This is a genomic window from Chryseobacterium sp. Leaf405, assembly GCF_001425355.1.
Lineage (GTDB): Bacteria > Bacteroidota > Bacteroidia > Flavobacteriales > Weeksellaceae > Chryseobacterium.
In genome coordinates, this window is sequence record NZ_LMQN01000012.1 from 634384 (window position 1) to 692054 (window position 57671).

Annotated in this window: 49 protein-coding genes (2 of these 49 only partly in view); 23 read left to right on the forward strand and 26 right to left on the reverse strand. The window is 34.2% G+C overall.

What is annotated here, in order from left to right; genetic code table 11:
• A protein-coding gene (locus ASG22_RS09140) for a polyribonucleotide nucleotidyltransferase (RefSeq protein WP_055983212.1) crosses the window boundary here: on the forward strand, positions 1–2283 show its 3' portion. Its footprint begins 6 nt before the window's first position; the window shows 2283 of its 2289 coding nt (coding positions 7–2289); its start codon lies beyond the left edge, outside the window; the stop codon is at positions 2281–2283.
• A gap of 561 nt (positions 2284–2844) precedes the next feature.
• Positions 2845–3279, forward strand: a complete 435-nt coding sequence (locus tag ASG22_RS09145) for a cold shock domain-containing protein (protein WP_055983214.1) — start codon at positions 2845–2847, stop codon at positions 3277–3279.
• Positions 3280–3337: 58 nt separating this feature from the next.
• On the opposite strand, the gene ASG22_RS09150 is transcribed toward ASG22_RS09145, so the two are convergent.
• Together ASG22_RS09150 and ASG22_RS09155 are read right to left on the reverse strand one after the other, a co-directional pair.
• Positions 3338–4420 carry a DNA polymerase beta superfamily protein gene (locus ASG22_RS09150; RefSeq protein ID WP_055983216.1) on the reverse strand — a complete coding sequence of 361 codons (1083 nt, stop codon included), beginning with the start codon at positions 4418–4420 and terminating at the stop codon, positions 3338–3340.
• Between the two features lie 5 nt (positions 4421–4425).
• Positions 4426–5175, reverse strand: a complete 750-nt coding sequence (locus ASG22_RS09155; protein WP_055983218.1) for a DNA polymerase beta superfamily protein — start codon at positions 5173–5175, stop codon at positions 4426–4428.
• Positions 5176–5247: 72 nt separating this feature from the next.
• Between ASG22_RS09155 and ASG22_RS09160 the strand changes: the two genes are divergently transcribed.
• The gene (locus tag ASG22_RS09160; protein ID WP_055983221.1) at positions 5248–5562 is read left to right on the forward strand and encodes a hypothetical protein; all 315 of its coding nucleotides are present in this window, start codon (positions 5248–5250) and stop codon (positions 5560–5562) included.
• A gap of 68 nt (positions 5563–5630) precedes the next feature.
• Here the strand turns inward: ASG22_RS09160 and ASG22_RS09165 are convergent, their stop codons facing one another.
• The 3 genes from ASG22_RS09165 to ASG22_RS21655 all read right to left on the reverse strand — a co-directional run bounded on the left by ASG22_RS09165 (position 5631) and on the right by ASG22_RS21655 (position 9798).
• Positions 5631–6353, reverse strand: coding sequence for a hypothetical protein (locus tag ASG22_RS09165; RefSeq protein WP_055983223.1), 723 nt, complete (start codon positions 6351–6353; stop codon positions 5631–5633).
• Positions 6354–6587: 234 nt separating this feature from the next.
• Positions 6588–8837: an AAA family ATPase gene (locus tag ASG22_RS09170; protein ID WP_055983225.1), complete on the reverse strand. Its 2250-nt coding sequence runs from the start codon at positions 8835–8837 to the stop codon at positions 6588–6590.
• A gap of 160 nt (positions 8838–8997) precedes the next feature.
• Positions 8998–9798: an RtcB family protein gene (locus ASG22_RS21655; RefSeq protein ID WP_409991376.1), complete on the reverse strand. Its 801-nt coding sequence runs from the start codon at positions 9796–9798 to the stop codon at positions 8998–9000.
• Between the two features lie 997 nt (positions 9799–10795).
• Here ASG22_RS21655 and ASG22_RS09180 point away from each other — a divergent pair.
• The 4 genes from ASG22_RS09180 (at position 10796) to ASG22_RS21130 (ending at position 16440) form a co-directional block, all read left to right on the forward strand.
• Positions 10796–14794 carry a DEAD/DEAH box helicase gene (locus ASG22_RS09180; protein WP_055983230.1) on the forward strand — a complete coding sequence of 1333 codons (3999 nt, stop codon included), beginning with the start codon at positions 10796–10798 and terminating at the stop codon, positions 14792–14794.
• Complete coding sequence (locus ASG22_RS09185) at positions 14791–15120, forward strand: HopJ type III effector protein (RefSeq protein ID WP_409991373.1); 330 nt, start codon at positions 14791–14793, stop codon at positions 15118–15120. Before ASG22_RS09180 ends, ASG22_RS09185 begins: the two co-directional genes overlap by 4 nt.
• A 113-nt stretch (positions 15121–15233) precedes the next feature.
• On the forward strand, positions 15234–16250 hold the full coding sequence (locus tag ASG22_RS09190) for a helix-turn-helix transcriptional regulator (RefSeq protein ID WP_055983233.1): 1017 nt from the start codon (positions 15234–15236) through the stop codon (positions 16248–16250).
• 52 nt (positions 16251–16302) lie between these two features.
• Positions 16303–16440: a hypothetical protein gene (locus tag ASG22_RS21130; RefSeq protein WP_185113797.1), complete on the forward strand. Its 138-nt coding sequence runs from the start codon at positions 16303–16305 to the stop codon at positions 16438–16440.
• 62 nt (positions 16441–16502) lie between these two features.
• Here the strand turns inward: ASG22_RS21130 and ASG22_RS09195 are convergent, their stop codons facing one another.
• Together ASG22_RS09195 and ASG22_RS09200 are read right to left on the reverse strand one after the other, a co-directional pair.
• Positions 16503–17687: a DUF1501 domain-containing protein gene (locus tag ASG22_RS09195; protein ID WP_055983237.1), complete on the reverse strand. Its 1185-nt coding sequence runs from the start codon at positions 17685–17687 to the stop codon at positions 16503–16505.
• Between the two features lie 78 nt (positions 17688–17765).
• Complete coding sequence (locus ASG22_RS09200) at positions 17766–19145, reverse strand: DUF1800 family protein (protein ID WP_055983239.1); 1380 nt, start codon at positions 19143–19145, stop codon at positions 17766–17768.
• Between the two features lie 291 nt (positions 19146–19436).
• Between ASG22_RS09200 and ASG22_RS09205 the strand changes: the two genes are divergently transcribed.
• From ASG22_RS09205 to ASG22_RS09235, 7 genes are all read left to right on the forward strand, one after another.
• Positions 19437–20000, forward strand: a complete 564-nt coding sequence (locus ASG22_RS09205) for a hypothetical protein (protein ID WP_055983241.1) — start codon at positions 19437–19439, stop codon at positions 19998–20000.
• 113 nt (positions 20001–20113) lie between these two features.
• Positions 20114–21163, forward strand: coding sequence for a glucokinase (locus ASG22_RS09210; protein ID WP_055983242.1), 1050 nt, complete (start codon positions 20114–20116; stop codon positions 21161–21163).
• Between the two features lie 151 nt (positions 21164–21314).
• Positions 21315–21881 (forward strand): YceI family protein, encoded by a 567-nt coding sequence (locus tag ASG22_RS09215; RefSeq protein ID WP_055983244.1) that lies wholly within the window; start codon positions 21315–21317, stop codon positions 21879–21881.
• A 78-nt stretch (positions 21882–21959) separates the two neighbouring features.
• Entirely contained in the window at positions 21960–22595 is a 636-nt protein-coding gene (locus tag ASG22_RS09220; RefSeq protein WP_055983246.1) for a YceI family protein, read from the forward strand.
• An 86-nt stretch (positions 22596–22681) separates the two neighbouring features.
• Entirely contained in the window at positions 22682–23323 is a 642-nt protein-coding gene (locus ASG22_RS09225; protein ID WP_055983248.1) for an alpha/beta hydrolase, read from the forward strand.
• A 107-nt stretch (positions 23324–23430) separates the two neighbouring features.
• A complete protein-coding gene (locus tag ASG22_RS09230; protein ID WP_055983250.1) occupies positions 23431–24774 on the forward strand; it encodes an ammonium transporter in 1344 nt (447 codons plus the stop codon).
• Between the two features lie 205 nt (positions 24775–24979).
• A complete protein-coding gene (locus ASG22_RS09235) occupies positions 24980–26398 on the forward strand; it encodes an L-serine ammonia-lyase (RefSeq protein WP_055983252.1) in 1419 nt (472 codons plus the stop codon).
• A gap of 60 nt (positions 26399–26458) precedes the next feature.
• Here ASG22_RS09235 and ASG22_RS09240 read toward each other — a convergent pair whose 3' ends face one another.
• The 11 genes from ASG22_RS09240 to tsaE form a co-directional block, all read right to left on the reverse strand.
• Positions 26459–28108 carry a serine hydrolase domain-containing protein gene (locus tag ASG22_RS09240; RefSeq protein WP_055983253.1) on the reverse strand — a complete coding sequence of 550 codons (1650 nt, stop codon included), beginning with the start codon at positions 28106–28108 and terminating at the stop codon, positions 26459–26461.
• A 17-nt stretch (positions 28109–28125) separates the two neighbouring features.
• A complete protein-coding gene (locus ASG22_RS09245) occupies positions 28126–28695 on the reverse strand; it encodes a YIP1 family protein (RefSeq protein ID WP_055983256.1) in 570 nt (189 codons plus the stop codon).
• A gap of 5 nt (positions 28696–28700) precedes the next feature.
• Positions 28701–29105, reverse strand: a complete 405-nt coding sequence (locus ASG22_RS09250) for a PH domain-containing protein (RefSeq protein WP_055983258.1) — start codon at positions 29103–29105, stop codon at positions 28701–28703.
• Positions 29106–29109: 4 nt separating this feature from the next.
• Positions 29110–29376 carry a DUF2089 family protein gene (locus ASG22_RS09255; protein ID WP_055983260.1) on the reverse strand — a complete coding sequence of 89 codons (267 nt, stop codon included), beginning with the start codon at positions 29374–29376 and terminating at the stop codon, positions 29110–29112.
• A gap of 128 nt (positions 29377–29504) precedes the next feature.
• Entirely contained in the window at positions 29505–30350 is an 846-nt protein-coding gene (locus ASG22_RS09260; RefSeq protein WP_055983263.1) for a prephenate dehydrogenase, read from the reverse strand.
• Between the two features lie 305 nt (positions 30351–30655).
• Positions 30656–32947, reverse strand: coding sequence for a cation:proton antiporter (locus ASG22_RS09265; protein WP_238586887.1), 2292 nt, complete (start codon positions 32945–32947; stop codon positions 30656–30658).
• Positions 32948–33071: 124 nt separating this feature from the next.
• On the reverse strand, positions 33072–33782 hold the full coding sequence (locus tag ASG22_RS09270) for a LytR/AlgR family response regulator transcription factor (RefSeq protein WP_055983265.1): 711 nt from the start codon (positions 33780–33782) through the stop codon (positions 33072–33074).
• Entirely contained in the window at positions 33760–34530 is a 771-nt protein-coding gene (locus ASG22_RS09275; protein ID WP_082504979.1) for a sensor histidine kinase, read from the reverse strand. The genes ASG22_RS09270 and ASG22_RS09275 overlap by 23 nt, the downstream gene beginning before the upstream one ends.
• A 9-nt stretch (positions 34531–34539) precedes the next feature.
• Positions 34540–34911 (reverse strand): hypothetical protein, encoded by a 372-nt coding sequence (locus ASG22_RS09280; protein WP_055983267.1) that lies wholly within the window; start codon positions 34909–34911, stop codon positions 34540–34542.
• Positions 34911–36104, reverse strand: a complete 1194-nt coding sequence (locus ASG22_RS09285; RefSeq protein ID WP_055983269.1) for an alanine dehydrogenase — start codon at positions 36102–36104, stop codon at positions 34911–34913. Before ASG22_RS09285 ends, ASG22_RS09280 begins: the two co-directional genes overlap by 1 nt.
• Before the next feature lie 70 nt (positions 36105–36174).
• Entirely contained in the window at positions 36175–36582 is a 408-nt protein-coding gene (gene tsaE / locus ASG22_RS09290) for a tRNA (adenosine(37)-N6)-threonylcarbamoyltransferase complex ATPase subunit type 1 TsaE (RefSeq protein WP_055983271.1), read from the reverse strand.
• A 77-nt stretch (positions 36583–36659) separates the two neighbouring features.
• Here tsaE and dnaG point away from each other — a divergent pair, with 77 nt between their 5' ends.
• From dnaG to ASG22_RS09315, 5 genes are all read left to right on the forward strand, one after another.
• Positions 36660–38636, forward strand: a complete 1977-nt coding sequence (gene dnaG / locus ASG22_RS09295) for a DNA primase (protein ID WP_055983273.1) — start codon at positions 36660–36662, stop codon at positions 38634–38636.
• A gap of 103 nt (positions 38637–38739) precedes the next feature.
• Complete coding sequence (clpP, locus tag ASG22_RS09300; protein ID WP_055983275.1) at positions 38740–39426, forward strand: ATP-dependent Clp endopeptidase proteolytic subunit ClpP; 687 nt, start codon at positions 38740–38742, stop codon at positions 39424–39426.
• A 605-nt stretch (positions 39427–40031) separates the two neighbouring features.
• Positions 40032–40580, forward strand: coding sequence for a type 1 glutamine amidotransferase domain-containing protein (locus tag ASG22_RS09305; RefSeq protein WP_055983278.1), 549 nt, complete (start codon positions 40032–40034; stop codon positions 40578–40580).
• A 135-nt stretch (positions 40581–40715) separates the two neighbouring features.
• Positions 40716–41978, forward strand: a complete 1263-nt coding sequence (locus ASG22_RS09310) for an esterase-like activity of phytase family protein (RefSeq protein ID WP_055983280.1) — start codon at positions 40716–40718, stop codon at positions 41976–41978.
• 151 nt (positions 41979–42129) lie between these two features.
• On the forward strand, positions 42130–42351 hold the full coding sequence (locus ASG22_RS09315; RefSeq protein WP_055983282.1) for a hypothetical protein: 222 nt from the start codon (positions 42130–42132) through the stop codon (positions 42349–42351).
• A 53-nt stretch (positions 42352–42404) separates the two neighbouring features.
• On the opposite strand, the gene tpiA is transcribed toward ASG22_RS09315, so the two are convergent.
• The 4 genes from tpiA to ASG22_RS09335 all read right to left on the reverse strand — a co-directional run bounded on the left by tpiA (position 42405) and on the right by ASG22_RS09335 (position 45368).
• A complete protein-coding gene (tpiA, locus tag ASG22_RS09320) occupies positions 42405–43166 on the reverse strand; it encodes a triose-phosphate isomerase (RefSeq protein ID WP_055983284.1) in 762 nt (253 codons plus the stop codon).
• A 106-nt stretch (positions 43167–43272) separates the two neighbouring features.
• Entirely contained in the window at positions 43273–43620 is a 348-nt protein-coding gene (locus tag ASG22_RS09325) for a TerB family tellurite resistance protein (RefSeq protein WP_055983285.1), read from the reverse strand.
• Between the two features lie 66 nt (positions 43621–43686).
• Entirely contained in the window at positions 43687–44799 is a 1113-nt protein-coding gene (locus ASG22_RS09330; RefSeq protein WP_055983287.1) for a BT_3928 family protein, read from the reverse strand.
• A 2-nt stretch (positions 44800–44801) separates the two neighbouring features.
• The gene (locus tag ASG22_RS09335) at positions 44802–45368 is read right to left on the reverse strand and encodes a DUF1599 domain-containing protein (protein WP_055983289.1); all 567 of its coding nucleotides are present in this window, start codon (positions 45366–45368) and stop codon (positions 44802–44804) included.
• Between the two features lie 113 nt (positions 45369–45481).
• Between ASG22_RS09335 and folP the strand changes: the two genes are divergently transcribed.
• Positions 45482–46327 (forward strand): dihydropteroate synthase, encoded by an 846-nt coding sequence (gene folP, locus ASG22_RS09340; protein ID WP_055983291.1) that lies wholly within the window; start codon positions 45482–45484, stop codon positions 46325–46327.
• A gap of 145 nt (positions 46328–46472) precedes the next feature.
• On the opposite strand, the gene ASG22_RS09345 is transcribed toward folP, so the two are convergent.
• The 3 genes from ASG22_RS09345 to ASG22_RS09355 form a co-directional block, all read right to left on the reverse strand.
• The gene (locus tag ASG22_RS09345) at positions 46473–46709 is read right to left on the reverse strand and encodes a hypothetical protein (protein WP_055983293.1); all 237 of its coding nucleotides are present in this window, start codon (positions 46707–46709) and stop codon (positions 46473–46475) included.
• A gap of 106 nt (positions 46710–46815) precedes the next feature.
• Positions 46816–49020: a hypothetical protein gene (locus tag ASG22_RS09350; RefSeq protein WP_055983296.1), complete on the reverse strand. Its 2205-nt coding sequence runs from the start codon at positions 49018–49020 to the stop codon at positions 46816–46818.
• Positions 49021–49144: 124 nt separating this feature from the next.
• Positions 49145–51631: a DUF5686 family protein gene (locus ASG22_RS09355; protein WP_055983297.1), complete on the reverse strand. Its 2487-nt coding sequence runs from the start codon at positions 51629–51631 to the stop codon at positions 49145–49147.
• 304 nt (positions 51632–51935) lie between these two features.
• Here ASG22_RS09355 and ASG22_RS09360 point away from each other — a divergent pair, with 304 nt between their 5' ends.
• The 3 genes from ASG22_RS09360 to ASG22_RS09375 all read left to right on the forward strand — a co-directional run bounded on the left by ASG22_RS09360 (position 51936) and on the right by ASG22_RS09375 (position 55191).
• Positions 51936–53276 carry a hypothetical protein gene (locus ASG22_RS09360; protein ID WP_055983299.1) on the forward strand — a complete coding sequence of 447 codons (1341 nt, stop codon included), beginning with the start codon at positions 51936–51938 and terminating at the stop codon, positions 53274–53276.
• A gap of 599 nt (positions 53277–53875) precedes the next feature.
• Complete coding sequence (locus ASG22_RS09370) at positions 53876–54568, forward strand: hypothetical protein (protein WP_055983303.1); 693 nt, start codon at positions 53876–53878, stop codon at positions 54566–54568.
• A 329-nt stretch (positions 54569–54897) separates the two neighbouring features.
• Positions 54898–55191, forward strand: a complete 294-nt coding sequence (locus ASG22_RS09375; RefSeq protein ID WP_055983306.1) for a GIY-YIG nuclease family protein — start codon at positions 54898–54900, stop codon at positions 55189–55191.
• A gap of 417 nt (positions 55192–55608) precedes the next feature.
• Here the strand turns inward: ASG22_RS09375 and alaS are convergent, their stop codons facing one another.
• On the reverse strand, positions 55609–57671 hold the 3' portion of the coding sequence (alaS, locus tag ASG22_RS09380) for an alanine--tRNA ligase (RefSeq protein ID WP_055983308.1). 541 nt of this gene lie beyond the right edge of the window; the window shows 2063 of its 2604 coding nt (coding positions 542–2604); its start codon lies off the right edge, out of view; its stop codon occupies positions 55609–55611.

The window sequence follows — 57671 nt, forward strand, 5'->3', positions numbered from 1 at the left end:
ATACCTCAAGCAATTACAGAAATGATTACTCTTGCAGACGGCAGAGAAATCACACTTGAAACAGGGAAATTAGCAAAACAGGCTGACGGATCTGTAGTCGTAAAAATGGGCAGAACAATGCTTTTAGCAACTGTTGTCGCAAGTAAAGAAGCAAAAGATGGGGTAGATTTTCTACCATTAACAGTAGATTACAGAGAAAAATTCTACGCAGGAGGTAAAATTCCTGGAAACTTTTTCAGAAGAGAAGCAAGACCATCTGATCAGGAAATCCTGACAATGCGTTTGGTAGACAGAGTTTTGAGACCATTATTCCCTGAAGATTTCCATGCGGAAGTACAGGTAATGATTTCATTAATTTCTTATGACGGACAATCAATCCCTGATGATTTGGCAGGTCTTGCTGCATCAGCTGCGATTGCGATTACCGATATTCCTTTCAACGGACCAATGTCTGAAGTAAGAGTCGTAAGAATCAACGGTGAGCTTTCTATTAACCCTAAATTTGAAGATCTTAAAATTGCCGACCTTGATATTATGGTAGGAGCAACGAAAGATTCTATCGTAATGGTGGAAGGTGAAATGAAAGAAATCTCTGAAGCAGAAATGCTTGAAGCGATTCAATTTGCTCATGTTGAAATCAAAAAACAAGTTGAAGCTCAGGAAAGATTAGCTGAAAAAGTAGGTAAATCATTCCCAAAAAGAGAATACAGCCACGAAAATCATGACGAAGCGATTCGTGAGAAAGTGTGGAAAGAAACATACGATAAAGTATACGAAGTAGCGAAAACTCCTTCAAGTAAAGAAGAAAGAGGAGAGAAATTCAAAGCGGTGCGTGATGAATTTTTAGCTCAGTATGTTGAAAATGCAGAAGAACTTGAAAGAGTAACTCCTTTCGTAAAAGTATATTACCACGATGTGGAAAAAGAAGCGATGCGTCAGATGATTATCAATGATAAAATTCGTCTTGACGGTCGTGATCCTGAAACTATTCGCCCGATCTGGAGCGAAATTGATTATTTACCTGGAGCTCACGGTTCTGCCATCTTTACAAGAGGGGAGACTCAATCTCTTACGGCTGTGACTTTAGGTTCAGTAAAAGATGCCAACATGGTAGACAGCGTAATGGTAAATTACGACGAAAGATTCTTCTTACATTATAACTTCCCGCCATTCTCAACAGGTGAAGCAAGACCTTTAAGAGGTACTTCAAGAAGAGAAGTTGGTCACGGAAACCTGGCTCAGAGAGCTTTGGCAAACATGATCCCTGAAGAAAATCCTTACACAATACGTATTGTTTCTGATATTTTAGAATCAAACGGTTCGTCTTCTATGGCAACTGTTTGCGCAGGAACATTAGCATTGATGGATGCAGGTATTCAGATTACAAAACCTGTTTCCGGTATTGCAATGGGATTGGTAACTGATACAAAATCTGGGAAATTCACAGTACTTTCTGATATCTTAGGAGATGAAGATCACTTGGGTGATATGGACTTTAAAGTAACTGGAACTGCAGACGGTATCACTGCTTGTCAGATGGATATTAAAATTCAGGGATTGTCTATGGATATTATGGAGAAAGCGCTTCTACAGGCTAGAAACGGAAGACTTCATATTCTTGATAAATTGAATGAAACTATTTCTGCTCCAAGAGAGGATGTGAAACCTCACGCTCCGAAAATGGTAATGATGGAAGTCTCTAAAGATTTCATCGGAGCTATCATCGGACCTGGTGGAAAAATCATTCAGCAAATGCAGAAAGATACAGATACTGTTATCGCTATTGAAGAAGTTGGAGAAATCGGAAGAATCGAAATTTCTGGTGTTAGCAGAGAGAAAATCAACGAGGCGATTGCAAGAATCAACGAAATTACTTTTGTACCGGTTGTAGGTGAAGTTTACCAAGGGAAAGTAGTGAAAGTGATGGATTTCGGAGCGTTCGTAGCGATTGCTAAGGGTACTGAAGGACTTCTTCATATCTCTGAAATTGAATGGGCTCGTCTTGACAAAGTTCCTTATAACGAAGGTGATGAAGTGGAAGTGAAGTTTATGGGTTATGATGACCGTAAGAAAATGAAACTTTCAAGAAAAGTTTTATTGCCAAGACCTGAAAGACCGGCACAGAAACCAAGAGAAGAAGGACAAGGAAGACCGGAAGGGCAAAACAGACCTGCAAGACAGGAAGGACAGGGTAGACCCGACAGACCGAACAGACCAGAAGGGCAAAGAAGACCGGAGGGTGACAAACCTGCCGAAGATCAAAATCCTTCAACTGAAGCTTGATATTATTTAGCATAATTATATAAAACCACCGAATTTTCGGTGGTTTTTGTTATAGTAATCCTTCGAAAACTTTAGGATGGCATCTTTAATAGAATTGCAAATCTGCGGTATCAGTTTTTAAGTTTGTAGTTGTTGATTACAGTCGGTCGGGACGGTTTTTTTGTTATTTATATTTATTATTTTATAAGTTGTTCGGATTTTTCTGAATCAAAATTTTATTATGAGACTTTGTTATCACTCCTATATCTTTTCACATCACAATAGTATATATTGATAAAATAAATTGAATTTCAATCGTTTGAAAAGGTGTGTATTTGCGAGGGTGATTAATTTGTCGTATATTTGTACTCTTATTAAAAGAAATCTCTGTCTTTAACTTCTGTGATAGTTTAGTACATTTATTTACTTCCGATTCAATTTTTATTTACTTATCCTTTGAATGATAGGTGTTCACATTAATAAAAGCACTCAGAATTATTTTAATAATATTCGGCTTGGGCAACGTATTGTTGCATGATATGGTGAATAAATTGATAAATAGAAATTAATACTAAAAAATATATGGCGGATTCTTTCTCTAAAAAAGAAAATTTCAAGAAAAAAGTTCAAAAAGCAAAGGAAAAAGCTCTGAAACGTGAAGAGCGTAAAACGAGCAACAACAAAGGTAAGGGTCTTGATGACATGATTATGTATGTTGATGCAAACGGTCAGTTGACTTCTACACCTCCTGATAACAGCAATGTTGAGGAATTTGATATCAACAACATTCAGTTGGGTGCTGCTCCTATTGAAGAGGAGGAAATCAGAAAAACAGGTATTGTAACGTTTTTCAGTGACAAGGGTTACGGGTTTATTACAGAAGATAAAAGCAAGGAGAATGTATTTTTCCACAGCAACAACTGTACTGAGCTTGTGAAAAAAGGCAACAAAGTATCATTTGAGAAAGAGAGATCTCCAAAAGGTTTTTCTGCAATTGATATTAAAGTTGTAAAATAATAAACACAACAATTCTATATAAAAGGCTTCATTACGAAGCCTTTTTTTTGTTTTACGTCTAATAATATAGACTTTCCCGTATTTGTATCAGAATTTTTGTTGTCTTTTCTACGTCAGGAAATTCCGGAAGAGTAGAAAATGAGTGATGATGTTCGATAGACTTAATGAGGTTTTCCGCTTTGTTTATTACGGCTTCATACGACCAGTTTCCGGCTTTGATGTCTAACAATTCGTCACGGTTTTCCACTCGGATATTCAGCGAATTGGTTTTGAAAATCTGTTCACACGACTGTAACAACCGAATGGTGTGCATCATATTTTTGCTGTCGTAATTTTGTCCGTGATATTGATTGACATTATAACGGTCTTCATTGCGCTCTGAAACCCACTTCCAATATTCACGATAATCTTTGCAGTACGTGGAATAAGCATCAAGATTGCAGAATAGGTAAGCAATTGGTTTTTCTTCTTTCGGAACCGATGAAACAGAAACCTGATTGGCTTCTTCATTCTGGGTGATTCCTTTATAATTCAAATCTCCCGATTCATCGTAGAAAAGGGCAAACATTCCTTTGGTATTGTCTATACTTACCAGACCACATTTTTCCTGTAATAAACCACTCCGTCCTTCAGACACCCCGGGGAATTCCCGCAGCCATTTTTTCAATGGAACCGAACCATTATATTGTAAAATATAACAAAAATCAAGTATTGATTTTCTTTCTTTATCAATAGGATTCAGAATTTTTTTATTGAGTCCTTTTGCTTTTTTAATCTGCGAAATGGCATAACCGGCGAACGTATCTTTACATAATTTGGAAAGAAAATCTTCAGATTTCAGCAACTCCATCAACGGATTTTTATGCTGAATACAGTCTTCCTGACTTGCCAGAATTTCCAGAATATTAGGGTTGTTTTTCTGTAATAATTCTACAAACCTCCCGATTTCATAAAACGAAATATCATTTGTCTCATTAGAAATTTGAGGAATATAATTTAAACCAAAAAAGTCTTCTTTCGGTAAGTAATATACTCCCCGAATGTCTGTATCTGAGTTTTCTGTGGCGAGCCCGAATGAACGGCTTCCGGAGATGGCTTCGAAAAGGATGAGGTTTTTATTTTTAAGATCTTCTATTTTCATAATTTCTAATGCATTAATATTTCCCTAAAAACCCTTTCCATCTCATTTTTATCCGAATTTCCAGAAGAAAGCGTTTTAGATTTTTCTTCATTATCCAATATCGTTTTTTCTAAAAATCCAAACAATTCCCGGTCATTCGGATGATAATACGATTCTCCTTTGGTAGCTTTTAAAGCGATTAGATTTTCTATTTTAGTTCTTGTAAAATCATCAACTAAAACCAGTAATTCACTGAACAGAACAGGCGGAACCGTTCCTTTTTCGATGATCCATTTTCCGGTTAAGGCAGTTCTGAGACAATAAAAATAAGATTTCAGTTTTATTTCATCGGTTCTGCAGGCTTCCAGATATTTTTTGCTCATGCTCAGATAATGGTAAGAAACTGCTATCGGTGAAAAGCATTCATCTGCCAAAGGTTTGAATAAATCATAGAATTTTTCATTTTTTACATATACGATAGGTGAGTAGAACCAGCTTAATAATGCAGCATTGGACTTTAACAGGAGGTGAAAAGTCTTTCTCAAATCCCATCCGGAACCGTCCAGATCGTCTTCGGTCATGAATTCTATGGTTTCATCTTTATCCCACGGCGAAAGATACAAGTCTTTTTCGTGTCGGTAGATGAAACGTATGTCGTAATCGCTGTCGGGCGAAGCAAAACCCCAGGCTCTGCTTCCAGATTCTACGGCGAGAAGTATTTCTACTCCGCGTTTTTCTTCAACTTCTTTTAGTTTTTCCAGTATTTTTGGTGTCATTGTTTTTAATTTATCATGCAAAGTAAAAAGTTATCTGCGCAGTCTTTTTACGCATGATGTTTTATAAAAAATATGTTTACACTAATTTTAAATTTAACCGCAAAAGAGACAAAAGACTTATTGGATTTATTTAAAGAAGTTCAAAGTCTGCAAAAAGAAAAAGCCTTTTGCTCCTTTTGCGGTTCACTGACAAGGCAAAAATGTAAAGTTACAATGCAAGAATGTGAACTTACATCGGAAGAATGTAAAGTAACAATACAAAAAAGTAAAACTACAATAGAAAAAAGTAAACTTACAAGGCAAGAAAGTAAAACTACATCGTGCCAATGTAGAATGACATCACAAGAAAGTAAAAACACATTGCAAAAAAATAAAGTTACATCCTGAAAATGCAACTTTACAATGCTAAAATATTAAATTCCTGAGCTTCAATATTTTTCACGTTTAAACACCAATTATTTTCTTTTGGTAAATTCTATGGCGGAGACGGTGGTGTATTCCGGGGAATTGGCTCCGTACAGACTTTTTACGTATTTTTTAATTTTAAGGGAGATGGCATACACTCCGGTTTCTTTTGCATACAGAATTCTGTCGCGCTCTATGATTTTGGTGTTCAGCTCAGACTCAGTCTGGTCTACGGCGAGGGTTGCTGCTCTTAATGAGTCGTTATAGGTGTTGAGGTTTTGTAATTTTATGTTGTCTTCATTTGGGGTATAAGCGGGTAGGGTGGACAGCATCTGTAAGAGCAGCCCGAAATTTTCAGCTTTTGAGGTGAAAGACTGTCGGGAGGTAGATGCGGTTTTCGGAGCTTCCTTACCTTCTTCAACCGATGTTTTGCTCTTCCTTGAACTGCCCTGAATGGTCTGGGTTAAAGATCTTGCCTGGTTTAAAGTTCCCTGCGGTAAGCCGACAATTTCCAATACATTGATGATGCTGGTACAGGTGGAACTCAAATTTTCGAAAGCGGTCTGACGGGCAATGATAGCATTTTTATTAGCGCTTCTTTTGTCTCCAACTTCTGTCAGTTTTCCATCGGCATCGGTGTATAAAGTCTGAAGATTGGCTACTGTAATTTCGGCAATCGGTGGATTGTAAAGGCTGTACGTAGAAACTTGTTGGGTAATTTTTTGAAGGTTCACTACATTTTTAGCGTGACCTACTTCTGAGGTGCTTGACATATCAATTGTGTTTTTTTGTTAATGATTCAAATATAGAAATTATTTTGAATGTGTGGTAGGTTTTGTTTATGTATTTTGATTTCTAGGATGTTATGTTAAGTTGGAGTAATCAAAAAGACCGGAATTGCTTCTGGTCTTTTATGATCTTGTGGTCTTTTGTTGGTGTAAAAGTTTCGCTTGTGACGTTGTATTTATTGGTGATGGTACGAACAAGAGATCTTATATCTACCATTTTTAATTATTATTTTGCATCATCATATTGTAATGCTCTTTACCGATTTGAGTAAATAAATTTTCAAAAATAGATTTAATATTCTCCCTCATGATGTCATCAGTTTCCTGATAATATATTTCTTCATTGGGATTTATTTTATGACTACCATCATGTAGCATCGAGAGTAAGGATCTATAAATCCAATAATTATTATCATTCTCATTTATTTCTGATAATGTATTCCAAATATCTTTTCCTAAACCAATAAAATTAACATAAGTTTCTAGAATTCTTCGCATGCAATTAAGCATTGATACATTTGAAACATTATCATGTTTGAGTTCAATCCAAAGTCTTTCATATTCGCTAAAAGAAACATTCTCGTATTTTATTCTAGGAGATATACTACTTAAGTTTCTATCCTTTCTAATTAGATAATGTGAATTAGCTTTACAGATATAAGTTCCACCCTTATCAAAAGAAACTTCTTTATAAAAATATGAATTATGTGTAAGTAAAAAAGCCTGTTCAATATTTTGATTCCTAAAATCATTAGCACTACCACCATCTTTTTTATTATTGACAATAAGACCTCTTATCAATGTTGAAATAAAAAATAAATTTTGACTTCCCATACTTGAAACAGGGTCATCAATAACAATGATTTTCTTTTTTGAAGAATTTTCTGCATCATTTGTTCCAAGACATAATTGATAAAAATATAAAAATGCTATAAAATTTTTTTCTCCTTCACTTAATGTTTTAAAAACATGATTATCTGAAGTTTCTCCATTTCGCAAGATAAAATATTTAATAATATTATTCTCAGATTCCTTTTTTTCAATTTTAAATCCTGTAAAATTATTTTTTAATAGCAAATCATTTATATTGTCAACAGCCTTTTGGGTGTTTACTGTTTGGTTTTGCCATTCTTTAATTTTACCATTGGAATTAATTTTTGCATCTTCAAAAACTTTAATTTCTGCTTTTAATTTTTCTATCCGTTCAACTGTAATATCATTAGTAGTTTTAAAAGAAATGAGTCTATCTTTAACCTGATGAGAAATATATTTCCATATTTCATCTGTTAATTCTTTTTGGTTTTGTTCTATATTTTCAATTTCTTTATTATGAATTCTAATATTTTCGTTGATTTTTCCAATTTCAGTTTTAAATGATTCAATAGTTTCTAACTTTTTCTTTTCGTTAGGATTATCAATTTTAGCATGAACTTCTTTTTCATTTTTATTCAAAATCTTTGTTAGTTGACTTTGTATTTTTAGAATATCAAACTTAACTAAATTTAAATCTGTCAAAGTTTTCAAGTTTGAATCAAAGGAAGAAACTTTGTTGATATATCTGGAATGCAACTTTTTAATATTTTTAATTTTTTCTTCTCGTGTAGTATCAAAATAACTTTCAAACTGCTTTAATAAATTTTTATCAACTGTTTGTTTCTGACAAAAAGGACAATCTTGAATGTCTTTCTCTTCATCCAAGAAATTAATTCCTTGTTGAATCCACGCACTATTGTTCAATTCATTAATAATAGAAGCAATAGGAACATCATTACTTCCTACAATAACTTCTTCTAAAGCATTATTAAGTTCTTTTTCTAAATCAACTATTTCATTAAAATAATTAACAGAAATATTATTCTCTATTTTAACTAATTCTTCTAAATAGTATTTTTTATATTTTTCAGAAATATAATTTATATTTTTCGAAGAATATTCTGTGTAGTTTATTTCAACAAGTTTTTCATAAAAAGGATCTTTTCTTCCGCCTAAATATATTTTGTTAAAGTTCTCTTGAAATTGTTTGTTGTAACTCCAGCAATCTTCTACTATATTAACATACTCTTGTTTTTTTGAATTTTCAAGTTTTTGTTTTTCTTCATCTTTATCTAAAATTGATTTTTCAATGTTCGCTAATGTTATATATTCATTTTTTATATTTTCATCAATTTCTTCGTTCTTCTCATCCAATGAAAAAATTCCGGATAATTCAGTTTTGGTGTAAAAGTTATTTTGTACAAAATCAGAATCAAATACAATTATTTCTTCTTCATTTCGATTAAAGCCATCAATCGAGCAATTACTGAAAGGACTTGAAAGAATTTCATTTTGAGAAAGGTTGTAAAATAGACGAGCAATTGTAGACTTTCCAGAACCATTATTTCCAAAAAAGAAATTTACTTTTTTGAGATCATTTATTTCAGCATGATTTTTATAGCTGGCAACTTGGTTAAGTTCAATTCTTGTTATCATAAGTTGAAGATTGTTATTAGTTCGCTGTAAATATAATATGAATGTACAAAAAACGACTACGGATTCCCATAATCGTTTAATTTTAATATCTCTCTTTTTTAAATTATAATGCTATGCGCAGTTCTACGGAAGAACAAAACATGGAATATTTTTATAAAGCTTAACCTTTCCTAAACTTCTTCTTTTTCTTCCAAGGCGCATTCTTTTGCACATCACCCGCCATAATACATCCGTACGGCATCACTTCATCCAAAACTTCACACAAACCGTATTCTTCAATCTGTGCTCTCACGTTTTTAGCACTTTTATAAGCAGTTGGAAGTTCGGAAATATCAATTTCATTCGAGAAGAAACGGATATCCAATCCTTTGGTTTCCTCTTCAAAAACTTCTTCAATCGTTTTATGAGCCAAAGATTTTTTATGCTGCGTTCTGCTGAAATTTCTTCCGGCTCCGTGGGGTGCAAAACCTAAGTTTCTCTCGTTGGTTTTTCCCTGAACGATCAAAACGGGTTCTGACATATTCAACGGAATCAATCTTGGTCCCGTAATATCCGGCATAAATTTATCGTCCAAAGGCGTTGCCCCTTTCGCATGGTAAAACAAATCTCCGTCTTTGAAAACGAAGTTATGTTCGTTCCAATATCTATCTTCTTTCTCAATTCCTAATTTATTTAAAGTCGCATCGTGAATCGAAGTATGGTTTTCTTTCGTCCATGTTCTTATCAATTGCAAAGCTTCCCAATACGATTTTCCTTCTTCGGTTTCATAGGGAATCCAGGCGTTTTCTTTTAATGTTTCAGGCGAAATTTCCATTCTGAATTTGTTCGCAACTTTCATTCCTTTATCATACAAAGCCGCTCCGGGAGCTCTTGATCCGTGATGCGTCACCAACATGGTATTTCCTGTATTTTTTGAAATTCCCACGAAAAGGAAATGATTTCCGTCTCCCTGCGTTCCCATATGAGAACGGGCAATGCTGATCAATTTTTCATCATTTAAGAAATCATTTGCCCGGAAAGCATCTATCAGTTCCTGAGACATCTCCATTTGCTCACCTCTCGGTCTACCTCCGTATCCGAAATGCGTAATAGAATGGGCAACATCCAGAACTTCTTTAGGATCTGCTTTTCCAAAATCCGTTAGCATTACCGAACAACAGATATCTGCGCTATGAAATCCCGGGTGAATGGCATTTTTCGCCGCCACGACTCCGCCAACCGGAATATAGCCTTCAGGCCCTGTCGGACAGGCATCGGGCATAATCGCACCTGTAACCAGAGTCGGAGTTTTCATCAGAACTTTCATGGTGTTGATTACTTTTTCTACGTTATCATTTTCGCTTTCGTGTTCTGCTCTGATGTTGATGACGAAATCTTTCGGATCTTCATGAAGCGGAATTAATTCCGGTTGTTTGAATTGTTCCAAATAGGCTGCGATTTGATTTTCATCTAAATTTTTTTCATTGATATGTTCCAATGCTTCAGCAAACCATTTTGCTGGTCTATATCCTAAAGCAATTAAATCGTTTCCGTTCATGATATTCATAACTTTTTATTTTTAATTATTTGGGCAGCTGTTAACCGCCTTCCACTCCCGCTTTTTTGCTCCACTTCGTTACTCAAAAAGAGCTCCGTTCAAGTCGGGCTGCGGTGTAGTGCTTCTATTTCATTTGTGACCCTGATGAGATTCGAACTCACATTCCAAATTGGCATTGAGGCTGTAAATACGCTTCCCTACTTTTTCCTTAAGAAGTTTCGGTGCTTCTGTAAACTCTACCCATTAGTCCGCGCAGGTCTAACCGGAATATCCTCAAACTCTACGAATACGAAATTTTTCCGCAGGCTTTTCCTTTTAAGCTACAAGGCCATTTTGTTGATGCAAAGTAAAAACTAAAGTGTGCAATGTTTTTGCGTATTAGAAAAATTTTATACATTTAGTAAAATTATTTTTAAACACGATGCAAAATTTAAATCCTGAAATATTTCAGGCATTTCAAAATAAACTAAAGACAGGCAACAGAAGGGGCGTTCATCTTAATGCCATTCCCGGAAGTTCGAGATACAAATTTGATCTTGCCCGACTTTCTGATATTCATAAAAGTCTTCCTGAGCGTTTTATTATTGATCTTCTGGCGCAGAAAAATGTGAACTTTAAGTTTTCTGTGCACGATAAAATTTCCGAAAAGATTTCTAAAGATTCGGTGAAAGACAATATTTTGTTTGATGATGAAAAAGCAGAAACTGATGAAATTACAGCTCAAAAATCTATTGCTAAAGATAAAACCAGAGAAACTGCATTAGAAAAGTTATCCACAAGCCTGGAAAATCTGATTTTTCAAAACGACGTAATACAGTCGGAAAAAGGAATAAATTCTTTGGGGTTCGGTTTTCCTATTCTAATCAGAAAAGATATGGATGGGCAGATTTCAGCTTCACCTATTTTAATATGGTCCGTCAATATAAAGCCAATTAATGAACTGAATACCTGGGAAATCAGCAGAACGGAAGACGACCCGATTTATGTGAATGAGGTTTTAATCAATCATTTGCAAAGTGATTCGGGAATTACGTTGGAACAGATTCCTGAAGAAATGTTAGCTGACGGAAAAATAGATAAACCGGAACTGTTGCAGATTTGTCAAACCCTGTTAGGTCAGCTTAAAATTACACAGAACCTCGACTTTATCCTTAATGATTATGAAGAAATTCCATTAATTAAGTCTAAAACGTCTTACGAAGACCAGCTTCAGAATAAAGGTGATGCAACTATTATTAAATCAGGTGTTTTTTCCATTTTCGAAGTTCAGAAGCAGAATATCATCAATGATTATGAATCGCTGAAAAATGATTTTAAACCTCTCGAAAACTTTGTAAAAGAAGATTTTCAATCCATAACATCCATAGAAACGGATCCTTCCCAACAGGGGATTTTAGAATCATTAAAATCACAAACTAAGATCCTGATTCAAGGTCCGCCAGGAACCGGAAAAAGCCAGACGCTGACTGCTGTTTTGGTGAATGCACTGGAAAATAAGCAAAAAACCATTGTGGTCTGCGAAAAGCAAACAGCCTTGGAAGTTTTGTACAATGCACTTCATAAATTAGGCCTGGAACGGTATTGCATCTTGATTAAAGACAGCGCTTCCGACAGAAAAGCGGTAGTAGATTCTGTAAGAAATATGATTGATCTTGTTGATTTTAAGAAATCTGGGCAACCTTATTCTGTTCAGTCACTGCAAGATCAATTAAGTGAAATTTTGCAGCATAAAACTACCATAAATAATGTTCATGAACTGTTGAATTTTGAGTTGATTTCCGGGAAAAACTGGACGGAAATTGTAGGAAATTTATTGGCATTTCAGGATTCTGGGGAAAATATCAATTTGCAGGATATTCAGTTTTCTTTTTCAGAAAATGAAGCCAAAGAAATTGAAAATGTACTTGAAAATGGGAAAAATTTGTATCAGGAATTTCAGCCTTTTGAAAAGTCATCTTTTATTAATCCGGACAAACTAATCAGTGAAAATTTTCATAACAGTCTGCAAAATTTAGATATTTCTTTTCAGAATTATGAAAAAATGTGGGATGAAATTCAATTATTAATTATAAACTTCAAACCAATTTATGAGGAAAAAAGGAAACAGGATTTTAGTCAGAATATTCATAAACTGTCTTCATTAATTAATGAAACAGAAGTGATAACTTCAGTTCTAAATCAAAATTCAGAGGAATTTCATCCGGAAATTACGAACGGTTTTTTCTATAAATTCACTGCGTTGTTTTCTTCCGCAAAGAAAAATAAAATCGGCAATCAAAAAAGATTATTAGAGATAAGTTCAGCAATTAAACAGATCAGCCTGAACGAATTTTTCCCTTCTATTGAGCTGTCTGACAATCTTTGGAATAACAAAAACGAAATCCTGAATTACCGTCAGAAAATACAACATCTTCAGTCGGAATTTTCTTCTAAACTGGAAGAGCAATTTAATGCAATTGATTTTTTGAATGCATTTGATTCTGTGGTTTCCGGAAAAGAAACGGATATTATTGTTGAGCACATTCAACAATTGAAGAAAAATATTTCTAATGAAAAATGGGTCAAAGACCTGAACTTTGGAAATACATATCAAAATTTTGATGCCTACATGATTTCCATTTTAGACCAATACAGATCGTACAGAAATCATCCTGAAAATCCTATTTTAAAAGAATTTAATTGGGTTTCATTTTATCATCCTTTAAATATTTTTCAGAGAAAATTACTGGAAAAACTTTATCAGGTTGATGATTGGAAATCTTCATTTTATTCGGCATATTTCCCTTTATTGCTGACGCATTATTCAGATCCGAAACTGAATTTTAATGAAAAAAATTACGAAGAAATCACGAAACAGATTAAACAATATGGATTTTCTCAGCAGAATTTTATTCAGTATTTCTGGAATGATTCTCAGCAGAATGCGGTGAAAAAATTTGAACAGACGAATAGAGACATTACGGTTGCCAATCTTTATAATAAAAGAAGCAGTATTAATCATAAAAGGCTGACATTAAGACAAATTGTACAGAAAGACATTGACTTGTTCACTAATTTCTTTCCAATTATTTTGACGACGCCTGATGCGTGCAGCAATCTTTTTCAGGGGAAGAATTTTTACTTTGATAATGTGGTTTTTGATGAAGCCAGTCAGCTAAAACTGGAAGATAATCTTCCGGCGATGCTGAAAGGGAAAAATATCATTATTGCAGGAGATGAGCATCAGATGCCGCCTTCAAGCTATTTCAGTAAAGTTTTTGATGGAATTATTGAAGATGAAGACGATATAGAATCTGAAAATGAGGTAATCACTTATAAAAACTCTTTGTTGAATATTGAATCTCTATTGGATTTTGCGACTGAAAGTCAGTTTGAAAAAAATCATCTGGATTTTCATTATCGTTCTAAACACCCTTATCTTATTGATTTTTCGAATCATGCTTTCTACAATTCAAGGTTAAAACCTCTTCCTGCAACTTCTGAAATTCAGCCGATCGAATTTTTTCAGGTTGACGGGATTTTTGATGATCACATCAATAAAGAAGAAGCTGAGAAAGTATTGGAAATTTTAAGTATTGTTCAGCCTTTGAAAGATGGGAATTATCCGTCGGTGGGAATTGCAACGTTTAATATTTCACAACGAAATTATATCAAAAGACAAATTGTCAGACAGGCTAATCTTCCCGGAAATGAAATTTTCAAGGAAAAAATTCAGGGATTGGAAGCAGCAGGATTATTTATTAAAAACCTTGAAAATATTCAGGGTGATGAAAGAGACATTATCATTGTTTCCACGACTTATGGAAAGAAATCGAATGGTAAGTTTATTCAGAGTTTTGGTCCGATTAATCATACGAAAGGATATAAATTACTCAATGTGATTATTACGAGAGCGAAGGAAAAAATCTATATCTGTAACTCAATTCCTGAAGAAATTTTCTCTAATTACAAATTAGCGTTGGAGCAGGAAGGATCCAATAACAGAAAGGCAGTTTTGTATGCTTACTTGGCGTATTGCAAAGCAGTAAGTGAGCAGAATAAAAATGAAAGAACAGAAATTCTGAATACCTTAGATCAGTTCGGGTACGCTAGGGACCTGCATAGAAATATGCAATCCAATGTCTTTATTGATGGGATTTATAATCGTCTTCAAAAAGAATTTTCAGAGTTAAAAATCTTAAAAAATCATCATTTCGGAGGATATGAATTTGATATTTTCATTGAGAAAAATGATGGGAAATCAATTGTAGTTGAAACGATGAGCAAAGAAAAATATTCCGGAAATCTCGGCTATCTGGAAGATTTACATAAAGAGAAAATTGTACGAAATGCAGGTTTTGAATACATCAGAATCTGGAGCCAGAACTGCTGGCAAAATCTGGATGCCGAATTACAAAAAATAAACAAAAAAATATCATGACAGAACAAGTAAAAAACTCACCTGAAACTATTGATTTTAAAGATGTAATCGCTTATATTGATGAGAATTATAATTTTACACCAACAAAATTTACTAATGGAAATACGGTAAACGAAGTTGATCAAAACAACGGATCGTGCAAAGTTTTCAGTTATGCCAAACTGAATGATTTGTCTAAAGAAGATACGCTGAATCTGTTCGGAGACTTCTATAGAAATGATGTTTTGAAAAATCCTGAAGGAACTGATCATCAAAATATCAGAAACTTTATGGAGTTTGGCTGGGACGGGATTTCGTTTGAAGGGGTTGCTTTGAGTAAAAAATAATGTAGATAACCTGTTTCTAACCACCCCGTCAAAAATTCTACGAATTTTAGCCACCCCTCCAAAGGAGGGGAATTTTACGAGGATAGCAACTTAAATCTTAATCCAAATTAATTATGTCATCCAACAAAAATGCTTTGATCCGTTATAAAACATTGGATAAATGCTTGAAAAACAAATATAAAAAATATACTCTGGAAGATTTAATCGACGAGTGTTCTGAAGCGTTGTTTGAATTTGAAGGTAAAGAATCTTTCGTGAGCAAACGTACGGTACAACTAGATTTGCAAAATATGCGGAGTGAAAAATTCGGGTATGAAGCACCGATTGAAGTTTTTGAAAGAAAATATTACCGATACAGCGATCCGGAATATAGCATTCACAATATTTCGGTGAATGAAAGTGACCTGAAAGCGATGAATAATGCAGTGCAGATTTTAAAGCAGTTCAAGGATTTTTCAATGTTTAAAGAAATGAACGGAGTGATTCAGAAACTGGAGGATTCTATTCATTCGACCAATCAGAAATCGATTATTCATCTGGATAAGAATGAGAAATTAAAAGGATTGGAACATATTGATATTTTGTATGAATCGATTGTCAATAAGAAAGTCTTAAATATTGTTTATAAAAGTTTTAAAGCAAGAGAATCAGATTCTTACATAGTTCATCCGCAATTGTTGAAAGAATATAATAATCGTTGGTTTTTGATCTGCTGGCACAAAAATAAAATGTACAATCTGGCACTTGATAGAATGGAAACGATCGCTCTGGAAGATCAGTTGAATTATATTGATAAAGATTTCGATTCCGACAGATATTTTGGAGAAGTTATCGGTGTAACGGTTTCTGAAACGCAACGTCCTCAGAATGTTATTTTTAAAATCAATTCTAAACACGCTCCGTATGTAAAAACGAAGCCATTTCATCATTCTCAGGAAATTATTGATGAAGACGAAACCGGAACCACTTTTAAAATTTGTGTTCAGCTGAATTTTGAATTGGAGAGAATGATTTTGGGATTGGGCGAATTTATTACTGTTTTAAAACCTGACAAACTGAAAAAAAGAATTAAAAAAAGCTTACAGGAAGCCTGTCAAAATTATGACTCGGAAGATTCTGATAATGGCTGATTTTATAATGGCTTGAAAATTGTAATAATGTTAGCTATAAAAAATAAACAGTATGAAATCAAGAATATTAAAAGCAGTTGTTGCTATTGTAGCACCATTGGTTATAGAATTTGTTATTAAAAAAATATCAGAAAAACTTGAAGGAAAACCACAGGAAGACAGTAAAAAGCCACTTCCTGCATCAACTTAAAAATAGTTATTTTAAAGATCATAAAAAGAGACCGTTCATTTTGTAGCAGTCTCTTTTTTTATTTAGATGAAATCATAAATTCCGTTTTTCCAGCCGAGAACTTTTGAAGAATCTGCTTTAAGCCAGTTTTTAAGAACGGTTGCATATACTTTTCTAAAATCTTCGGTATACATTAAATCTCCTTCATTGAGTTTAGTTAAATCGGGAAGCGGGTTTAGAATTCCTTTTTTCTTGAGTCCACCACTGATGAAAAACATTTGATTTGCCGTTCCATGGTCGGTTCCGTTGCTTGCATTCTGGGCAACTCTTCTGCCAAATTCCGAGAATGTCATCAGTAAAATATCATCAAAAAGTCCGTTGCTTTTCATATCTGCAACGAAAGATTTTAAGGCTTCATTAATGTCTCCGAACAGTTTCTGCTGTCTTTCATTTTGATTGACATGGGTATCGAAACTTCCGATAGAAAGATAATAAACTCTTGTGTTAATATCAGATTTTATCAATGAAGAAACTGTTTTAAAGTCTTTTCCCAACTGAGAATTCGGATAGGTTTGTTCGGTTTTCTTTGCTTTACTTTTCTCAAAAATATAATCGGCATTGTTGATGGTCGAACCCAAAGTCTGGTATAAATAAGAAACGGTTTCGTCATCGTGATGATGATCATACAATGATTTGAAATATTTTTCCTGACTTGTCTGATATAATCTTTTCGGGTCTTTGAAGGCAAATGCTTTATTATTTTCACCTTTTAAAGCTAAACTCAGCATATCATCAACTTCCAAAGCCTGGGTTGGATGCTCACAATTGTAACATTCTTCATCCAGAAATCTCCCTAGCCATCCGGTTTCCAGATATTCATCACTTTTACTGGCGGAATGCCAGATATCCATACTCCGGAAATGAGATTTATCGGGATTCGGATAACCAACATTGTTTAAAATGGAAAGTTCACCATTATCATGAAGTTCTTTAAAATAGGAGAGGGCAGGATTAATTCCCGTTTCATCATTTAACTGCAAAGAATCTGTAATGGCAATTTTATTTCTTTCCTTAAAATAAATATCGTTTTTTGTTGGAATAATCGTGTTCAGCCCGTCGTTTCCCCCTGTAAACTGAAGTACCACCAAAATCTTCTGATTCGGTGCTAATGCTTCATCGAAGGTCATAGCTTTCAGGAAATTCGGCATCAGTAAAGATGCTGTAGCCAATGAACTTATTTTTAGAAATTCTCTTCTTTTGATTAACATAAAGATAGGTTTTAGGTTAAAGATGATAGGTTGCAGGTTCTTTAACTATCAGCAAAAATCTGCAACCTGCCACCAAAACTACATCAACTGATATTCAGGCGTTGACATGAGATTAATAACATTCATTTTCACACTGTTGTCCGAGAAATTTTTAACAGAATTCATATCCAACGATTTTGAACTTTGAATTAAATAATCTTCTACATTTTTTCCATTAAAAATTTTTTCAACCCTTGCCCAATCTATTGTAATATTCGGGTTTTTAAAACTTTTGGTTAAAGTATTGGTATTGTTTTTCAAGCCCATATCTACATCATCATCTTCTTTTGGACGGTAATCAAGCGGACGCAAACCCGACCAAATCTGAGGAATTTGTAATCTTAACATCAACGTTGAGCTGTCAATCCACGATTTTCCGTTGGGCCAGCCAGAAACATTGGGCGGATAAAGTAACATCTGCCCCAATAATTTCTGATAAACGATAAGATTTTCCGGATTTTGAATATTCATAGGAAGCGTTCTCATCATTCCAACCATTAATTCTACAGGAGATTTTATTCTGTTTCCGATATTTTTTTTATCATAAAACCATGAATTTGAAAATATTTCGGTCATGAGTTTTCTGATGTCATAATTGGATTGATAAAAACTCTCACTCAGTTTATCAGCAATAGTTTCATCTACATTTTCATTTACGAAAAATTTATAAATCTTGGCAGTAATGAATTTTGCGGTGGCTTTCTGTTCAAGAATAATATTTAAAGCATCAGTTCCTGTGAAATTTCCAGTTTTTCCGAGGAAAGTTTTTGTTCCCTCATCATGTTGCTTTGGTCTTTCAATAAAATTCCCTTCTTTGTCGTACCCCCATCCTGTAAATGCTCTTGCGCCTTCCCGGATATCTTTTTCAGTATAATTTCCTCGTCCCATTGTGAATAATTCCATGACTTCACGGGCAAAATTTTCATTGGGATGATCTTTTTTATTTTGTTGATTATTTAAGAAATTCAACATTGCCGGCGCTTTACTGACTTCAAACAATAAATCTTTAAAATTTCCCAACGCATTTTTTCTGATAACATTTAAAATCTGCCTGTTGAATTTTGAGTTTTGAACTCGCGAAGCAAAATGACCGTGCCAGAAAAATGCCATTTTTTCTCTCATCTGCTCCTTGCTGTTAACCATTTTATTGAGAAAGTTCAGATTGAGTTCTTCGTTTTGCTCCCGGTTAATTTTCTGGATTTCTTTCTTTTTTTCGGCAGGCGACTTGTCATTCATATAGTCGATTGTTTCTACATCGGGAGTTTCGTAAGTTATTTCCGTAAAATTTTCTTCTTTAAATAAATCTTTAATTAAAGTTTTAGTCTCCTGGCTTTTAAGGTCTTCAAACTGGCTAATTCCTGCTCCAAAGCCTGCACGCCACAGAAGATGTTTATTGTTAATTAATGAAGAAACTACCATAAGAATATTTATTTTTTGGATGTACTGAGAAACAAAAGGTTAAAATTAATAACGGTTAAAAATCCTTAATATTACAATTAACCATTTGTGATAAATCATATATTTTGTTTTTTGTAATCAATTTCTATGTCTGAATATAATTTTTATTTAAACGTTTATTTAACTTTTTAAAAATATAATTAATTGATATTCAAAATTTTGTAATTACGGCTCATGTTAAAATTAAACAGAAGGCTTTCCTTGGCATGATTTTTACATCTTCCAGCTTAGTAAAATTTAAAAATCAGAGTTATGAAAATGTTTAAACAAGCAATTTTATTTGCCGGAATTTTGACTGCAGGAGCATTGAGTGCACAGAGTGCGCAGATGAATAATATGATTAAGGTGGGAGCAAATGTTGGTTTAGCGGTTCCTTCTGATAATACTTCTATGGCAGTAGGTGTGGATGTAGCCTATCAGAACCTTATCACTCCGGGATTCGGATTGGGTATTGCAACGGGATACACCCATTATTTCGGAAAAGAAAACAACGGTTATAATAATAATGATGTAGGAGTAGTTCCTGTAGGAGCTTTGATCAGAATTTATCCTAAGCAGACTGGTTTCTATTTTGGAACAGATTTAGGATATGGATTTTTAGTTGGGGATGATAAGGTAGCTTCGAATACTACTTTAGACAGACCGGATGGTGGCTTTTATATCAAACCGGAAATAGGATATCATAACCAAGATTGGAATTTCTTCGTGCAATATCAAAAAGTATTTGTAGGAAGCAAAGGCGATTTGCCAAATCAGGACTATAATGTTGGGAACCTTGGGGTAGGATTTTCTTACAATATTCCGTTAGGGAAGTAATTATATCTAATATAACCAATTATTAGCCAAACCTTTTCAGAAACTTGGAGAGGTTTTCTTTTTCTCTGTCGGATTTACAAAAACTATTATTATATTTGATAAAATTTGAGGTTATGATTTTGAATCCAAAATTTCCACTTTATTTACCAGGAGTAAAAAACGGTAGCAATGATAATGTTTCTATTATTGGCGCAAACCTACGTGAAGATATTACAACTTTAGGCTATTTTGTTTCCAGTAACGGAGGTCTTGAGATTAAAATCCAAAATAATTATCCAACCAAAGACTATACTTCTTTCACTGAAATATTGAAGAAGTTTGTTCAGGATAACCAACTGGAAAATACAAAAAGGTTGGGAATAGCAGTTCCGGGACCTGTATTAGACGGTAAAAGTTCACCCGCACGATTGGGGTGGAATCTGGATATTGAAGAATTGAAAAAAGATTTCGATTTTGAAAGAATAGATATGCTGAATGATCAGGAAGCTTCCGCTTACGGAATGGCTCTTCTGGAAGACAGCGATCTAGATCCGATTTACACAAGCGGACATCTTGAGAAAGGAAATGTCGCCATCCTTGCTCCCGGAAATGGATTGGGCGAGGCCGGATATTTCTTTGACGGAAAATATTTAAGACCATTTGCAACGGAAGGAGGTCACTCCGAATTTTCTCCAAGAACGAATGTTGAGGTTGAATTTTATCAATTCTTAAACAATCTTTACGGAATCGTAAGCTGGGAAAATGTGTTGTCTAAAGGAGGTTTATTTAATATTTACAGATTTCTAAGAGACGTAAAAAGACATCCTGAGCCGGAATGGTTATCTGACCGTCTTGCTAACGGAAACTTTGCAGAAGAACTTTACAAAGCTGCGGTGGAGGAAGATGTGTTGATTTGTAAGATCGCTTTGGATACTTTCCTTGAATTCCTTGCGAGAGAAGCCAACAACCTAGCACTTAAATTAAAAGCAACAGGAGGACTTCTGATTTCAGGAGATATTCCTCAGGCAATAAGAGAATACATCAATAAAGATAAATTCTACGAAAAATATAAAATCAGCGATAAGATGGAAGAGATGTTGAAAAGCATCCCGATCTATCTGATTAAGCAGAATTATACGGCATTAAACGGCGCTGCTCTTTATAGTGCTTACATTCAAGAATAAACAAAAACTCCGAAGAAATTCGGAGTTTTTTATTGGATGATATTATTCATGAAAATTATTTTTTTTATTGATATACATCAACGAAATCTATTGATTAAGTTAATTACATTTGCATCAGTAAACAACAAACAAGTAAATAACTTTTTATTCAATGAAAAAAATATTTTTATTAGCAGTTTTAGCTAGTGGTTTAGCATTCGGACAATCAAAAAAAGTAGTAAGTTCTGATGTTCAGTGGTGGGGTTATAAAATCGCAAAATCTGAGGCTAGCTCTCACAACGGAACTGTGAAGGTAAAATCTGGTGATATGGTGATGAAAGGAAACCAATTGGTTGGCGGTTCTTTTGTTTTAGATATGACTTCTATTAATGCAACAGACCTTACAGGTGAGTATCAGCAAAAACTTAATGGTCACCTTAAAAACGGAGATTTCTTCGAAGTTGAGAAATTCCCGACTGCGACTTTCAAAATTACAGGAGTAAAGAAAAATAACGATAAAGTATATTCTTCTTTAGTAACAGGAAACTTAACGGTAAAAGGAAAAACCAATGCAATTTCTTTCCCTGCAAAAATCACGTATTCTAATGGAACGGTAAGTTTGCTTTCAAAACAATTTTCTATCGACAGACAGAAATTCGACGTTGCTTACAAATCTACAATGCAGGATGTTCTTGTGAAAGATGATATGGATTTGCTTGTAAAAGTAACAGCTAAATAATTTAATCAAAAAAAGATTGTTAAAAGTGTAGAAGTTCTACACTTTTTTTTATTTTTGTTGAATTGTAAATAAAAAAGAATGAAAAGATTACTATTGTTTGCTATGATGTGCGTAAGTATGTCATTTGTTTTCGCTCAAAAAAAAGGAGATAAAGTTGTAAAGGTAACTTCATCTGAAATCAGATGGTGGGGTTACAAGGTTGTAAAAACAGTACCAACAACGCATTCCGGGACGGTAAAACTGAAAAGTGGTAAATTCACTTTCGATAAAACGGTTTTGGTAGACGGTGAGTTTGTGATTGATATGAAGTCGCTTATGGCGGGTGATGTTTCAAGCCAGGATGAAGATATGGTAAAACTAACAAATGATCTTAAAAGCACAAATTTCTTCGAGGTTAAAAAATTTCCTTTAGCGAAATTCCATTTAACTAAAATTATTCCTTTGGCAAACAGTGAGTTCAACTCTACAGTTTACGGAGATATTACGATTAAAGGGGTAAGAAAGACGATTACTTTCCCTGCAAACGTTTATATCACTCAGTTTACAGTAGTTATTGAGTCTGCTAAATTCTCTTTAAACAGAAGAGATTTCAAAGTATTCTATCAGTCTTCATTGAAAGATTATTTCATTAAAAATGAAATGGATATTCAGTTTAAAATTTCAACTGCGGTATTGGATAACGAAAACAGAACTCCTGCAAAAAAGAAAAAATAAGATTCTAAATCTTTTTGATAAATTAAAATGAGCGATTTCTTTCGGAAGTCGCTCATTTTTTTGTTTGAATTTTTTATTTTAGTAGTATGAAAATATATGTAGTAAGTGGTCTCGGAGCAGATTTTAAAGTGCTCGAAAAGATACGTTTCTCTGATCAGCATGAAATCGTTTTTATTGATTGGCTCATTCCACAGCCGAATGAAGAATTTTCTGCATATGTGATAAGAATGGCTGAAAAAATTAATATTTCAGAACCTTTTTATTTATTAGGATATTCTTTTGGCGGAATTATGGTTCAGGAAATTAATAAGCTGAAGCCTGCCCAGAAAGTAGTGATTATGGGAAGTATAAAATCCGATAAAGAGAAATCTAAACTGATAAGAACCGGAGAAATCACAAAAATTCCGAGAATATTACCATTAGGTTTGTTTAATGACAAAGCGGCAAATGTATATGGTGTTGTCAGAAAACTGTTTGATCCCAAGAATCCAAAATTATTACAATATTTTAAAGTCAGAGATCCGTATTATCTAAAATGGTCGGTAGAAAAAATTTCAGATTGGAAATTTGAAGAAAATCCTGATGTTATTCAGATTTTGGGTGACAGAGATATTGTTTTTCCGATAAAAAATTCAAAACCTAATTATATCGTTAAAGGGGGTACGCATCTTTTTCCAGCTACAAAATTCAAAGAAGTATCTGAAATTTTAGGGGTTATTTTTGATTAAAATATATTTATTTTAAAATTTAATCAAAATTTACAGGGGTTTTAAAAATAAAATATATGTTTTTATGAAAATTATGTTTACTTTTGTAGGGGTAAATTTAATTTTTTATGAAAGTAGGATTAAAATGGATCGTTTCATTCTCAATTATCACATTGGTGGCAATTGGCGGATTATTTTGGAGCCCCATTGTTGATTTTCCTAATACGGGAGAATTTTTATCAGAAGATAAAATTGTAGGAGCAGACGTCGCATGGATTTTGGCAGCGGCTGGTCTTGTTTTATTAATGACTCCCGGTTTATCATTCTTCTACGGTGGAATGGTAGGAAAGAAAAACGTAATTTCTACCATGCTTCAAAGTTTTATTGCGTTGGGCGTGATCTCTATTTTATGGGTGGTCATCGGTTTTTCGCTTTCTTTCGGAGATTCAATCGGTTTTACGATGAATGGTGTACATTACGGCATTATAGGAAATCCTTTAAGTTATCCTTTTTTCAGCAGGGTAGGAGTGTTGCCACATAAAGCGATGGCTTCTACGATTCCATTTGTGCTTTTTGCTTTATTTCAAATGAAATTTGCCGTGATTACTCCAGCTTTAATTACGGGATCTTTTGCTGAAAGAGTACGATTTGTCTCTTATCTTTTATTCATGGTACTTTTCAGTATTTTTATCTATACACCCCTTTGTCACATGGTTTGGCATCCAGACGGACTATTAAACAAATATTTTGGAGTTAAAGATTTTGCAGGTGGAACGGTGGTTCATATGAGTGCTGGTTTTGCAGCATTGGCAGGGGCTTTAGTTGTAGGAAACAGAAAAAAGCCACATCACGAACCGTCTAATATTTCTTATGTATTGTTAGGAACAGGAATGCTTTGGTTTGGCTGGTTCGGATTTAATGCAGGTTCTGCTTTAAGTGCAAATGCAACGGCGGCAATGGCTTTCGGAACAACAACGATAGCTTCTGGTTCAGCAATGATGACGTGGATTTTCTTTGACAGAATTAACAAAAGAAAAGTTTCAGCTTTAGGAGCTTGTATCGGTGCTGTTGTAGGATTGGTAGCCATTACTCCGGGATGTGGGTTTGTTTCAATTCCTGAAAGTATTTTTATAGGATTTATCTCTGCTATTGTTTCAAATATTATGGTGAATTGGAAAGCTCTGAAGAAAATAGACGATACATTAGATGTTTTTGCCTGTCACGGAGTTGGTGGAATTATGGGAATGATCTTAACCGCAATTTTTGCACACGGTGAAAATGCAAGTCTGCTTCACGGAGGTTTTGAAGTCTTTGCACATCACATGATGGCTTTGGTTCTTGTATCGTTATTTGCATTTTTCGGATCATTAATTTTATATAAAGTAACAAACAGAATTATTACGTTAAGAGTTTCTGAAGAGTCTGAAGAACTCGGTTTAGACATTTCTCAGCATGAAGAAAGTCTTTGTTAAAGGTCAATTGTGATTATCAATTTGCTTTGCTGACAATTTTTAAAATTAATTTGCAAAGTAAAATTAATCATTCACATAAAATAGGTTATCTACAAGTGTTCATATAGTTTTAATTAGAAAGCCGGAGGTGATTTTTCATCTCCGGCTTTTGCATCTCGATTTATCGTGTATCTTTGCGTTTAGGTTAAAATGATGCATTGTTGATATGGAGTCAATATCGGTTTTTGAGATTATTAAAGTAGGAATAGGTCCGTCGAGTTCACACACGATGGGACCTTGGAATGCAGCTTCTGCATTTATAAGAATTATAAAAAGAGAAAGGTCAATCGCTGAAGTGAAAGAAGTTTTTCTTGAATTTTTTGGTTCACTGGCAAAAACGGGGATCGGTCACGGAACAGATATTGCCGGAATGCTTGGTTTGAATGGCGAAGATTTTAAAACAATCAATACTTCAAAAATTGATGAGAAAATTGAGAAAATAAAAATAACTCAAATTCTAAATCTGGGTGGCGAAAAAGAAATTCCTTTCATTTACGGACATCATCTGGTCTTGAATATGAAAAAATCTCTTGATTTTCATCCCAATGGAATGATTTTCAAAGCTATTTTTGAAGACGGAACCGAGCTTGTTCAGGATTTTTATTCTGTGGGTGGAGGTTTTATTGCAAGCCAGGAGAAAAACTCAATAGAAAAGCAGTGTGTCCGTACATTATATCCCTGTCACAAAGCTTCGGATATTTCAAAATACTGTCAGCAGTTGGGTTTTGGCAAAATTTCAGATCTCATCTTAATTAATGAAGAAAGCTGGAGAACACAGGAAGAAACAAGAGAGGAAGCGCTTTACATTTGGCAGCAAATTAAAGAATGTATTTACAAAGGAGTTAATAAAGAAGGTATTCTTCCCGGTGGTTTAAATGTTACCAGAAGAGCAGCCGGAATCAACAGAAAGCTTCTCGGAGATAAAATTTATAAAAATAAAGACGAATGGTTTCAGCAGGTTGTTGATGCCGAAGAAAACTTTACCAATATCAATAAATGGATTGCCTGTTTTGCTTTAGCGGTAAATGAAGAAAATGCAAGCTTCGGAAGAATTATCACTGCTCCAACCAATGGCGCAAGTGGGGTAATTCCGGCGGTTTTAATGTATTCTCAGGCTTTTACAGATTCGATAAGTGAGGATGATATTGTAAGATTTTTGTTGGTAGCGGGAGAAATCGGAACATTGTTCAAGAAAAATGCAACTATTTCTGCGGCGATGGGCGGCTGTCAGGCAGAAGTTGGAGTTTCTTCGGCAATGGCGGCGGCAGGTCTTACAGAAATTCTTGGCGGAACTGTTGGTCAGGTATTAATGGCTGCCGAAATCGCCATGGAGCATCACTTAGGCCTAACCTGTGATCCGATCAAAGGATTGGTGCAGATTCCATGTATTGAAAGAAATACGATGGGCGCTATAAAAGCCATTACGGCTGCTAATATTGCATTGGAAAGTGATCCTGTAAAAGCGAAAGTTAGCTTGGATGAGGTGATTCAGACGATGTGGGAAACAGCTTTGTCAATGAGTGACAGATTTAAAGAAACGTCGGAAGGAGGATTGGCAATTGCAGTGAATGTTCCGGAATGTTAAGTTTAAATATTTAATTGAAATAAAAAATCCTTAGAATATTTTCTAAGGATTTGCTTTTATCTATTTCTTTTTAAAATTAAATGTTGTTCCTCTCTGTAGCATCTGGAGTTCATTTTTCTGAGGAAAGAAAGTTAGCTTTAAATCAGCTTTTTCATACTTAAACTGATCTTTATCGGCATATTCTAGAGGAAAAGCGGTCTGTCCTGTTCCCTGTGCAAAAAGTGTTTCATCTTTAACAAATATTTTTAGTCCCAAAGGAATATCTGCAGACGTATAATCTCCTGAATATTTCTGCAATTCTTGTTTTGGAATATTTTTCACCTCACTAAATTTCGGATATTCAGCATTCTGGTCGTACATAATGTTCAGAATACCAATTGACAATTCATTATGCGACATTTTTTCTCCGTTAATCATTATGGCAAAAGAATAATTTTCAGCCGGACTGTATGAAACAATGGAGTGGGTTCCCGCCGTATCGCCACCGTGTCCGAATGAAACTTTATTGTAAAACGGAACTGCCATCATTCCCAATCCGAAATTTTTATCAGATTTTGGTAACATGGTGTCAAGAGTTTCTTTTTTTACAAACTTATAATTGAATAAAGCATTAATAAATAAGTTCATATCGTTGGGTGTAGAACTGATGTCTCCCAAACCGATACAGTTGTGAAAATCAAAATCCTGCATTTCTGTCCATTTTCCTGTATTGTTTTCATAGGATGCGAATACATTTTTAGGATTATCAAGCACAGAAAAAGTATTTTTCATATTGGCTTTATCAGTTATATTTTCTTTCAGCAAAATATTGTAAGGCTTTTTCGTAACAGTTTCTAAAATTCTGCTCAAAAGATAATACCCCGAATTGGAATATCTGGTTTTTTCTCCCGGCTGAAAACTCACGCCTTGTTTTTTTATTTCATCTAAAATAGCTTTGTCACCCACCGGTTTTTCAAAAAGCCACTGATAATTCTGACCAACATAATCTCCCAATCCACTGGTATGATTTAACATACTCTTTAAAGTGATTTTTTCAGCATTTGGAAGATCGGGATAATATTTCGATAGTTTATCATTACTGTTGATTTTTCCTTTTTCAACCTGTTGCATGATCATCACTGCAGTGATCATTTTACTGATGGAACCAATCTGATATTCCGTATTGGTATCCCATTTTATATTGGGTAATTGTTCCTGACCGAAGTTTTTCTGATAAATTTCTTTACCATTTTTAAAAATAGAAATACTGCCTATTGCTTGCTTGTTTAGAACGATGTAATTTAAATAATCATCAATTTTCGCAGTATTAATGGCTCTGCTTCCAATATCTTTTAATTGTACATCTTTAGAGCTGATAGTTTTACTTCCATCATTTCTATAAAGATTTAAAGAACCTGAAAATGAATTTTGAGTAAAAGTTCCTTCAAAATGATCTTTTTTAAATTGGCCTTTGTAAGAAGCGTTTAAACTTTCAACTTCAAACATAAGTTCGTTATTGATAAATTCTGTTTTGTTAACCGGGATTTCTTTATCGCTTTGTTTGGGGCTTCCCGCAACAGAAATGTACTTGTTGTTTTCTTTTTTAATGATAAGTGTAAGCGGAAGTTTCATCCCCTGAATATCAAGATCACCTATCCATGAGCCCGTTATTTCCTGGGCGTAAAAAGTCTGTGCTAATAAAATCAGCACCCATAATAGTTTGGTTTTCATATAATTAAATTTTTAGATTAAAATAGAGATTGAGAAATAACCGTCCATACGATTGATACAAAGGCAAAAAGTACAATATGCTGCCATTTTTTGATATTGGTTGCCGTTTTAAAGCCATTATAATACAAAACAATGCTGTAAATAAGGAAAATTAAAGTAATAAATCCCCAAATACTTACTATTGCCATATTTTGAATAGGAATATTTTCAGGGTGTGCCATGTTTTCGGTAATGCTGCTCGATGCCGCTTTATAAAAAGGTAATCCGTTCACCGGTAGCATGATGACTAATGGGATTTGAGAAACTAAAACCGTGTTGATAATATCGATAGGTCTTGTTTTACCATTTAAAATTTTACCGAGAATAAATAGAATGACTATTGCAGAAATATAACTTAAACCATTCGTTTTTACAATATCCCAAATATCCTGATTTTTGCCTAAAGGTGAGTAATGAAAGATACTGTCGTTCACACTTTCAGAATAATAACAGCCGAAAATATTAATCGCAAAAACGATAATTCCTACTGCCAGTAAAATTTTCTCATCAAATTTTAAAAAGGGATTAAAAATAGTTTTCCAGTTCATTGTTTTTATTTTTTTCCAGTAATATTTGGATTTATTTTAAGCAGCTCATTTTCTAAATCGCTGAAGTTTTTCGGAGATATAATAATGCTTCCGTTTGTGAAAAAAACTTCTACACGCCCGATAATGCTTGGTGCAGGCGAAGAAATTATGTTTCCGGTTTTTTCTATTTTGTAGATCTCACTTATTTTGATTTTTGTAGTTCCGAAAATTGAATTCTTTATATATAGAAATTCATGATCGATCTTGTACAAAATGGTGAACATCAGCAATAATATGACTCCAAAAACTGCGCAAGGTACCAGCATTACTTCCCAGTTTCCATTTTTCGTATCTAAGGACATCGGGAGCAGAATAATTAAAAAAATAGGAATTAAAAGTTCCCAACCAATTCTCACAGGTATATTTTTCATCGTATCAGCTGTTTAATTTTTGTATTTTTTCAATCAGATCATCCATTTTATTTCTCATTGTGGGATAGGAAAGTTCTGCCTGTTTTGCCATTTCCTTGATGCTTCCGCTGGACAGGAAAAAGTTTAAAATGAAATCCTGTTCATCACGGTTCAGCTTTAGAATTACCGGAAGCTCATAATTACCGCTGACCTCAGTTTTACAACTGGGACATTTCATCTGACTTACATTAAGCGTATGATCGCAACTCGGACAAACTATAGGTAGTTTCATACTTTTGTTTTTGTAAAAGTAATATAAATTTGAATAAAATTAAAATATTTTTTAATAAAGTTAAAAAAGTAATTGATAAAGAAAATAAAAAAACTTCCGGAATAGGAAGTTTAGTTGCTTTAAAATCTTTATTTATCGAGAATTCCACGTATTTTATTGGCATTTGAAATCAATTCTCCAAGATATTCGAAGTTTTCTTTTTCTAAAGCCGATTTGAATTTTCTTAATTGGGCGATATGTTCATTTAAAACATCCAAAACATTTTCTTTATTCTGTTTGAAAATAGGAACCCACATTTCAGGATGAGATTTTGCTAAACGAACTGTGCTCGAAAAACCAGAACTTGCCAACTGGAAAATCGTTTCCTCTTCACGCTCCTTTTCCAAAACGGTATTTGCCAACGCATAAGATGTAATATGGGAAATGTGTGAAATGTATGCGGTATGTATGTCGTGGTCTTCTGCATTCATATAAATTAAATGCATATCTAAATTTTTAACGATTTTTTCCACCAACTGCAAAGCATCTGTTGCAGATTCTTCTTTATTGCAAATCACACCTGCTTTTCCCGAAAAACTGTCTGAAATAGCTGATTTCGGACCATTGTTTTCCGTTCCCCACATCGGGTGAAAAGCCACAAATCTGGATCTTTTAGGATGATCTTTTACGGCATTTACAATTCCGGCTTTTGTCGATCCCGCATCCATGACGGTTTGATTGTTTGAAATTAAATCCAATACATTCGGCAATAATTTTCTTGCAGCATCCACCGGAATAGCAAGAATTATTAGATCGACATTTTTAATTCCATGTTCTAAGTCTGCTTTTTCATCAATTATTTTTAAATCTAAAGCTTCATTAAGATGTTCGTTGCTGTTGTCGATTCCGTAAATGAAATCTGCAATTCCTTTTTGTCTTAATTTTAAAGCGATTGAACCGCCGATTAATCCTATCCCTATTATACTTATTTTCATTTGTTACATTTTAAAATCAAAAAACCCCGCCCAAGGACGAGGTTTGTGTTATCTATATAAGAAATCCTTATCCCAAATTGGAGTTAAAAATTTCGTAATAATATGTTCTGTTATTTGTAATCACAAGACAAAGATAGATAATTTTTAATCAAAGATAAAAAAAGTGAATGGTGAATTTTGCTTTGAAATTTAATTTTAAAGTCAATTAAACATCGTTGTCAATTCGCTTTGCTGTCAATTAATTTTATTATGAATTTAAAAAATTGACCATTGACTTGCGAAGCAAGATTCACCATTGACAATAATTATGGATTCGAGATAATCAATGTCGAAGGAATATCCGATAACCAAAGGCTTTTGGTGTCGATCAGGTTTTTCCAGCTTTTACTGCTGACCAACATTAAGTCCTGAGAATTCAGAAATTCTTTCTCAATTTTCTTCTCGTTATATAAAGTGATATGATTGGGTGCCACCTGTTCGATGCTTCTGATGAGTTCTTTTACCTCGATATTATTTCTGATTTGTCCTGCAACATCCAGAATGATGATTTGAGAATTGTTATTATTGATTAGTCTTTTCGCATATTCAAGCAAATAAAAATCGCTTAAATTAAAGATCGGAACAAAAACTTTATCCGCTGAAGTAAATTCTTTTTCAACCAAAACTCCCACCGGAATGGTCGCTTTATCCAACAGCTGAAGCGTTACATCGTCAAAAGGTGAATTGTTAAAAATATTTCCTTTTCCCTTTACGGTGTTTAATAATTTTTCGGGATTAATGATTTTTGTAGTAAAACCCAGCAATCTTCCCAACAAGCTTCCTTCATACATCGATTTACCGAGCATGATCAAAAGAAGATCGTAATTTCCTTTATTGGTTATATTCGCAAGGTCATTTTCAACATCAGTGGATGCTTTGAAAAGGGTAGTGACTTCCAGGTTTAATTCATTCGAAGTATCTATTACATTTTTGAACTGTTCTTTCTCAAAATCATCAATATCAAAAGCGTGAAGTTCATCTACAGGCGCAATATTCATTGCAGTCACACTTTTATTTCCATTCATTTTCTGCGTAAGATTATGGGCTAGTTTCAACAATGTACTTCCTGATTTTGCTGTCTCAAAAGATACGAGAACTCTATATTTAGCATGGTTATCATCGTCTTCTTCGTCATCTTCAACCATTGATTTTTTGCCTTTAAACAGATAATTGATGAGATCTAGGCAAGGTCCCGTCATAAAAGTGGTGAACAATGCCATAATGACCAGCATGGCAAATAATTCAGGACCTAAAACGCCTAAATCATAACCGATATTTAATACAATAAGCTCCGTTAATCCTCTTGTATTCATAAGTGCACCAATCGTGAGACTATCTTTCCAGCTTAATTTCAGGAATTTTGCAGCGAGTGCACTTCCTACAAATTTTCCGGTAACTGCAGTTAAAATGATGAATCCGCCGATTTTCCAAAGATGAGGATCGTTCAGTAATCCGATTTGCGTTCTTAATCCCGTAAATACAAAGAAAAGAGGCAGTAATAAAACCAAGGCAACATCTTCTATTTTTTCAATGAAAAGATTTCTGAATTTTACATTTTCAGGCATAATCGCTCCCGCCATAAATGCTCCAAAAAGTGCATGAATACCGATAACTTCTGTTGCGTAGGATGAAATAATTAAAATCAGGAAAAATACAGCAACCAATGCTTTGCTGATAAAGCCTTTTCCTTTTTGTGATTCGGCAATTCGAATCAGAAACGGGCGTACCGCTTTAATCATGATAAAAACATACAGAATTGCCATTAAAATAACGAATACAGATCCTGAAAAAGATCCTGCTTTCACAATAGCGATTACGGCTGCTAAAATACACCAGGCGGTAATATCATCTGCTGCGGCACAGGTAATAACAACAGTTCCTATCTTTGTTTTATGTAAATTTCTCTCCTGAACAATTCTTGCTAACACCGGAAATGCAGTGATACTCATTGCGATAGCGATAAATAAAGCAAACGAACTAAACTGAATGCCGTCCGGGGCAAATTCTTTATAAATAAAATAGGAAAGTCCAACACCTAAAGCAAACGGAATAATGATGCTTGCATGGCTAATGACCACGGCATCATGCGCTCTTTTTCTCAAAACACTTAAATCAAGCTCCATTCCTACGATGTACATGAAAAGAATGAGACCGATCTGGCTCAAAAACTGTAAATTTCCTAATGATTCTTTAGGAAAAATAAATGCTGAAAGTTCCGGAAAATACAATCCGAAAAGAGATGGACCGAGGACAATTCCCGCAATCATTTCACCGATTACGGAAGGTTGTTTTAGTTTCACACAGATCCAGCCAAAAAGTTTTGCCACCATAATGATGGTAACGATTTGGGCGAGAAGAAGTGCTAAAGGATGATGAAGATTGGTAAGAAATGAATCGACAAAATTTTCCCACATGGTAGATCCTGTGGCTTTACTTGGAGCAATATTTTCTCCTATTTCCAGCGTTTTTCCTTCAATGAAAAACCAATACATCAAGCATGAGAAAAAAATAATCGTAGCGACATAAAAAATAATATTCCTGTACTTTCCCAATTTCATGATTCCAATTTTCTGCAAAGTTGAGAAGAATATAATTATGATGAATATGATTCTTTTTTAAATGTAATAAATGGATTAAATAATGTAATGAAACAGGAGGAAAGAAATGAATCGAAGTAAAAAATTATTTTCCGAACATTTTTACTAACGAATTTTTATAAGCTTCACCGATGTGTAACTTTAAAAAATTCTCTCCTTCTAGAGGAATAGATGTAATAATTTCGTTGGTTGAAAAAACTTTAATAGCAGACAGCGCAATGATTTCCTTTTTATTAACCTGGGCGAAGTCTTTTGGCGGAAGCATTTCGAGAAGATTCTTAAAATTAAGGTTTTTCAGGATAATATTTGTACCGTCATTCAAAAGAATGATTTTGTCGCGGCTGTCGATTTCTGAAGTTTTGATGTAGGCAATTTGTTCAGTGAAGATAACGGTTTTCCCGATATTGGTATTCCATTCGATAAAGTCTTTTTTGTGCGAAGTCTGAAGTAATTCGGCTGCTTTTTCGAAAGCTTGCTCTAATCTTTCCTTTTTAATGGGTTTTCTTACGTAATCAACCACATTCAAATCAAAAGCTTCAGCAGCATATTCTTTATAAGCGGTGGTAAAGATGATTTTTTTTGAGCCTGAAATCAGTTCTGCAACCTGTAAACCGTTCATTCCTGGCATTTCGATGTCGAGAATGCAGACATTACAATCAATATTCTCAATTTCGCTTAAAAATATTTTAGGATCATTAAAAGCTCTCACAACTTCCACGTTATCAATTTGTTCGCATAAAAGTTTTAAATAGCTGATTGCCAATAATTCATCATCAAGAATAACGCATTTTATCATAGAATTCGCCTAAGTTGATTGTTAATTCCGCAGTGAAGATACCGTTTTTTGAGTTTTTCTGAAGCGAATAAAAATTACTGTAAATCATTTTCAGTCGTTGATCCAATGACTGACTTCCGAAACCACTTTTTTCTTTTTCCAGCATATTTTTTACGGAAGCCTTGTTGCTCACTTTCATAATGAAAATTCCGTCTTTAAGTTCTATTTGAATTGAAATAAATGAATCCTGTGCCAGAAAATCGGTGTGTTTAAAAGCATTTTCTATCAAATCGACTAAAATCAACGGAGCAAAAATCTTCTCTTCGTAAACGGTGTCAGATTTATCAATCTTAGATTTAATTCTGAAATCAAAAAGTGGATTTACCTTTATTTTATTAATTTCAATTAAACTTAAAGCGAAATTTAATTCATCCTTTGGACTTACAAATTTATTGTTGCTTTCGTATAAAATATAATCTAAAACATTCGCCAGTTTATCCAACGACATATAGGTTTGATACGCATGTGACTGAACAGAATTTAAAATATTCTTGAATAAATGCGGATTCAGTTTTGTGCCGATATGCTCAAGTTGAACCTCGTTTAATCGTTGTTCAATTATTTTATTGGCTTCGGAAAGTTTGGCATTTCTTATCTTAAATTTCTGATTCTGGCTAAATAAATAAATACTTACCGTTGCAAAAAAGAAAATAGCAAATACTCCAATGAAGATCAGATAATCATGAATCATGTAGTAGTTGCCTTCCATAGAAATAATTTATTTCAATTTTTTCAATGTGTTCAAAGCAGTAGTTTCCTCACACTTTTCGTAAGTAATTTCGTACGTTGGATTTTTTTCAGGATAAAACAGAACATAATCAGGACACGGTTTTTTCTGTGCGTGACTTTTATCGAAATCTATTTTTCCGTTGGTGATAATGCTGTCTTTTATAAACTTCTCATCAATTTTTAAGGCAGTCATTTCTGCTTTAAAACTGTCGGAATATTTAAAATCTTTAGACAATGTTTCGGCAATGACACGGCTGTTGGGAAGATAACCGCTGCAGCTCGCACCTTTTTTATTCAATACAAAAAATACGATGGCAAGCCCCGGAATAAGTCCAATGGCGAAGAATTTGAGTTTTTTCATTAGAAAATTAAAAGATTGATATCATGATAAGTAAGTCCGAAACGGTCGCAAATACTTTTCTTCGTATGTCTGCCTTTGTACATATAAAGACTCTGTTTCATTTCGTTTTTGCGAACCAGCATATTTTCGAAACCGCCTTCTTCGTCGTAATTTAAAATGTAGGAAAGAAAGAAATTAGAAATCGCTTTTGTTGTCGTTCTCGGCATTCTTGACGTAAGATTCGGAAGTCCGCAATGGATTACACCATGTTTGATGATGTAGGGATCTTCCATGGTTGTCAGTTCGGATGTCTCGATTACTTTTCCGTTGTCAATGGTAATATCGATGATGACACTGCCTTTTTTCATCTTCATAACCATATCTTCGGTTACAATAGGAGTCATGTTTAATCTTGGTAAAGCTCCAATCACAACATCTGCTCGTCTCAACGCTTTTTTAAGTTCTTTTGGATCAATAATTGAAGTCGGAACTCTGCTGTCTACCAATGTGTGTAGTCTTCTCAGTTTTGAAAGTGAATTATCGAAAACTCTTACACTTGCGCCCAAACCAATAGCTGCTTTTGTGGCAAATTCTCCTACGATTCCGGCTCCTAAAATGATCACTTCGGCAGGTCTTACTCCTGTGATTCCGCCTAACATGAGACCATTTGATAACGCTAATAATTCGGATGCATACAGAATGGAAACCGTTCCTGCAATTTCGCCGACCAATCTCACTAAAGCCAGTTGTTTGTATTCGTCAACAATAAATTCGAAGGCAATGGCGTTGATTTTTTTCTCTGCTAATTTTAAGAAATAATCTTTATCTCTTAAATTAATCTGAAGTGCTGAAACCAAATAAGTATTGGGTTTCATATAATCAATTTCGTCTTCTGTGGGTGGATTGACTTTTAGAATCAAATCCTGAGAAAAAGCTTCTTTAGGATCATTTGTAATTCTTGCTCCCGATTCAGAATATTGTAAATCTGTAAAAAATGAACCTTGTCCGGCTCCTGATTCTACGATAATTTCATGACCACTTTCTACTAAAACCTGCACGGCATCTGGTGTTATACAGGTTCTTCTTTCATTCAGAGAGGTTTCTTTGGGAATACCTATGCTGAATTGTCTTCCTTTTCTGATGACTTCCAGCTTTTCCTCTTTTGGCATCAGTTCCTCTTCGGTAAAAGGAGTAAAAATATTTGTAGTACTCATCCTTTCAATTAATTAGATTCTTACAGATCGTTATTTTACAGTTAAATTCAATAGCAAAGATACATAATATTTACTCGAAAGTGATTTCTCTGTTTTCTCCCGTATTGATGATGCTCATTTCGTGGTATTTAAGTCCGTACAGTTCATCTTCGTATACTTCCGGCCATTCTATGATGCATAAAAAGGCGTTGTCTAAGTATTCCTCAATCCCAATATCATAGACTTCCTTAATGTTTTTCAGACGATACAAATCGAAATGATAAATTTTCCCTTTTGGAGTATTATATTCATTCACAATAGAATATGTTGGTGAATTCACTTCGTCCTCACTACCCAGATTTTTCAATAAAAATTGAGTAAAAGTTGTTTTTCCGGCACCTAAATTTCCTTTCAGTAAAAGGATATTATGTTGAAATTCAGGAAGAATTTCTGTTACGACATTTTGCCAGTCTTCTATATTTTTAATATTAAATTGCATAGAATAATTTGCTGTAAAATTAATTATAAACTATTAGATTTATATAATGAAACTTCTATTTTACGTATTTTTGCTGAATGATTTCTAAGCAGACCATTGATAAAATATTTTCCACAATCCGTGTAGAAGAGATTGTGGGTGAATATGTGCAGTTGAAAAGGGCAGGGTCTAACTTTAAAGGATTGAGTCCTTTCCACGAAGAAAAATCACCGAGTTTTGTCGTGTCACCGAGTAAGCAGATCTGGAAAGATTTCTCAACGGGAAAAGGCGGAACAGCGATTTCTTTTTTAATGGAAATCGAAAATTTCACATATCCTGAAGCACTTCGTCACGCAGCCAAAAAATACGGAATCGAGATTGAAGAAGATCAGCGTGAATTCTCCGAAGAAGCAAAAAATGCACAGTCTGAAAGAGATACGCTTTATAAAATTCATGAAATAGCGAACGATTATTTTCAAAATTTTCTTTGGGAAGAAGAGGAAGGCAAATCAATTGGTTTATCGTATTTTAAAGAGCGTGAACTTCGGGATGACATCATCAAAAAATTCCAGCTTGGATATTCTCCCGAAAAGAAAAACGGTTTTACCGAATTTGCGCTTGAAAAAGGATATTCAAAAGAAATTTTAGAAAAATCAGGATTATCTATTTTCCCTGAAAATGCTCCGAACGGAATCGATCGTTTCCGTGAAAGGGTAATGTTCCCGATTCACAGTTTTTCCGGAAGAGTATTGGGTTTTGGAGCAAGAATTCTTAGAAATAACATTAAAACCGCAAAATATCTCAACTCTCCCGAAACGGAAATTTATCATAAATCTAATGTCCTTTACGGATTAAATCAAAGCAAACAGGCAATTTCCAGAAAAAATGTCTGTCTTTTGGTGGAAGGGTATATGGACGTGATTTCGCTTCACATGTCAGGAATTGAAAACGTTGTCGCAAGTTCAGGAACTTCTTTGACAACGGAGCAGATTAAGCTTATCAAAAGACTTACCGAAAACGTAACAATCCTTTTCGACGGTGATAATGCCGGTATCAAAGCAAGTTTCCGAAGTATCGATATGTTGCTGACGGAAGGAATGAATATTCGTGTGATGCTGTTTCCCGATGGTGATGATCCTGATTCTTTTGCCCGGAAACATCCGCAGGACTATGTTGAAAAGTTCATCGAAAATGAAGCGATGGATTTTATTGATTTTAAGGCTGAAATCCTTTTAAAAGAAGTCGGAAACGATCCAATAAAAAAAGCTGAAGCGATTCGTGATATTGTAAAATCGGTTGGTTTTGTTCAAAATGCTTTAAAAAGAGAGGTTTACCTTAAAGAAGTTTCCAATAAATTCGGACTGTCTGAGCAGAGTTTGTTTAATGAATTGGATGTTCAGAAACAGATTACTCAAAATCAACATCAGAAAACTCAGGCGAGAGTAGAAGCTCAGCCGACGAAATTAGAAGTTGTTGAAAAACCGAAAGATGAAACCAATCATATTATTTTTAATGTAACCAAACTTGAAAATGATCTGATCAACCATATGCTTAATTATGGAGATGTTGTGCTTCACAGAAAAACTCCCGATAATAAAGACTATGATATTACGGTAATTGAGGAAATTATCAATCATTTCGAAGAAGATAATTACGAGTTTCAAATTGAATTAAATAAACGTATCGTTTCTGAAATTAAAGATGGGATCAATAAAGATGAATTAAGGCAGGGAAATTTCTTTTTTGGTTTAATGGATGAAGAATTGAGCAGCGCAGCCGTAAAATTCATGAATATTTATAATGAACTGCACGATTGGGAAACAAGAAATATTCATTCCCCAAACTATGGAGACCGAATTCCGGAACAGGTTGCCGGAGATATTTTAATTCATAAATTCAGATATGTTAAATTTTTAATTGGTGAAACTCAAAAACAGCTCACGGAATTTTCAGATTCTGATGAGGTAAAATATTTTGAATCATTGAAAAAAATTCAGATGCTGACTTTAGTTTCCATAGAATTAGCAAAAATGCTGGACTATTCTGCTATTACAGGAATTTATACTGGCAGATAAAGCTTTTTTTATTTACGTCTGTGACAAAAAGTCTTATAAAAATTTTAGGAATAAAAGTTGTAATTTACACTTTAGAAAAATTTAAAATAATACCAATAGAAATATGGACATTAAAAAAGAATTCAGAGATTTCTCTACGAAACATTTAGGAAATAGCGGTTTGGCTACCGATCAGTATATGGGAATGTATGGTCCAACGAATCTTACTCCATACATCATGGAAGAAAGAAGATTAAACGTTGCTCAGATGGACGTTTTCTCCCGTTTGATGATGGACAGAATCATTTTCTTGGGAACAGGAATTGACGATCAGGTTGCTAATATTGTAACGGCACAGCTTTTATTCTTAGAAAGTGCAGATCCTTCAAAAGATATTCAAATTTATATCAATTCTCCTGGTGGAAGCGTTTACGCGGGATTAGGAATTTATGATACAATGCAGATTATCAAGCCGGATGTTGCAACAATCTGTACTGGTATTGCTGCTTCTATGGGAGCTGTATTGCTTGTTGCAGGTGAAAAAGGAAAGCGTTCTGCGCTTAAACACTCAAGAGTAATGATTCACCAGCCGTCTGGAGGAGCGCAAGGTGTTGCTTCTGATATGGAGATCAACTTGAGAGAAATGTTAAAGCTGAAAAAAGAATTATATGACATTATTTCAGATCATTCAGGGCAGTCTTACGAGTGGGTTGAAAAAGCATCTGATAGAGATTACTGGATGACTTCTACCGAAGCAAAAGATTTTGGAATGGTAGACGAAGTTTTGCAAAGATCGAAAGACAAGAAATAATTTTCTGTAAAGAATAATTAAGAAACGCATCAAAAATTGATGCGTTTTTTTGTTGTGTACATATTTATACGAATGATTTTTAGGAGCTTTTTCCAGCTTTCCGCACTCGCTATTTTAGTTATTAGGTTTCGGCGGCGAAGCCGCCGAAACCTAATAACTAAAATGAGCTCAAACAATTGCTCCAATCTGGGCTAGGGCTTTAGTCGGAATTATAAACCATCAATAATAATTTAAAACCCGTTGTGCACTTTGATGTACTTTCGTCACTTCGAGTAGCTTTTTGAAAAATCGTATCGAGAAGTTTGTAATTGAAGGCAGATCTATTCTCTATACATTTTTCTGCGTTTCGCTGCGAAAAACATTCGAATTGACGTATCTAACATTAAAATTTTTCAAAATGCACAAAGCATTAGTTTAAAGTAATTCTATAATTTAAAATAGTAAAAACGTATAAGTCTCAATTTGTCTTTTTTGTGGTTAAATTTAAAATTAGTTTAGACAGATTCGGCAGTCAAAAAAAATACTTTAACAATTTTTATCAATTTCAAAATCAAGAACGGCATCATTTTTCCAATAATAAGTCACAACACTTAAATCATACAATTATGTCAAAGAAAATTGCAATTTTAGCAACAGATGGCTTCGAAGAAAGCGAATTAAAATCACCCAAAGAATATCTAGAACAGCAAGGCTGGACGGCACACATTATCAGTCCAAAATCAGGAACGATAAAAGCTTGGGCAGAAAAAGACTGGGGACAGGAATATAAAGTTGATAAAATATTAGACGAAGTTTCAGCTTCTGAGTATGATGCTTTGGTTTTGCCTGGCGGAGTTATTAATCCGGATCAATTAAGAACAAACGAAACGGCTTTGTCTTTTGTAAAAGATTTTTTCCAACAGCATAAACTTGTGGCAGCAATTTGTCATGGTCCGCAGATTTTAATTAATGCTGAGGTTGTGGAAGGCAGAAATATGACTTCCGTAGATTCAATCAGCAAAGATTTGAAAAATGCCGGGGCTAATTGGGAGGATAGCGAAGTTGTCGCAGATAATGGCTTAGTGACGAGTAGAACTCCGAAAGATCTTCCCGCTTTTAACGCCAAAATGGTAGAAGAAATTAAAGAAGGAAAACACGAAAAGCAGACTTTGTAATTTTTATTTAAAGTTATTTTGTATCAGACCCAGATTAAATCTGGGTCTTTTTTATGAAAAAATTAAAATACAATTATTATTGAATTCAAGATCAGTTTACAATCAATACCTACTTTCGCAGCCATAAAAGTAATTATGAAAAAAATATTATTGCCTGTTCTTGCATTCATGACTCTTGCATCTTGTGACAACGACGATACTGTAAACAACCAGGATATTAATTATTCTAAACTTCCTCAGGAATTTCCTTTTTCTACTTTAGCAACTCTAAACGGAGTAAATGTTATCAACGGAGGTTTCGGATCTGGTGCAACGGCACATCCGACTCGAAAAGGAGAATTTTATGTGATTACCGATCGTGGTCCGAATACGGCGTATTTAAATGGTATTAAATTTTTGGTACCCAATTTTACCCCAACTATTATGCATTTCAAGATTAATGCAGAAGGAAATATTGAAGTGATTAAATATATCAAGCTTAAAAATCCTTCAGGACAATTAATTACAGGTTTACCAAATCCCGTAGGATTGGGAAGTACAGGCGAAATTGCTTATGGAGCAGACGGAAGTTTGTTAAGTACAGATAATTTTGGATTAGACAGTGAAAGTATTGTGGCAGCAGCAGATGGAACTTTTTGGGTTTCAGATGAGTATGGGCCGCACATCGTTCATTATAGTGCGGAAGGAGTTGAAATGGAGAGAATTAGTCCGATTGGTGTAAATACAGGAACGAGAAAACTTCCTGCCGTTTTTGCTAAAAGAAGACCCAACCGCGGAATGGAAGGAATGTGTATGACGCCGGACGGAAAAATGCTGGTCGGTACGATGCAGTCGACAATGTATGTTCCTACAAAAGTGTTGGCAACCAATACGACATTAACAAGAATTGTGACTTTTGATTTGGCAACAGGACAGACCAAACAATATTTATATAAACAAAACGGCGGAGCTTCAGATTCTGTTTGCGATATTACTCCGATTAGCAATACCGAGTTTTTGGTAATTGAAAGAGATGGTAATTTCGGATCTGTTGGTGGAACTAAAAAAGTCTACAGAATTAATCTTTCGGGAGCTTCTGATGTATCAGGAACAGATTTGGCGGCAGTTGACGGAATGAAAATCAACGGAAAAACTCTTGAGCAATCTACTTGGGATGAAATTACAGCTGCAGGATTAAAACCTGTTACTAAAACATTGGCAGTCGATTTAGTTGCTAAAATTGGTTACGAACATGATAAATTTGAAGGAATTGTATATCTTGGAAATAATAAATTGGCTGTTTTCAACGACGATGATTTTGGTGTTGTAGACGATGGAAACGGAAATCCTAAAACCAAAATTCTTCCTAAAACCGGCAAGCAGGATAAAGGAACAATGTATATAGTTGATATTCAGTAAATTTATTTAAATTATATGAAAAGTCTCTCAGTTTTGGGAGACTTTTTTATTGTGCTTTCTTTATGTGTTAAAATTTTATATTGAAATTTACAGTTTCCATATCGGAAAATGAAAATTATTTGTATATTGCTCGAACACAAATAGATGAGCCATGTCAGTATCCAAAAATAATTTTTTAGATTTTATTGCCGTTGAAATTGAAGGATTTTACGGAGTTATAATTCCTGATAACACAGAAGAATACCAAATTTCTTACACGCTTTTTACTTCTTTTTTAACGATTTTTCAGAAGAAACTTTATGTCTACTTTTTATCAGGAAAAACCATTAACTATCAGATTCATTATTTTATTTTTAACTTTAAAATAATATAAATAACATAAAAAACCACCAGATTTGGTGGTTTCCATGTGTTGTATAATTTCTATTACGAATTAAATCCTTCAATAATTTTAGAAAAATCTTCCAGTTTCAACGCTGCTCCTCCAATCAGACCACCGTCGATATCAGGTTGAGAGAAAATCTCTTTTGCATTGTCTGGTTTTACAGAACCTCCGTATAAGATCGAAACTTCATCAGCAACTTCCTGCCCGTATTTTCCAGCAATAATGCTTCTGATGTGAGCGTGAATTTCCTGAGCTTGTTCAGGAGTAGCAGTTTCACCAGTTCCGATTGCCCAAACCGGCTCGTAAGCAATCACCACTTTTTTAATTTCCTCTGCAGAAAGTGTGAAAAGTGCCGTTTCAGTCTGAGTTTTTACAACATCAAAATGCTGTCCTGCTTTTCTTTGTTCCAAAGTTTCGCCATTACAATAAACCGGAATTAAACCTTTATCTAAAGCTAATTTCACCTTTTTATTGCATTGAGTATCATTTTCACCGTGATATTGTCTTCTTTCAGAATGTCCGATCAAAGAACCTGTTGCATCAATTGATTCCAACATATCTACAGAAATTTCTCCTGTGTACGCTCCGCTTTCATGCTCGCTGATATCTTGTGCAAATACTCCGATTTCGTCTTTTTCGAAAATATCTTTTGCCATCACCAAATATAAAGACGGAGGTGCAATCCAAACTTCACAGTTGGTTGCATTATTGTTTTTATAGCTTAGTAATTGAACCATCAATTGTTGGGCATCAATTACATTTTTGTTCATTTTCCAGTTTCCTGCAACTATTTTTCTTCTCATAGATCTATTTTTTTATTTAGAAGTTAGAGATTAGAAATGAGAAGTTAGAAATATCAAAGTGTTTTAAAACTAATATCTAACTTCTAATATCTAGTGTCTCAATTAATTATATATTCCAAAGATTTTTCAAAAGTGTGTAGAAAGTATGTTCCTCATCGGTCACAATATTATCCGCTTTAATTAAAGTTTTTGCAAATTGAATAAAGCTCAAACGTTCTTCCTCAGTAGAATCGTCGAAGAAACAACGGGCATGAAATTCAAAATGACCTTTCCATTCTTCTGGCTTCAACAAGGCAATGACTTCAAGCTCATCATCCAGATTGATTTTGAAAGGAAATTCATCGGCTAAATACTGCTGAACAAGCATTCCTTCCTCAGGAGCAAACTCTCCGTCTACAGACGAAAGGATCATTAACAAATGATAACCGGCGATAGATTTATTTGATTTTTGCATTTATAAATTGAATTGATAGTTAATTATTTATATTTTAAAATTGACGATTTACCATTCCACAATTGACTATTTTAAATAATCTTTTGCGGGCTGTTTGTCAATAATTTTTCCGTTTTGTAAAATTAAAACAAATGGGTTGCTTCTGGCGATTGTTTTGATGGCAGTTCCGTCCATCATAGCATTTTTAATCGTTTTAAAAGTATTCGGCAGCGTAGAAACTCCATACACTACACTCGCTTTCTGAGCTTTCACTTTACCCTCAATTTGCTTTAACAGTTCAGGAGAAATATCTTGTGGATGATAGGAGAAAACCAAAATTGCTTTAGGCGCATTGATAATTTCCTGGGTCATATCCAATCCGGTTGGATCTTCGATTTTAAATTTTGCAATTTCAGATTTATAACCTTCTTTTACCAAAACAGACTCATTTTTTCCTTCCTCAATTTTCCAGGGTGAATCTTCTGCCCAATATTTTGTTTCTTTAATATAATCGTCCTGATTTACCTTTAAAATTTCTCCCGTTTTTGAGTTTTTAAGAGAATAAAAAGTTTTGTATTCTGATGGATTTTTATTGATTTTTGCCTTCTCAGCTTTTAAGTCTGTTCCGATTTTATAATCACGGAAATCAATAGCGGGTTCATGAACAATCCCGTGAGCGCCAACTAAAATCATTACAATCGAAAATACCCCCAAAAGAATATATCTCAATGTATTTGAAGATTCTTTTTTATCACTATAACTGTAAGCATCTGTTTTCTTAAAGTCATTTCTGTAAAGAATAAACACGATGATTAAGCCAACAAGCAGAACAATATCTTTAATAAAGCTTTGCCAAGGTGTGAATTTTATTGCATCTCCAAAACAGCCACAATCTGTTACTACATTGAAATAAGCTGAATAGAATGTAAGGAAACCAAAGAAAATACAAAGGGCAATTAAAGCTGATAAAGTGAATTTAAGTTTCAGTTTTACCAACAGCATAAATCCTAAAAATAGTTCCAAAACAACCACAAATACAGAAAGTGGAAGAGCGAATTTTTCCAAAAAAGGCATATCAAAGACATTAGGAGCAAAGTATTCTTCCATTTTAAATGAAAAACCTACCAAGTCCACAGCTTTTACAAAGCCAGAAAGAATAAATATTATGGCGATAATGAAACGTAATAAACCTTTGATCATAATTAAATAGTTTTGGATTCGACGTTATTTTCTTTTTCGGAGAATTTTATCAGGCAAAAAACGGCATAGTTCAACATATCAAAATAATTGGCATCTAAACCTTCTGAAACGATTGTAACCCCTTGATTATCTTCAATTTGTTTTGTTCTTAAAACTTTCTGATAAATCAAATCTGTGATTGAAGAAATTCTCATGTCTCGCCACGCTTCACCATAATCATGATTTTTTCTTTCCATTAAAGCCTGGGCTTCTGCAGAATATGTATCGTAAAGACTTAAAATCTCTTCTTTATTTTCGTTAAAATCGTTGGAAAAACCTTTTTCAAGCTGAATTAATCCGATGATAGAGTAGTTGATTACTGCAATAAATTCATCTTCTTCACTTTCGTCAACCATCTTTTTGTCAGTCATCTGTAACGTGCGGATTCTGTTGACTTTAATGTAAATTTGATCCGTAATAGAACTCGGTCTCAAAACCCTCCATGCTGCACCGTAATCCTGTAGCTTTTTACTGAATAATTCACGGCACTCGCTGATCACTTTTCCGAACTGTATTGATGTTTCTGACATAAATTTTCTTAATCTTTCAAATATACGAATTAGGTTTTAGGTAGCAGGAATCGAGGCTTAGTTTTTTGTATTGAAATTGTAGAACAGAAGGAGGAAGTTAGTATTTTTGTGGGATGCAAAATCATTTATCATCGATCAATTATCATTCAATAAACTGTAACGGGAGATTAGTCGATTTATCCACTCCGAAAATTATGGGAATTCTTAATCTTACTCCGGATTCCTTCTCTGACGGCGGGAAATTTAACAATGAAAAATCAGCGTTGGTACAAACAGAGAAAATGCTGAAAGATGGAGCAGAGATTATCGACATCGGTCCGCAATCGACAAGACCAAATGCAGAATTTCTAAGTGCTGAAGAAGAAATTAAAAGAATCGGAAATATGATTTCTTTAATTAAAAAAGAATTTCCGGAATCTTTGATTTCTTTAGATACTTTTTATGCTGAAACGGTAAAGTTTGGTTTTAATGAAGGAATTGATCTGATTAATGATATTTCAGGAGGAAATTTTGATGATAAAATGTTTGATACAGCCGCAGAAACAAAACTTCCCTATATTTTGATGCACGTAAATCCTTCGTATGAAACAATGCATGATAAAATGAAATTTGCAGATATTACCGTTTCCATGAATCAATATTTTTCTAAAAAAACGAATGAATTACTTGAAAAGGGTGTCAACGATATTATTCTTGATCCCGGTTTCGGTTTTGGAAAAACAGTTGAAGATCAGATGAAAATGATCGATGAAGTGAAGTTTTTAGGTTTTGGAAAATTTCCTTTATTAATTGGAATTTCAAGAAAATCTTTCATTTATAAACCTTTGGGAAAATCACCTTTAGATGTTAATGAAGAAACACAGAAATTACATTTGAAAGTTTTACAGCAAGGTGCAAAAATCCTGAGAGTTCATGACGTTGTAGAGGGTAAGAAAACGGTTGATGAATTTTTGAAATGATAAATTCATATTTAATACAGATTTGATTTCGGCTCGGCGGCGAAGCCGCCGAGCTTTATCACAAATGGCTTTTCCTTTCTGGATGACAAAAAGTTTTCCGTCATGTTCGTCTGCAGATTTTTCTTTGGATTNCCGAAATCATTTTTTAATTCTGATTCGCTAATTTATCCGCAAATTCTTTTGAAAATTCTTTTCTGTCTTCTTCCATTTTTTCTTTTTCTGAAGGAAGAATATAATTGAAAAGAATTTTATTTTCGTTATCTAGAAAGATGATTTCTTTTTCGTTTCCATCAATCATCTGGTCAAAAATTTCCCACATGGAGGTATCTTTTAATTTTAATAATTCGAAAAATTGTTCTGCTTTTATCTCTATTTTTTGCATTGTTTATTATTGATTTTTAATTGCTAATTTTTTTACCACCCCGTCAAAAATTCGTTGAATTTTCGCCACCCCTCCAAAGGAGGGGAATTTTGAGAATGAATTTATATTAAAATTCCAACAATTTTAATTTAAACTGAATGGCAAAGTTCTGCATAAAATTCGGGGTTGTATAATATCCGACTCTGTAAAATAATCCTAAATTAAAGTAACTTGAAAGGAAATTATTCCATTCCAGACCAATTTCCTGATAGAGATGATTCAGCGGACGGAATCTAAACTGATGATATTCGGGATGCTGCATATCTCCAATGGTTCCTCTCAAAACAAAATCAAAACTTGAAATATTCTGTCCAACGCTTTTGAAATAGAAAGGAACTTTATGTGTGAAATAATATGCAATAAATCGGTCGCTGTAATATTTTCCGCCTTCCAGTGTGGCAAATCCAAGGAATGAAGTAAGGTTGAAATTAAAATCTCTCTTTGGAGAAGCCAATCCATTCATCGTAAAGTTTTTCCAGATCGGGGCATCTCCTAAAACCATACCGCCATACAACCTGAAACCTGTCGTTCCGAATCTTGTTTTGAAATTATGTACGAAAAGCGCATCAAATCGGGTATAATTAAAATCTCCACCTAATGTTTTGTAGCTTTGTTCATAATTAAAATAGAGTTCGGGATATTTCTGATCGATCAGTGATTTTCCCTGCGGCGTCATAATATTGGTAGAATTCGGAGAATATTTTAGTGTGAATAATGTGTTGAAATTATCAAATCCTGCCCCTCTGTTTCTAAATGAATAATCAAACATGGCTTCTTCCACATTTCTTCTTGCGGCAAAAACTAAAGTCAAACCATTTGTCACATCATTCAGATAAGAAGCTGAGACACTTTTATAATGATAATATCTGTCGTTATTTAAGTTGTTTCCGTAGTTTGCCATTCTCATTTTAAAATTCCAGAGTCTTCGGTAAAACTCTCCGGAAGCCGTCACATCATCAATATAATCAAGTCTGAAAAATGAATTTTTGTCAAGTGTTGTTTTAATATCCAGGCCGATTCCGTATTTCAGTTTATCATCTTTGAAACCGTAAGCAAAATAATAATCCGGTGAAAAATAAGGATTGAAAGTTTCATTAAGCTTAGCTTTTAGACCCAATCTAAAACCTTCATAGGAGTTGAAATTTATAATTTCATCAACTGCAAAATCCAAAACTCCGACCCTGATTTGTCCGTTCAGTAAACCCGTTAAAACCCGTGCTTTAGTATCAATATTGTAAATTTTCCCCAAGCTATCGATGGTCGTGTAGGTATTTTTTTCACGGGCGGTCAACGGATCAGTTCTGTATTGATCCAACGTATTTCCTCCTATATTTTTGACCGAAAAAGTATATCCTTTGAAATCCTTCTGATCATTTTCAATGGGTGATTTGTAATCAAAATATTTTGAGGTTAGGAAAGCGTATGTGCCGAAACTTTGTTTATTTTTTTTGTCATGTTTTTCCTCGGGATGCTCCTTATCATCTTCCTCCATCGCCATATTGCTCATCTTCAGCTTTACTGTTTCGTAAGATAAAAACCATTTATTATTAAAGTAAATCCAGGTACTTGTAATAATTCCGTCGTTTTTATTTTTGCTGAAATTTTCAATTTTTTTAATTCCGTAGGTTTCGGTATCAACATAGATCGCACCGTTGTATTTCCTCTTTTTGTCAGGCTTTTTATAATTCACTTCTCTGAAACGAATGACGAAATTTTTTCTTCCATCCATTTCAATGGTATCAGTTAAAAAAAATCGGTAAAGACCTCTGTTTTCCTGTTTCAGCTGAGCTGGAAGCTTATCTCTGTTGCTTTGCTGAAGGGCAATCAATTCGTAGATCGGCTGTTTCAGTCCGGAAATTCTGTTATCGAGAATGTTGATTTTTTCGCCGTATTTTTTCGAATATAAAAATTCCTGAGCTCTTTCCCAGAGAAACAATTTACTCTTTGAGAAAATTTTTCGTGCAGAAATATTATTTAATGAATCTTTTTCTCTCTTTTTCTTAAACATTCCGGTTTCCTCGAAAAACTGATTGAATTGTGAAATACTGTCTTCATCAATATCCAAAGAAATTTTTTCGTAAGATTTGTAAGAATAAGAATCCAGTGTTTTAGGAGAGTTTTCTCTGAATAACTTATTGACTTTTTTAAGGATTTCCAATGCTCTCACATCGCTTTTGTCTTCTATCACAACGCCTTCAATAGAGGTAACTTTCGATTGTGAATAACCAAAAACATACATCCAGAAGCATATAAAGACTAAAAACCTTTTCATAGAAACCTTTCCAAAATTAATGATATTTATTGTGGTAGAAAAGTTTTGTTAATTGATATTCATGTTTAATTGAGGTGATCATAATATAAAAAGAAAAACTCCCAAAATTCGGGAGTTCTGTATTTTAATTTAAAAGATTAAATTTGATCTTGATTCCAAAATTATCCTTGAATTCTGAAGTCTGATAATATCCTAATCGGTAAGAAAAACCGACGCTGAAACTTCTTCCTAAGAATCTGTTCCACATCAGACCTGCTTCCTGATAATAATGATCCAGCACCTGGAACTGAAACTGATGGTTTTCTCTGTTTTTCAAATTTCCAATTGCTGCCTGATATTCAAGTTCGATATTGGAATATCTTTCACCAAAAGTTTTAAACCTGAATGGAAGATATTGGGAAACCTTAAAAGCAACGAATTTATCAGCAAAAAAAGTTCCGGAAGGCATTGTCGCAAATCCTAAGTTGGAAGGCGTGCTGATGTTTGAATACCAATGATCGACATTCGCATCATTTTGTCCGGCAATTTCAAAATTCTTCCAGATCGGAGCATTTCCTGAAGAAATTCCACCGAAAAGTTTCAGATTAGTATACCCTAATTTAGATCTGAATTGGTGAATAATCAAGGCATCAACTCTGTGATAATCTAAATCTCCGCCCAACGTTTCAAATCCTTTTTCATAATTCAGATACATCTGCGGATACCCTTTTTCGTATGTGTATTTTCCGCTTGGTGTCATGATATTTTTATCATTCGGAGAAAATTTCAACGATAGGGTAGCACTTGTATTGTCGAAGCTATTTCCTAAATTTTTATACTGATAATCGAAAAGAGCCTGCTGTTTTTCTTTATTCACGGCGATTTTCATGCTTAGCGAATTGGAAATATCATACAAGTAGGAAGCTCCCCATTTTTGATTTTTATAGAAAGTCGCATTGTGAAGATCCAGATTAATATCCGAAACTTTCATCATCACATCCCACATGGCATTATTAAATCTTCCCGCTGCAAACACATCATCTACGTAATCAATTCTGAAAACAGAAGTTCTTTTGTCAGATAATTTTACATCCAATCCTAAACCATATTTCCAGGTGTGATCTTTAAATCCGTATCCAAAATATCCGTCAGGAGAAAATGTTTTGCTGAATTTCTCATTCAATTTCACACCGGCTCCCAAACGTACCCCTTGGTATTTATCGTAACTGAAAAGCTTGGTAATATCAAAATCAAATATCTTATACCGAATATTTCCTTTCATTAATTGAGTTAAAGTATTCAGCTTTTTCTCAAAATCATACTTTTGTACAAAGCTGTCGATCTTGGTGTATGTGGCACTTTCTCTTGTCGTAAGGCTGTCGGTTCTGTATTTATCCAAAAGGCTTCCGTCGGTGTTTTTCACTTCTAAAGAATAGCCTTTAAAATCTGATGCTTTTTGAGGTTCATTCAGCTGAAAATCAAAGAAACGGTTTTTTACATACAGATAATTTCCAAACGTTTTTCTGTTGTATTTCTGCTTGTCGCTGAGCTTTGTATTGCCTTTTTTTAGACTGTCATTTTTGATGCTGTCTTTTATTGAGGTATTAAAAGTCTGGTCGCCCATCTTCAGTTTAATGTCTTCATAATCCAGAAACCATTTTCCGTTAATCGGTTTCCAGACAGAAACAATGTCGCCTTCGTTTCTTTTTTTATTGGCACTTTCAAACTTTTTCAGCGCATACGTTTCAGAATCAACAAATATTTTCCCGTTGAATTTTCTCGGATTTTGCTTTTTCTTATCTGTAATTTCTTTGAATTTGATGACATACGTTTTTCTGCCGTCAAGCTGTAATGTATCAGAAAGATAAAAATTAAAAAGTTTTCTGTTTTCCGGTCTCAGCTGTCTCGGCGTTCGGTCAAGATTGGAAATATTAATCGCCAATGCTTCGTAAATCGGATTTTTAAAACCCGACATTCTGTTGTCGATGACGTCTGTTTTTTCACCAAAACTTTTTGAAAATTTATATTCTGTCGCTTTTTCCCAAAGGAACATCTGGCTTTCTTCCGTGGCACTTAGGAAATCTTCGGCAGTCAGCGAGTCTTTCTTATCCTTTTCTTTCTGTTTAAAACCTTTCTGATCTACTTTTGAAAGTGAATCTTTTCTCGTAGCCAGGAAACTTTTGAACGTATCAACAGAATCTTTATCTACGTCAATAGAAAATTTAGTGTACGATTTAAAATTATAAGAATCTAATGATTTCGGAGAGTTTTCTTTCGCTCTTTTGTTGACTTCATCCAGAATTCTCAGCGCTCTCGGATCACTTTTATCCTGAATAACGATTTTTTCGATATTATCCATCTTTTCAGACAGCGGTTTCATCGATATCTCCATCGATTTTTTTACATCAGCCAACGCATCTTCAAAATTGCTGGCAAGAATTTCTACTTTTCTGCATTTTGTTTTGAAAGATAAAACCCCTTCATGATTGGTTTTTCCCAACAGATTGTCGTCACAGTAAACGGCAGCGTTCTGAATCGGCTGTTTATTGGTTTTGTTGAATACCTTCAACTGGCTCTGACCAAAAAAGAATGCCGAAAAAAATAAAAATAGCGGAAATAAAAGTTTTGTCATTAGTTTCTTTATAGGTATGACAAAACTATTGATAAGAAGGTTACAAAACGATACGAAAAAATATAATCTTTTGTTAAAAATAAAAACTATCTGTATCCCAATGTATGACCTTCGTCAGTTCGAGTAAAAATTATTTGATGAATAATTTTGTATCGAGAACATGAGAACTTTGGCTTTTTTCATTTAAGTTTGAAATGTAATTACATTTTTTATAGATAATTATTAATTTTAGCAAATTATAGCTTGAATTGACTAAGTGCGTAAAGGCGGATCCATATGATATTGAGAATAAAGCATTAAATTAATGGGTAAACATTCTACAGAAATAAGTTTGAAATTATTTGACTTTCTCATTGATTTGGGTAAAGGATTAAGATATTATACTGATACAGAATATCCTATGAAAGAAAATTCATTTGGAAGTCAAGCTATTGATATTGCATGGTTTAATAATCAAGAAAATAAATTTCCCCTTTTTATATTTGAAATCGAAAGTTCAAGCAATAATTCAATTGCTAACAATCCAACAAAAATTTTTGGGAAAGACAGTAAAGTATTTGAAAAACCGTTATTCTTTTTTCATATAATAATTGATGGAGCGGAAAATTCAGAAAAATACAACGATCTAATTGGACTTTTTGGGAAACATAATTATGATATATTTAGAATAAACAATGCAGACATTGAAAATCTATTAGTAAAAATCATTTCTCAACACAGAAGAATTCATAATGAAGCTAACTTAGCTCATATTTTGAGATTAATAAACAATTTTGAGGAAATCAAATCAGAAATTAAATTCGAATTATTTCTAAAGAATATTGAAAAATTAATCCATGAAAATCAACTATATGAACTGGGTCAAATATATGCAGATGTAGCTTCAAGTGATAAGTCATTTCAAGAACAGTATTTGAAATTTATTTATAGATTTTTTTCAGATGAACGCTCATTCTATCTAAGTTATGAAAATTACTCCGCAAGCATAGTATCTGAGTTCATCAATTTAGGTTTATTATACTCACGATATGGAAATGAAATTAATGACTTCGATTTTACTAAATTGCTAATTGAAGCTCAGAAAACTGAAACATTTAATAAGATTGAATATTTGCCAGGACTAAATTATGAATATGATATTTTTATTCAAGACCACGTAGCATTTTATATTGCACTTACATTTTTTCTTTTTGAAGGCAATGTAAGTGCTCAAAAATATATTATTGATATTGCCATTATGATTATTAGAAAACTAAATATAACTGAGGGATTTATTTTTGAACATAATTTGTCTTGGGGGCTATTAATGGCGGCAAGTAATCATGAATTTTCAGAAATCTATGAAGAACTTAAGAACTTGATGAATAATAGAAAAGGAATTCTAAATACAATTCTTTTTTGTCCGACTTTCATCAATGAACATCAAAAAATTCCAGATTCCAAATTAATCTTGGTTCCAGACCGTAATATATATGTAGAAACCTTCAAAGAGAAATTCAATCATATAAATATTGACAATAGTATTAATGAAATTGCTATAATGAGCTTGTCCGAAGACTGGAAAGATGAAATGGAATATTATTTTAATCTGGGAATTGACTTGGCAAATTTGGCTATAAAATCTTTAATGAAAAAAGAATGGTAAGAAAAAACTTTCTGTTATAATCTAGCTTGCTTTAAAAAAAGCCCATCAATATAAGAAACCTCGCCCTCCGCAAGGTTTTCCCATTTCAAAAAAAACAAACTCCCAATCCCATACTATTAAAAAATATTTTTATATTTGTTTTAAGAACAACAAAAAACAAAATGATGATATTAAAAAATAATCCCGCAGTTCATGCGCAGGCTTCCGGCACTACCGGTTCCCACAAAAAACTCAACTTTAATGAACAGCTTACTGAACTCGAAAACCGTTAAAGTATTACATTAAATCATTCAAGAAGTTTGAAGACTGCTTCAACCGTTTCGAAATGGCATTTAAGCATTCAGTAGAGAACAGCAACTACTTTGTTAGGGTGTTCAAGTGTTTTGTAAGGGCAATCAACCGTTCCGTTGAGCATGTCAAGCATTCCGAAGAGAAAATCAAACTTTCCGAAGAAGCGATCAACCACTCCGAAGAGGCAATCAAGTACAATTTGTTATTTTACAATACTTTACAGCCTTTTTATGAAAATCAATTTATTCAACAATCAATAGATAATTAGATTTCAAAACAATTTTTAAACACAAAAAATTAATACCATTATGAAAAAAAATCAGGTAATACGTGACTTCAATCTGGCAGATGCTGTACTGAAACAAAAAGCAGATGAATTGATCGCTCTAATCGACAGAGACATCGCCGAATTTACAGATCGTGGCTACAACACCGCAAAAAAGGCTGAACTGACAACCGCACGAAACACGGTAGATAATTTCCCAAACGATGAACAGCTGGAAGCCATCAAAATGAATCTCACCGAACAAAAAGATGCCGCCAGAAACGCACTGGAAAAAACGATGCGTAGTATTTTCAACAGAGCAGAAAATGTTTTCGGACAGGGCAGTGCCAAATACAAGGAGTTCGGCGATACCATGATTAGTCAGCAAAGCGATGCAGAGATTGTGCGTGTCGCCAAGATCATGAGTCTTACGGCAGAAAAATACCTTACCGAACTTTCGGACGAAGGTCTTACTTCAGAGAAAATCGCAACGCTTATCGCCCAACGCAATACACTGGATGTGACTATAGATGCACAGGCTCAAGGTATTTCTGATCGGGATGTCGCCGCAGAAAGCAGGGTAGAGGCACTCAACAGACTGTATGAGTTACTTATAAAATACTCAGGCATCGGTAAAGATATTTTCTATGAAACCAGCGAGGCCAAATACAATGATTACATTATTTATGATACCCCGAGCGGGCTTCCGGAAACTCCGCCTGTGAATCCGGTGTGAATAAACCAGTGGTCAGTTATCTCGTCAGTTCGAGTGTTTTTCGTAGCGAAGTGTAGAAAAATGTATCGAGAACCGATGAACTACAGACTTCGATCATTTAATCATAAACTTCTCGATACGATTTTTTCAAAATCTACTCGAAGTGACGACCTGCTTAACTATTAGTTTCGTCAGTTCGAGTGTTTTTCGAAGCAAAGCGAAGAAAAATGTATCGAGAACCGGTGAATGACAAACTCCGGACGTTGGATCACTAACTTCTCGATACGATTCTTTCAAAAATCTACTCGAAGTGACGATCGTTGAATGAAAACTTATTGATACGATTAAAAATGCAAATATCATTTGTCTACATATTACTTTGTTCTGATAATACCTATTATACGGGTGTAACCGAAAATGTTTATAAACGTTTTGACGAACATCAAGACGGTAAATATTTTGGTTCTTATACTTTCTCCAAACGCCCCTTACAATTAGTTTATTTTTGTCAGTTCATGGATATTGAACAGGCGATTGCTTTTGAGAAAAAGATTAAGAAATGGTCTCAGGCGAAAAAATTAGCATTAATTGAAGGAAGATATGAAGACTTGCCTAATCTTGCGAAAAAGAATTTTAATATATAATTGCCCCCCGTCAGTTCGAGTGTTTTTCGTAGCAAAGCGTAGAAAAATGTATCGAGAACCAGTGAATGTCAGACTTCAGTCATTTAATCAAAAACTTCTCGATACGATTTTTTCAAAATTTACTCGAAGTAACGATCTGCTTACCTGATAGTAATTAGTTTTGTCAGTTCGAGTGTTTTTCGTAGCAAAGCGTAGAAAAATGTATCGAGAACCGGTGAATGTCAGACTTCGATCATTTAATCATAAACTTCTCGATACAAAATTCTTTCAGAATTTCACTCGAAGTGACGAAAAGATAGACTTTATCAAATACAAACAATCCCTTTCAGAAACTGAAAGGGATTGTTGTTTAACGTAAATTCGGATCATAAAGTCCGTATAAGTACCGCAAAGCGGAAATGTTTTTGCAAGAATTAATTAAATATTCAAAGCTTTATGATAAGCATTTTCAAGACCATCAAGATTTTTTCCTCCTGCAGTTGCGAAACCGGGGTTTCCGCCTCCGCCGCCTTGGATTTCTTTTGCTAAATCTTTAATCAATGCTCCAGCCTGATAGATTCCTGCTAAGTCATCGGAAACGCCAACGGTAATCATTGGCTTTCCATCTGCGTCAGACAGGATAATCGTTATTGAAGTCGGGATTTCTTTCTTCAACTGGAACACGATATCTTTCACAGAACCGGCATCTAAAGAAGTTCTTTTTACCAAAAGTAATTTATCGCCTTTTTGTACATAAGCTCCTTTCCAATCGCTGATTTCTCCTTTAGCTTTTTCTTTTTTCAAAGCATCAACTTCAGCTTTTAAAGAAGAATTTTCTTCAATTAATTTTTCAATTGATTTTACAATATCTTTAGATTTTAATAATTGGGAAAGTTCGGAAACCTGTTTTTCTAAATTCTTAAAATATTCTTCAGATTTATCTCCTGAAATCGCTTCAATTCTTCTGATTCCCGCCGCCGCAGAACTTTCAGAATTGATTTTGAAATGACCGATTTCACTGGTGTTTTTCACATGAGTTCCTCCACAAAGTTCTTTCGAACTTCCAAACTGAATCATTCTTACGTTATCACCATATTTTTCACCAAACAAAGCCATTGCCCCTTTATCAATCGCCTCCTGGATTGGAATATTTCTGAATTCCTGTAATGCAATACTTTCTTTGATTTTTGTATTTACTTTTGCTTCAATCAAAGCCAATTCTTCTTCAGTCATTTTATTGAAATGGGAGAAGTCGAAACGAAGGTAATCAGGACCTACAAATGAACCTTTCTGCTCAACGTGAGTTCCCAGGATTTCTCTCAAAGCTTCGTGTAACAAATGCGTTACCGAGTGGTTTGCCTGAGAATTTTTTCTTTCTGTCGCATTTACTTTAGCGAAGAAAAGCGCTCCTGCATCTTTTGGAAGCCCGTTGATTAAAGAGATAATCAACCCATTTTCCTTTTTTGTTTCTAATACTTCGAAACTTTCGGTAGCATTTTCTAGGACACCTTTATCACCGATTTGTCCACCTCCTTCGGGATAGAATGGAGAATTACTCAACACCACCTGATAAAATTCTCCGTCTTTATTTTCTACTTTTCGGTATCTTGTAATATAAGTTTCCGCTTCGATTTGGTCGTAACCAACGAAGTTTTCTTCTCTTTCTTCTAACGTTACCCAGTCGTACACTTTTTGAGCCGAATCTTCTTTGGAACGCAATCTCTGTTTTTCTCTTTCTGCTTTGAAACCCTCTTCGTCGATGGTCAATCCTTTTTCCTCGGCGATAATTCTTGTTAAATCGTCTGGGAATCCATATGTGTCATACAACTCGAACACTTCTTCGCTTGGTAACACTTTAGATTGATTAGCTATTGTCTGCTCAATTAATCTTTCAACTCTGATTAATCCTGTTTCAATCGTTTTTAGGAAAGATTCTTCTTCACTTTTAATTACTTCAGTGACAAGATTTCCCTGTTTTTCAAGCTCAGGGAAAAATGCTCCCATTTGCTCCTGAAGAACAGCAACTAATTTATAAAGGAAAGGTTCTTTCATATCTAAAAATCTATAAGAATAAGAAATTCCCCTTCTTAAAATTCTTCTGATGACGTAACCGGCACCTCCGCTTGAAGGCAACTGCCCGTCTGCAATCGCAAACGTAACTGCCCTGATGTGATCTACCACCACACGGATGGCAATATCTTTTTCGTCTTCTAAAATCCCGGTATATTTTTTACCCGAAAGTTCTTCAACTTTAATAATCAACGGAGTGAAAACGTCTGTGTCGTAATTGGAAGATTTCCCTTGAAGTGCCATACAAAGACGTTCGAAGCCCATTCCTGTGTCTACGTGCTGTGCAGGAAGTTTTTCTAATGTTCTGTCAGCTTTTCTGTTGAATTCCATGAAAACCAGATTCCATACTTCCACAACTTGGGGGTGGTCATTATTAACCAAATCCAATCCTGAAACTTTAGCTTTTTCTTCCGGAGTTCTTAAATCAACAT

Excerpts from the sequence above, each read along its gene's own strand:
- ASG22_RS09145 (WP_055983214.1), top strand. The coding sequence starts at position 2,845 with ATGGCGGATTCTTTCTCTAAAAAAGAAAATTTCAAGAAAAAAGTTCAA.
- ASG22_RS09150 (WP_055983216.1), bottom strand. The coding sequence starts at position 4,420 with ATGAAAATAGAAGATCTTAAAAATAAAAACCTCATCCTTTTCGAAGCC.
- ASG22_RS09155 (WP_055983218.1), bottom strand. The coding sequence starts at position 5,175 with ATGACACCAAAAATACTGGAAAAACTAAAAGAAGTTGAAGAAAAACGC.
- ASG22_RS09160 (WP_055983221.1), top strand. The coding sequence starts at position 5,248 with ATGTTTACACTAATTTTAAATTTAACCGCAAAAGAGACAAAAGACTTA.
- ASG22_RS09165 (WP_055983223.1), bottom strand. The coding sequence starts at position 6,353 with ATGTCAAGCACCTCAGAAGTAGGTCACGCTAAAAATGTAGTGAACCTT.
- ASG22_RS09170 (WP_055983225.1), bottom strand. The coding sequence starts at position 8,837 with ATGATAACAAGAATTGAACTTAACCAAGTTGCCAGCTATAAAAATCAT.
- ASG22_RS21655 (WP_409991376.1), bottom strand. The coding sequence starts at position 9,798 with ATGGGAACGCAGGGAGACGGAAATCATTTCCTTTTCGTGGGAATTTCA.
- ASG22_RS09180 (WP_055983230.1), top strand. The coding sequence starts at position 10,796 with ATGCAAAATTTAAATCCTGAAATATTTCAGGCATTTCAAAATAAACTA.
- ASG22_RS09185 (WP_409991373.1), top strand. The coding sequence starts at position 14,791 with ATGACAGAACAAGTAAAAAACTCACCTGAAACTATTGATTTTAAAGAT.
- ASG22_RS09190 (WP_055983233.1), top strand. The coding sequence starts at position 15,234 with ATGTCATCCAACAAAAATGCTTTGATCCGTTATAAAACATTGGATAAA.
- ASG22_RS21130 (WP_185113797.1), top strand. The coding sequence starts at position 16,303 with ATGAAATCAAGAATATTAAAAGCAGTTGTTGCTATTGTAGCACCATTG.
- ASG22_RS09195 (WP_055983237.1), bottom strand. The coding sequence starts at position 17,687 with ATGTTAATCAAAAGAAGAGAATTTCTAAAAATAAGTTCATTGGCTACA.
- ASG22_RS09200 (WP_055983239.1), bottom strand. The coding sequence starts at position 19,145 with ATGGTAGTTTCTTCATTAATTAACAATAAACATCTTCTGTGGCGTGCA.
- ASG22_RS09205 (WP_055983241.1), top strand. The coding sequence starts at position 19,437 with ATGAAAATGTTTAAACAAGCAATTTTATTTGCCGGAATTTTGACTGCA.
- ASG22_RS09210 (WP_055983242.1), top strand. The coding sequence starts at position 20,114 with ATGATTTTGAATCCAAAATTTCCACTTTATTTACCAGGAGTAAAAAAC.
- ASG22_RS09215 (WP_055983244.1), top strand. The coding sequence starts at position 21,315 with ATGAAAAAAATATTTTTATTAGCAGTTTTAGCTAGTGGTTTAGCATTC.
- ASG22_RS09220 (WP_055983246.1), top strand. The coding sequence starts at position 21,960 with ATGAAAAGATTACTATTGTTTGCTATGATGTGCGTAAGTATGTCATTT.
- ASG22_RS09225 (WP_055983248.1), top strand. The coding sequence starts at position 22,682 with ATGAAAATATATGTAGTAAGTGGTCTCGGAGCAGATTTTAAAGTGCTC.
- ASG22_RS09230 (WP_055983250.1), top strand. The coding sequence starts at position 23,431 with ATGAAAGTAGGATTAAAATGGATCGTTTCATTCTCAATTATCACATTG.
- ASG22_RS09235 (WP_055983252.1), top strand. The coding sequence starts at position 24,980 with ATGGAGTCAATATCGGTTTTTGAGATTATTAAAGTAGGAATAGGTCCG.
- ASG22_RS09240 (WP_055983253.1), bottom strand. The coding sequence starts at position 28,108 with ATGAAAACCAAACTATTATGGGTGCTGATTTTATTAGCACAGACTTTT.
- ASG22_RS09245 (WP_055983256.1), bottom strand. The coding sequence starts at position 28,695 with ATGAACTGGAAAACTATTTTTAATCCCTTTTTAAAATTTGATGAGAAA.
- ASG22_RS09250 (WP_055983258.1), bottom strand. The coding sequence starts at position 29,105 with ATGAAAAATATACCTGTGAGAATTGGTTGGGAACTTTTAATTCCTATT.
- ASG22_RS09255 (WP_055983260.1), bottom strand. The coding sequence starts at position 29,376 with ATGAAACTACCTATAGTTTGTCCGAGTTGCGATCATACGCTTAATGTA.
- ASG22_RS09260 (WP_055983263.1), bottom strand. The coding sequence starts at position 30,350 with ATGAAAATAAGTATAATAGGGATAGGATTAATCGGCGGTTCAATCGCT.
- ASG22_RS09265 (WP_238586887.1), bottom strand. The coding sequence starts at position 32,947 with ATGAAATTGGGAAAGTACAGGAATATTATTTTTTATGTCGCTACGATT.
- ASG22_RS09270 (WP_055983265.1), bottom strand. The coding sequence starts at position 33,782 with ATGATAAAATGCGTTATTCTTGATGATGAATTATTGGCAATCAGCTAT.
- ASG22_RS09275 (WP_082504979.1), bottom strand. The coding sequence starts at position 34,530 with ATGGAAGGCAACTACTACATGATTCATGATTATCTGATCTTCATTGGA.
- ASG22_RS09280 (WP_055983267.1), bottom strand. The coding sequence starts at position 34,911 with ATGAAAAAACTCAAATTCTTCGCCATTGGACTTATTCCGGGGCTTGCC.
- ASG22_RS09285 (WP_055983269.1), bottom strand. The coding sequence starts at position 36,104 with ATGAGTACTACAAATATTTTTACTCCTTTTACCGAAGAGGAACTGATG.
- tsaE (WP_055983271.1), bottom strand. The coding sequence starts at position 36,582 with ATGCAATTTAATATTAAAAATATAGAAGACTGGCAAAATGTCGTAACA.
- dnaG (WP_055983273.1), top strand. The coding sequence starts at position 36,660 with ATGATTTCTAAGCAGACCATTGATAAAATATTTTCCACAATCCGTGTA.
- clpP (WP_055983275.1), top strand. The coding sequence starts at position 38,740 with ATGGACATTAAAAAAGAATTCAGAGATTTCTCTACGAAACATTTAGGA.
- ASG22_RS09305 (WP_055983278.1), top strand. The coding sequence starts at position 40,032 with ATGTCAAAGAAAATTGCAATTTTAGCAACAGATGGCTTCGAAGAAAGC.
- ASG22_RS09310 (WP_055983280.1), top strand. The coding sequence starts at position 40,716 with ATGAAAAAAATATTATTGCCTGTTCTTGCATTCATGACTCTTGCATCT.
- ASG22_RS09315 (WP_055983282.1), top strand. The coding sequence starts at position 42,130 with ATGTCAGTATCCAAAAATAATTTTTTAGATTTTATTGCCGTTGAAATT.
- tpiA (WP_055983284.1), bottom strand. The coding sequence starts at position 43,166 with ATGAGAAGAAAAATAGTTGCAGGAAACTGGAAAATGAACAAAAATGTA.
- ASG22_RS09325 (WP_055983285.1), bottom strand. The coding sequence starts at position 43,620 with ATGCAAAAATCAAATAAATCTATCGCCGGTTATCATTTGTTAATGATC.
- ASG22_RS09330 (WP_055983287.1), bottom strand. The coding sequence starts at position 44,799 with ATGATCAAAGGTTTATTACGTTTCATTATCGCCATAATATTTATTCTT.
- ASG22_RS09335 (WP_055983289.1), bottom strand. The coding sequence starts at position 45,368 with ATGTCAGAAACATCAATACAGTTCGGAAAAGTGATCAGCGAGTGCCGT.
- folP (WP_055983291.1), top strand. The coding sequence starts at position 45,482 with ATGCAAAATCATTTATCATCGATCAATTATCATTCAATAAACTGTAAC.
- ASG22_RS09345 (WP_055983293.1), bottom strand. The coding sequence starts at position 46,709 with ATGCAAAAAATAGAGATAAAAGCAGAACAATTTTTCGAATTATTAAAA.
- ASG22_RS09350 (WP_055983296.1), bottom strand. The coding sequence starts at position 49,020 with ATGAAAAGGTTTTTAGTCTTTATATGCTTCTGGATGTATGTTTTTGGT.
- ASG22_RS09355 (WP_055983297.1), bottom strand. The coding sequence starts at position 51,631 with ATGACAAAACTTTTATTTCCGCTATTTTTATTTTTTTCGGCATTCTTT.
- ASG22_RS09360 (WP_055983299.1), top strand. The coding sequence starts at position 51,936 with ATGGGTAAACATTCTACAGAAATAAGTTTGAAATTATTTGACTTTCTC.
- ASG22_RS09370 (WP_055983303.1), top strand. The coding sequence starts at position 53,876 with ATGAAAAAAAATCAGGTAATACGTGACTTCAATCTGGCAGATGCTGTA.
- ASG22_RS09375 (WP_055983306.1), top strand. The coding sequence starts at position 54,898 with ATGCAAATATCATTTGTCTACATATTACTTTGTTCTGATAATACCTAT.